The sequence below is a fragment of the Streptomyces argenteolus genome, from assembly GCF_042902585.1.
Classification (GTDB): Bacteria; Actinomycetota; Actinomycetes; order Streptomycetales; family Streptomycetaceae; genus Streptomyces; species Streptomyces argenteolus.
Window position 1 is genome coordinate 1 of record NZ_JBIBEG010000010.1, and the last position, 56,553, is coordinate 56,553.

Here is a 56,553-nt window from a genome sequence, read left to right on the forward strand (position 1 = left end):
GTCGATCCGGTACTGAGGAAACTGGTGGCCCGGTTGGAGGAGGTGGTCAGATCGGCGAATGCCTGGGACGTTCGCGCGGAGGATTCACCACCAAGGTCCACCTGGCCGCCGAGGGACGATGCCGGCCCCTCGCCTTCGTCCTGACACCCGGACACTACGGTGACGGACCCCAGCTCGAGCGGGTCCTGGAGCAGGTATCGGTGCCCCGAACCGGAGTCGGCCGGCCTCGCACCCGGCCCGACCGTGTTCTGGCGGACAAGGCGTACACGTCGCGCAGAAACCGCCGCTACCTGCGGCGACGCGGTATCCCGCACACGATTCCCGAACGTCTCGACCAGCAGAGACACCGCAAGAACCGAGGCTCCAGAGGCGGTCGCCCCACCGGCTTCGACAGCGAGCGCTACAAGAAGCGCAACACCGTGGAACGCACCATCAACCGCCTCAAGGGCTTCCGGTCCGTCGCCACCCGCTACGAGAAACGCGCCTACATCTACCTCGGTACCGTCACGCTCGCAGCACTCGTTATCTGGCTCAGAACATGATCCGAGAAACAGTGCCTAGGGCTCCATCGGCCCCGCGCGTGTCGTTGACGGTCGCGGTCACCCGTTCCCGGTCCATCCAGAGGAAGGACTGTCCGAGGGTCGCCACGGTGAATGTCCCCAGCCCGGCGGCCAGATCCTCGGCCCGGGCGGCACCCACCGGGCCTTTCCTCTCGCTCCACGCCGTGCCGCGTCCTGCCCGGCGACGGTCGGGATCTCCCCGTCCGGGTCCACTCCGACGATCTCACCGACGACGGAGGCACGGCCAGGGCCAGGGCCAGGGCGTTCCCGGCCCGCATCCCACGTCGAGGAGGCGTTCCCGGCCGTCGAGCGCCGGGGCGCCGGTGAGCAGGCCTGCCAGCCCAGGTGCGCAGGGAAGCCTGCCTCGCGGGTAGTCGACGGCCGGGCGGCGATTCAGGACGCGCGATGCCCGAAACACGGGACGGGAATACCCCTGGGGGGTATATTGTTGGCTGAGTACGGAAGAGCTCGTGACGAGCACCACGGACGAGAACGGGGAAGCGGCCATGGACGACAGCACGCACCACACCGGCGACGCGCACGGCCACGCGGGTCACCACGCCGGCCACGACCACGCGGCGCACCAGTCAGGCCACACTGCCGGGGCCACCTGGGCGACCGCGGCGAAGGCCACGCTGCACTGCCTCACCGGCTGTGCGATCGGCGAGATCCTCGGGATGGCCATCGGCACCGCCCTGATGTGGGGCAACGTCCCCACCATGGTCCTGGCGATCTTCCTGGCCTTCGTGTTCGGTTACTCGTTCACGCTCTTCGCGGTCCGCAGGGCCGGTCTGGGCCTCAAGGCCGCCGTCAAGGTCGCGCTCGCCGCGGACACCGTCTCCATCGCCGTGATGGAACTCGTCGACAACGGCATCATCGCCCTCGTCCCCGGCGCCATGGACGCCCAGTTGTCCGAAGGCCTCTTCTGGTCCGCGCTGCTGGGCGGCTTCGCGGTCGCCTTCCTGGTCACCACGCCGGTCAACAAGTGGATGATCGGGCGAGGCAGGGGCCACGCCGTCGTCCACGCCCACCACTGACCACGGCACCGTACGGTCGGCCGACCGGGCAGGGCGCTATGCCGGCGCCTACATGCCCGGTCCGCCGAGGGCAGACGGTCGGTCCTGTCCCGGGCCCCGCGCCCGCGTCCCGTCGTGCTGCTCCGACGGCAGGCCCGGCCGGCCGCCGACGCCCCGGTACCGCCCGGCTCAGGGGCGCGGGAAGCGTGCGCGCATCGCGTCGACGCAGATGTCGCGTGACGTGGGACCGCCGAAGCGCAGACGGTCGTAGCCGGTGAACATAGGTTCCAGGGCGTCGAGTTCGTCGATCAGGAGGTGGAGACGCTCCGACCACGGTGCCGACCCGGCCTCCGGCTCGTCCGGTGCGGCGGTGATCGCGGCCGTCAGACGGTCCTTGCGCCGGATCGTCTCGGGGGTCACCGAATGGAGGCAGACGTACCGCCCGCTGAGGTAGGCCTCCCACTCCTCCTGCCCGGTGGCCCGGTCGCTCCAGTGGGCGGTGAACCACGCGGGCAGCCTCTCCGTGCCGCCCGCTTCGGCGGCGAGCGCGAAGAGATCCGCGGGCACCATCTCGCGGCCGTCGGAGCGCAGGTATCCCGGAAGGGGCAGGCGGCGCTCCAGCATCAGACGACGGACCTCTTCCGGGTCACGGCCCTCGGCCGCGCACAGGTCCTCCAGCGCGACGAACTGCCCGTCGACGTACGCGTCGTCCGCATCGGTCATCGGATGGTCACCGTTGACCGCGCGGAACCTCTCGGCCAACCGCCGCTTCAGGTCTGTCTCCGCCATGCCCCTGCCCTTCGCTCTCTCCCGCGCGGGCGTCTCCCACCCGGTCACCGGCACGCTACGAGCCAGGCGCTTCGGTGCCGGCCGAAGTGTGCGCGTCCCGCACCGGCCGGGACCGCTCGGCGACGGACCGGCCGGGCCGCGTGGTCGGAGCCCTCCCGGGTGCCCCGTGGGCACGCGCCCGTCAGGGACGGAAGCACGACGACGGCGGCCCGCGCGGTTCACGCGCGGGCCGCGGTCGCCCTTCGTCGTACGTCGGCACCGGGCCGCCGTCGCCCTTCGCAGGGCGTCGGCTCGGGCGGGCTGCCGCCCTCGTGGCACGTCGGTGCGCTCTGTCGGCGCACCTCGTCCGTCGGCCGGGGCGGGCTGGCGGCGCCCCTCGTCCAGCGGAGCCCGGACGCGGCGCCTTCGCGTACGTCAGACTCCCGCCAGCAGTGCCTCCAGTGCCCCTGCGGTCTCCGGGTGGCGGGCGGTGAGGACCGCGCCGGTGGTGGGGGTCGCCGCCTGCGTCTCCCAGGTGTCCTCGCAGCCCAGCAGCTTCGCCAGGCTGTCGCACGTCTCCGGGTGGGCGGCGAGCAGCACCGCGCGGCCGGCCGCGCCTCCGGTCGTCGCCGGCGGGAGCGCGGGGGCTTCATGGGCGGCCTGCCACGGCGGCACCCAGGCGTCCAGTGCGGCGAGCCGGCCCGGGAAGACGCGTCCGGCCTCGCGGATCAGCAGCGGGGCCAGGTCCGCCCCCTCGGAACGCAGCGTGGTGATGAGCTTCGGCAGCCACGGCAGCAGCACCGGATCGGGCAGCCGCGCGAAGGCGTTCGACACCGCTTCGACGACGAAGTCGGCCAGCTGCGGCACCGGCTCCAGGGCGTGCAGGAATCCGCTGAGGTAACGCGGATAGGCCGGGACGACCAAGGGGTTGTCCAGCAGCGCGTCACACCGCTCCCGCAGCTCGGCGCGGGAGAGCTGCCCGAGGTGCACCCGCGCCGCCCAGAGGAGCGCCACCCTCGACGGCTCCTGCGGGTGCGACTGCGCGAAGGCCAGATCCAGCTGGGTCCGGTCGCAGCCGAGCGAGAGCGCCAGGCTCTCCATGCTGAAGAGGAAGCCCAGCATCGCGGCGACCTGCCGTACCGTCGCGTCCTCGTCGGTGAACGCCGTCGGCAGGAGCGTGCAGTAGTGCGCGTACCCCGTCTTGGCGAAGGACTCGATCCACGCCGGCAGCTCCGGCCGGCCGATGCGGTAGTACGCGAGGAGCCTGCGCACCCGGCGCAGTACCTCCGGCGCACCGTCCACGCTGCGCTCGGTGGCCAGCACCTCCAGGGCCCGGGTGCCCAGCTCGTCGGCCAGCCGGCCGCCGCGCAGATGGAGCTCGGCGTCCTCGACCGCTGCGAGGACCTGCGCCGTGGTGGCGTTCGGGGCGTACGCCACGCGGCGCAGACGCTGTTCGAGGACCTGCTCGATGCTGACGCCCTCGTAGCCGAGCTCGATGAGCGCCCGCTGGTGGGTGCCCAGCGCGAGGTCCCAGGACTCCTGCACGGACTGCTTGCCGAGCTCCCGCTCCCCCATGATCGGCCGGGCGGCCCCGTGCGGCATCAGGCGGCGCAGCATCCACAGCACGTCGGAGCACCGGCGCAGCTCCTGCTGGGTGGACAGGTCCAGCAACGCCCGCTGCACACCACGCTGCTGGAGTTTGAGGTTCAGCGGAGCGAGCCGGTCGTGCACGTCACGGGCCAGGGGCGGCAGCGCGTCGTAGCCGACCTGGCCGATCCGGTCGCCGCCCATCAGGATCTCGACGAGGCGGCGCACGTCACGCCGGCCCGGCACGGTCTCCTTCTCGATGCAGGTGACCGCGGCGTCCTGGAAGTCGTACGGGGTCGGCCTGGCCCGGTCCCGCATGCCCGCCAGCAGGATCGAGGTCTCGAACACGGCGATCGCGTCGGCGGTCGAGGCGAGGTAGCCGTTGCGGCGGGCCGAACGGACGATCTCCACGGACCAGCCGAGCAGTTCCGCCTCGTCCAGCCGGTCGAGGGCGGGCGGGCTCTGCAGGAATCCGGAGAGCTTGTCGGAGGGCGCCTCCGGGGCCGCGGGGACGGCCGGAGCCGCTGCCTTCCCGGACGTGGCCGTCTTCCTGGCGCCCGCCTGGCCGGCGAGCCGGTACGGCCGCACCCGGGTGCGCTTGAGGTTCTTCGCCCACTGGGTGGCGGCGATCGACACGGACCCCGCGGCGAGACCGAACTGTGCCTCGATCGCGGAGTGGCTGGACGGGATGAGGCCGTGCTGCCAGGTGCTCTCGCTCGGCGGGGAGATCTCGAAGGTGCCGCTGCCGTGGACCCCGAACTCCTCCACGCGGCTGGCGGCGTGGAACGCCCCGCAGACGTAGAGGCAGTCCTGCGGGTCGGTGCCGGTCGCGCCCAGGTGCTCCCGCATGCGGGTCCACATGTAGCGCTCGCGGTCCTCGTCGACGCGGACCCGGTCGGCGTCACCGGGGGCCAGTCGCCGGAACAGGCTGCCGATCAGAAGCATGACCTGGCGGTAGGTGTCGTGGTCGCTGTCGCCGAGGGGCAGTTCGACGTACTGGTGCCACCACTCCGACCAGTGGCGCACGCGGCCGTGGTGCAGGAGGTGCTCCTCCAGCTCGGCGAAGCGGGGCCGCAGGTCACCGATCTCCACGCCGACGGCGTCGCCGTGCAGCGCCGCCTCCTCCTCGGCGGGCGGTGCGTCCTGGTCCGGGGGGTCCACCGTGTCCGCCTGCCACTGGAACACGTGGTCGGAGGAGCGGTCCACCAGGACCAGCTCCACCCCCGGGGTGTCCAGGGCGTAGGCGATGGCCTGGTACTCGGCCGAGGCCTCCGTGATCGGGGCGACGACCGAGAGCGGCGCCCACTCCGCGGGGAAGCCCTTGACCTCGCTCGCGAACGCCTGGACCGCCACCGGGAGCCGGCAGTTCCTCAGTTCCTGAAGGAGCGGTGCCATGTCCTCGCACAGCTCCAGATAGACGACCTTCGGCTGCTTCTCGCGCAGCCGCCGTGCCATGGCGACCGCCGAGGCGGGCGAGTGGTGGCAGACGGGGAAGATCTCCAGCGGTTCGCGTACGGCCCGGTCGACGTCGTCGACGATGCCGAGCAGGATGCCCTCCAGCGCGTCCGGCCCGTCGGCGAACTCCGTCGCCGCGTCCTGCAGTTGCCCGCGCAGCGCCGCGAACGCCGTGCTCTCGTCCACGCCGCTCATGACAGGGTGGCGATCGCGTCACGACCGCCCTCCAGGAACTCCGGCCAGGAGCCACCCTCCTCCTTGCTGCGCGGCTCGACGACGCCGTGCAGGTACTTGTTGAGGATGGCGAGGTCCTCGGGCTCGCGCCGTGCCAGTGAGCCCACGAGGGAGGAGGCCAGGGTGCGGGCGGTCAGCGCGCGCTCTCCGAAGAAGTTGCTGTGCAGGATCGCGTCCTCCAGGACGCCGATCTGCTCGGCGCTGGACAGCGCGGACTCCAGCTTCTCGTCGTCGCTGCCGGCGGCCGCCGCGGAGGCACGGAGGTCGGCGAAGCTCTGCAGCAGGACGTCCAGGAGGGTCGGCGGCACGTCCAGCTCGATCTGGTGGCGGCGCAGCAGTTCCTCGGTGCGGAAGCGGACGATCTCGGCCTCGCTCTTCTTGTTCGTCACCACCGGGATGCGGACGAAGTTGAAGCGTCGCTTGAGCGCGGAGGAGAGGTCGTTGACGCCGCGGTCACGGCTGTTGGCCGTCGCGATGACGGAGAAACCGGGCTTGGCGAACACGATGTTGTCGCTGTCCATCTCCGGGACCGAGATGTACTTCTCGGAGAGGATCGAGATCAGGGCGTCCTGGACGTCGCTCGTGGAGCGCGTGAGTTCCTCGAACCGGCCGATCGCACCGGTCTCCATCGCCGTCATGATCGGCGAGGGGATCATCGACTCCCGCGACTGCCCCTTGGAGATCACCATGGACACGTTCCAGGAGTACTTGATGTGGTCCTCGGTGGTGCCGGCCGTGCCCTGCACCACCAGGGTGCTGTTGCGGGAGATGGCGGCGGAGAGCAGCTCGGCCAGCCAGCTCTTGCCCGTGCCCGGGTCGCCGATGAGGAGCAGGCCGCGGTCCGAGGCGAGGGTGACGATGGAACGCTCGACGAAGCTGCGGTCCCCGTACCACTTCTGGGAGATCTCCCGGTCGAGGCCGTCGGAGCGCTCGGATCCGAGGATGAACAGCCGGACCATCTTGGGCGAAAGCCGCCAGGAGAAGGGCTTGGGGCCGTCGTCGACCGATTCGAGCCAGTCCAGCTCCTCGGCGTACTTGATCTCGGCGGGGGCGCGCAACAGGTCGGACATGTCTGTGAGCCTTTCTGGGAATGCGGGTTGACTGCACCGGGGCCGAGAGGCGTCAGGTGAGGAAGGTCTTGAGCTCGTGGACGAGCTTGCGGATGTGGCCGGAGAGCACCGGCGTCCCCTGGTCCTTGAAGCGCTCCCGGAACCACGGGTTGACGCTGGCGCGGCCGGAGCTGGTCACCGAGCCGACGGGGATGAACTTGGCGCCGGAGCGGTGGATGGCGGCCATGCTCTCGAAGAGCGGCTCGGTCTGCCATTCGTAGAAGTCCGATATCCACACCACGACGGTGTTGCGGGGCTCGGCGATCTTCGGCTGGGCCAGAGCCATGGCGACCGTGCCGTCCGTGCCGCCGCCGAGGTTGGTGCGCAGCAGGGTCTCGAACGGGTCGTGCACCCATGGGGTGAGGTCGAGCGCCTGGGTGTCGTACGCGATGAGGTGGACGTCCACCTTGGGCAGCCCGGCGAAGATGGAGGCCAGGATGGTGCAGTTGACCATCGAGTCCACCATGGAGCCCGACTGGTCGACGACCACGATGAGCCGCTGGGGCGTGGTCTTGCGCGCGGTGTGGCGGTAGAAGAGGCGGTCGACGTAGAGCCGCTCCTCCTCCGGGCTCCAGTTGGTGAGGTTCTTCCAGATCGTGCGGTCGAGGTCCAGGTTGCGGAAGACCCGCTTGGGCGGGACCGAGCGGTCCAGGGCGCCGACGGTCGACTTCTCCACCTGGGTGCGCAGCACCTCGGCGACCTCGTCGACGAAGCGGCGGATCAGCGCCTTGGCGTTGGCCAGGGCCACGCCGGAGAGGTTGTCCTTGTCGCGCAGCAACTGCTCGATCAGCGACATGCTCGGGGTCAGCTGCCCCGCCAGCTGCGGGTCGGCCAGCACCTCGCGCAGTCGCATCCGCCTGACGAGCCCGGCCTCGATGGCGCCGAGCTCCGGGCCGATCTCCGGGATCAGCCGGCCGAGGTCGGGGCTCCGGCCGTCACCGCCGGTGCCGGTAGGACTGACGCCGACGCCGCCGGAGCGCCCGCCGCGCAGTTCGCCGGGCTTGCAGCCGAGCGCACGCTCCAGCCAGGCGGCGTCGGACTGCCACCGGGACAACTGGCCCGCGGTGACGGTGCCGGGCGGGGAGTGGAAGACGTTGAGCAGCACCTTCGACACGAGCGCGGCACGCCGCACCTCGGCTGCCCTGTCGCGGGCGCCGTCATCGCTCTTCTCGTCCGCGTCCGAACCCGTGTCCGTGTCCGTGTCCGCGTCCTTGTCCGCGCCGGAAGTCCCGTCCGCCTCCGGCACCATCAGGCCCTCGAACTCGGCCGCCAGCCCGGGATGGCGCTGCACCACCGAGTCGACGGACGCCTTGGGGTCCAGCAGCGCGGCCGGCAGCCCGATGTCCTTGACGACGGCGAGGCTCGCCGACTCCAGGGCGGCCTGCTCCTCGTGATCGAAGAGCCGGGCCAGGAGGCGCCAGTACATGACCTGACGGCGGTTGTCGTGCGAGGTCTCCCCGCTCGCGCCGTGATTCTGCTGTCCGGTCATTTCCGCAACAGCCTTCCCGCGCGCTCGCTCAGCACCTTCGCGGCGTCGGTGGCGGCCTTCTCGGCCCGGACCCCGGCCTTGTCGGCCGTCCCGCCGGCCCACGCCCCCGCGTGCACCGAGGTCACCTTCTTCCGCACCGTGGTCTCGACGGCGAGCGGCTGCACCCCGAACGTGCCCGCGTCCCAGCGGATCAGCGCGATGCACGCGCTCGACCTGGCGACGGCCTCGGGGGTGAGCGGGCCCGCGGCAGGAATACGGTCGGTGTCGACGGTCAGTTCGACCCCGGCGACCGTGAAGGTGAGGACGCCGTCGTCGTCCGTCCGGGCGGTGTACCCCTCCAGGAAGACGGGTACGGCGATGCGCGCGGGGTGCCGGTCCAGGGGCGCGGTCACGGCGGCGACCGCGGAAGGCAGGGCCACGCGGGCGGTCGCGAAGGCCTCCGCCGGCTCGCCGGGCCGTGCGTGCTCGTCGCTCCAGAGGAGGTCGCCCTCCGCGGTGACCGGCATGGCCGTGAGCTGCATGGAACGGCCTTCACCCACGGCTGCCAGCAGGGACATGTGCGGGCGCATCAGTTGCCAGATCCCGGCTCCGACGACCGTGTCGGGCTTCGGGACCGACACACCGGCCCGCACGAGGCGGGGAGCGGAGCCGTCCGCGGGCTCGAACACCGCGTGCACCTGTGCCTGGGCCGCGGTCGCGTGCTCCTGTACGTCGATCCCGAGGGGCAGCAGCCGCCCGTCGGCGGTGCCGGTGACCGGTGCGACGGCCGCGCCGGGCACCGTCAGCAGCATGCCTCGCGACCAGAGGTCGGCCCAGCGGCGTACCGGGAAGCGCTCGGCCGATGCGCCGGGACAGGAGGCGGCCAGCTCGGCCGCGAAGCCGTCGAGGAGCGTCGCGAGGCGGCGCAGGGACGGGTCCGGAAGCATCGCGGCGACGACCTCCGCCGCGCCGGAGACCACCTCGTGGTCGATGCCCTGCCATCCGCAGCGTGCCAGATCGGACAGCCAGGCCCGGGCCGCCGTCAGCAGATTCGCGGTCGGCTGCCCGCCGGGCGCCGCCGGAGCCGCCGCTTCACCGCGTGCGCGGCCCGCCGCCTCCTCGATCCGGATCAACAGCGCGTCGTGCACGGAGCCGAGCAGCGCGGTGCGCCCGGCGGCCAGGGCCACGAAGTGGTCCTCGCCCGCCGCTCCCGCGGCGGCCTTTCCGGCCGCCTCGGCGACCCGGCCGGCCAGCGGCGTGCCCGCCACGGCCTGGGCCAGGACGGTGGGGCCGGCGGGCTCGGCGGACTGCGGGCGGAGCAGACCGGCGACGAGTGAGCGGTCGAAGGCGTCGACGGCGTCGAGCGCCTCGTCCAGCCCTTCGACGGGCTCGGCGAGCAGGTCGGCGCGCATCACGCCACCGCCCTGGTGGGCGGGAAGAAGTGCATCTCGGGCAACGGCGCGGTGACCGGGCCGTGTTCGAGGTAGGCCAGGTGGCGGAGGAATCTGCTGAAGACGGAGGCCGCGGCCTTGGTCTCGTCCATCTGCGGCCGGGTGCTCCGCATGGCCGACGCCAGCACCGCCCCGTCCACGTCCCCCTCCGGCACCTCGGCCTTCAGATACCGCACGACGCGCTCGGCGCCGTACTGGAGGACCGACTCGTTGATCAGGGCCCCGATGTGGTTGCAGAACGATCCCCGCGCACCGCCGCAGGGACGGTTGTTGTTGGTGCTGCAGGCGAACGCGTAGGTCCCGGCCGCGACCGAGGACACGTAGACCCGCCCGATGTCCGAACCGCTCGACACCACACCCTGCAGACGTCCGTCGGCCAGCTCGACGAACGGCACCTTGGCGAGCTTGCGCGGCCGCGCGGGTGGTATCACCCGGGCCGTGCTCGACCTCTCCCAATCCGACAACGTGCCATCTCCCATGCACAACGAAGGGGTTGTCCCCGCCGGATCGGCGGAACACTGATCAACCTACGTGCGCCCACTGACAACGCCGCCGTCGCAGGGGAGAAGCGTTCCGGCTACGAGAGTCCGGTGACCCGCATGGTGATGTTCAGCCGGCCCGAGGCCAGCCCGGTCGCCGGATCGCCCGTGCCCTCGTGGACCTTGGGCACCGCGTGGTGGACGAAACGCGAGGGGCCGCCGAAGACGAACAGGTCGCCCGATACCAGCTCGACGTCGGTGTACGGCCTGGTGCGGGTCTCGGTGTTGCCGACGCGGAAGACGCAGGTGTCGCCGATGGACAGCGAGACGACCGGGGCGGACGACCGCTCGTCCTTGTCCTGGTGCATGCCGAGCCTGGCCTGGCCGTCGTAGAAGTTGATCAGCGCGGTGTCCGGGGTGTACTCCCGGGCGGCCTGTTCGTCGCCGTACGCCGCCAGGAGGGCGCGGCGGCCCAGCTCGACCATCCAGTCGGGGAACTCGGCCACCCGGCGGCCGTTCACGTCGTCGGCGGTGCGCGTGTACCGGTACGGCTGCCAGTGCCAGCCGATGCAGACCGTGCGTACGGACATGACGCCGCCGCGCGGCAGCCGGGTGTGGCGGATCGGTACGGGGCCGGTCGCCCAGGCCCGGCAGGCCGTCACCAGTTCGCGCTGCTGGTCGAGGGTGAGCCAGTCGGGCACGTGCCAGGCCCCCGGGGCGACTTCCCTGGCTGGGCGGGGAATCAGGGCGTCCATGGGTGCGTCTCCGGGGGCGGGGCCGCGGCCGTCGGCCGTGTGCGGGGGCGCCCGGCCGGCGGCCGGCCGGCCGGGGATCGGCGGCACAGGGCACTCCCCCGGCCGTCCGCGCATTCCGCGAGCACGGTCCTCAGACCGCCTGCCCGCGGTTCTCCAGGTCCAGCAACTGCCGCTTGCGGTCGATGCCGCCGGCGTATCCGCTCAGCGCGCCGCTCGCACCGATCACCCGGTGGCAGGGACGCACGACCAGCAGCGGGTTGGCCCCGATCGCGGTGCCGACCGAACGTACGGCGGCACGTGACGCGCCGATCCTCGCCGCGATCTCGCCGTAGCTGAGCGTCGTGCCGTACGGGATGGCCTCCAGGGCCGCCCACACGCGCCGCTGGAAGTCGGTGCCGCGCCCGCCGGCGTACTCGATGCCGAAGCTCGTCCTGCTGCCGTCGAAGTACGCGCGCAGTTCGGCGGCGATCGTGGTGAAGGCCCCGGCGTTCTCCGTCCAGTCGTCCTGGACCGTGGCGCCGCCCTTCTGACCCGGCACGGAGAGCGAGGCGAGGGCGGTACCGCCCGGAGCGGTGGCCGACTCCTCGCCGACCAGCAGCAGCTCGCCGAGCGGGCTGTCCATCGTGGTGTAGTGCGTCATCTTCCCGTCCTTCATCCTTCAGATCCGTCCCGCAGCGGCGGTGCGGCGCCGGTCCGCCGCCGCGTTCCAGAAGTGGTGTACGGCGTACGTGCGCCAGGGCCGCCAGGCCTCGGCGTCCCCCGCCTCTGCGCCCGCCTGCCGCATCCCGGCGCGGAGCGCCACGTCATCGGCCGGCAGCACGTCCGGATCGCCCAGCGCCCGCATGCGGACGTATCCGGCCGTCCAGGCGCCGACCCCCGGCAGGCGGAGCAGGTCCTTCTCGGCCTGGTGGCGGTCCGCCCCCGGATCGAGGCAGATGCGGCCGTCGGCGAGTGCGGCGGCCACGCCCCGCAGCGCGGACCGCCGTGGGTCCGGCAGTCCGAGCTCCTCCAGGCTCGCCCCGGCCACGGCGCCGGGCTCCGGGAACGTGTGGGTGAGGGTGCCGTCGGGAGTCCGCAGAGGGGTGCCGTAGGCCGTCACCAGCGCGGCTCCCAGGCGGCGTCCGGCCGGGACGGAGACCTGCCGGCCCAGTACCGCCCGGAGGGTCAGTTCGTGGGGGTCGACGGCGCCGGGGGCGCGCAGCCCGGGCCGCAGGGCGACGAGCGGGGCCAGCGCGGGATGCGCGCCGAGGCGCTCGGCGACGGCGTGCGGGTCGGCGTCGAGGTCGAAGAGGCGGCGCACACGCTGGGTGGCGGTCGTCAGGTCCCGCAGATCGTTCAGGTGCAGCCTGCACTCCAGCCAGCCCTCGCCGGTCTTCTCCTCGACCTCCGCGATGCCGGCGCCGTGAGGGAGGCGCAGGGTCCGCCGGTACGTACGCCCGCCGCGGTCGCCTGTCATCTCCTCGACGCCGGCGACGACGTGGGCCTCCAGATGGTCGAAGACCTCGGCCGCGGCGTACGGGCCCCTGTGGGCGAGCCTCAGGGGCACTCCCCCGGCCCGGTCGGCGGCGGGGCGGGAGACGCGGCCGGGGCGGGCGGCACGCAGCTCGCCGGGGGTGAGGGCGTAGATCTCCCGCACGGTGTCGTTGAACTGCCGCACGCTGGCGAAGCCCGCCGCGAAAGCGATCTCGGCCGCCCGCAGCGTGGTGGTCTGCAGCAGGATCCGCGCGGTGTGCGCCCGCTGGGCGCGGGCGAGCGCGATGGGGCCCGCACCCACCTCGGCGTTCAGCTGGCGCTGCACCTGGCGGGCGCTGTAGCCGAGGTGGGCGGCCAGACCGGCCACTCCCTCGCGGTCGACGACACCGTCGCCGATCAGCCGCATGGCCCGGCCCACCAGGTCCGCACGCACGTTCCAGCCGGCCGAGCCGGGGACCGCGTCCGGGCGGCAGCGCCGGCACGCGCGGAATCCCCCGCCCTGCGCGGCGGCGGCGGTGCGGTAGAAGGTCACGTTCTGCCGCTTGGGCGTGGTGGCCGGACAGCTCGGGCGGCAGTAGATGCCGGTCGTCGAGACGGCGAAGAAGAACTCGCCGTCGAACCGGGCGTCACGGCTGCACACCGCCTCGTACCTGCTGTCGTCGTTCGTCACGCTTCCAGGGTGCGGCATGGCGCGGGGGCGCGCTGGCGGGAATCGGACATGGCATCGGGCACGGGCGCACGGGAGCGGAGCGGGCGAGCGGCACGCCTTTACGTGGCGTTGATTGGAATCATTCCAGAAAAGTGCTTCACTGCGCAGGTGATCGAAACCGAGGCCAGGACTCTCCTGCGCGGAGCGTCGTTGCGGGTGACCCGACCCAGGGTCGCCGTGCTCTCGGCGGTCCACGAGGCGCCCCACGCCGACGTCAGTACCCTTCTCACGCTGGTACGGACACGCATCGGCGCGGTCTCGACCCAAGCGGTCTACGACGTGCTCAAGACGCTCGTCGACGCCGGACTGGCACGACGGATCGACCTGCCGAATTCCCCGGCACGGTACGAGGGACAGACCTGGGACGACCATCAGCACGTGGTCTGCCGCTCGTGCGGCACGATCGCCGATGTCGACGCCCCCCAGGCCGCTCCGCGGCTCGACACCCAACGGAACCACGGGTTCACCATCGACCACGTCGAGGTGACGTACTGGGGTCTGTGCCCGGTATGTCGGACCGAGCGTGATCAGCGTGATCCGGAGTCGGTGCACTGAAGTTTTCACACGGAGGAGCAGAAAAATTTCTGACAACCTGAAGCCGCTTACCACTGCCGCCGGCGCACCGGTCGCGAACAACGAGAACGCCGTCACCGCCGGGCCGCGCGGCCCGATGCTCCTCCAGGACGTCTGGTTCCTGGAGAAGCTGGCCCACTTCAGCCGCGAGGTCATCCCCGAGCGCCGTATGCACGCCAAGGGGTCCGGCGCCTTCGGCACCTTCACGGTGACGCAGGACATCACCCGCTACTCCAGGGCCGCGCTCTTCTCCGAGGTCGGCAAGCAGACGGAGATGTTCGCCCGCTTCTCCACCGTGGCCGGCGAGCGCGGAGCGGCGGACGCGGAGCGCGACATCCGTGGATTCGCCCTCCGCTTCTACACGGAGGAGGGGAACTGGGACGTCGTCGGCAACAACACGCCGGTCTTCTTCCACCGCGACCCCCACCACTTCCCCGACCTCAACCGCGCGGTCAAGCGTGACCCGCGCACCAACCTGCGCTCGCCGGAGAACAACTGGGACTTCTGGACCAACCTCCCCGAGGCCCTGCACCAGGTCACCATCGTGATGTCGGACCGCGGCATCCCCGACGGCTACCGCCACATGCACGGCTTCGGCTCGCACACGTACTCGTTCATCAACGAGAGCAACGAGCGCTTCTGGGTGAAGTTCCACTTCCGCACGCAGCAGGGCATCAAGAACCTGACCGACGAGGAGGCCGCCGCGATCGTCGCCGCCGACCGGGAGTCCTCGCAGGCGGACCTGTTCGACGCGATCGAGCGGGGCGACCACCCGAAGTGGACCTTCTACATCCAGGTCATGCCGGAGGCTGAGGCGGCGACGTACCGCTACCACCCCTTCGACCTCACCAAGGTCTGGTCGAAGAAGGACTACCCGCTGATCGAGGTCGGCGAGTTCGAGCTCAACCGCAACCCGGAGAACTACTTCGCGGACGTGGAGCAGGCGGCCTTCACCCCGGCCAACCTGGTCCCCGGCGTGGGCGCCTCGCCCGACCGCATGCTCCAGGGCCGGCTGTTCTCGTACGGTGACGCCGCCCGCTACCGCGTCGGGGTCAACCACCACCAGATTCCGGTCAATCAGCCGCGTGGCGCGAAGAACGTCAACACCTACCACCGCGACGGCCAGTTGCGCGTGGACGGCAACCAGGGCGCCGTGCCGGGCTACACCCCGAACAGCTACGGCCGCTGGGCGGAGCAGCCGCAGTTCGCCGAGCCGGGCCTGGCGCTCGACGGCGCCGCCGACCGGTTCGACTACCGCGAGGACGACGACAACTACTTCGAGCAGCCCGGCAACCTGTTCCGGCAGATGACCCCGGACGAGCAGGACGCCTTGTTCGGCAACACCGCCCGGGCCATCGACGGTGCCTCACAGGCCACGATCGAGCGTCACATCCACCACTGCACGCAGGCCGACCCGGCCTACGGCGAGGGTGTCCGCAAGGCGATCGAGGCCCTCCAGGCGGCCAAGCAGGCCTGACCCGCGGGACGGACGCGAGGGGCCCCGGGTGACGCGCGTCACCCGGGGCCCCTCCTCGTTCCGTGGCTCGGCAGCCGCTGCGGCACCAGGACGTGCGAGCCCGGCATGATCGGGGCGACAGGCCCTACGGCAGCAGCGCCGTCCTCCCGAACATCTGCGCCGTGACCCGTGCACTGGGGGTTCCGGCGTCCAGGTCGGCGCCCGCTGCGACGAGCGCGGCGACGATCTCGTCCTCACCCTTGAACAGGGCGCCCGCCACCGGGGACTGATTCCGGCCGTTCGGCAGATCGACGTCCGCGCCCCGGGCGATGAGCGCGCGTACCGTGTCCGCGTGCCCGTGGTACGCGGCGAGCATCAGCGCCGTGTTGCCCTCGGGGTCCTGGACGTCGACCGGCAGCCCGTGGTCGAAGAACTCCAGGAGCTCCTCCGAGCGGCCCTCCCTGGCCAGATCCATCACGATCGCGACGAGCCTGCCGGTCTGTTCCTCGGAAAGCGGTTCCATGGCTCCACTCTAGGCGGGCCCTCTCCGGGTGGCCGGAGTGGCGCGACGCAGATCACTACGTCCGGGCTGTCTGAACTTCACGGGAACTCCAGCGAAATGGCACGTGTGTGGATATCGTGCACCGAGCGAGGGCGCATCCGTCAGTCCATGGGATCGGCGGATGCGTCCCGTTTGTGGGGATGCAACTGTGGCTGGGGGGTTCATGGGGCATGTCGAAATACCTGAAACGGATATATCCGGGCCTGCGGGGATCGCGGAGGCACCACGTCCGCGTACCGGCGGGTCCCGGAACCGCACGGTGGCTCCGGAGCGTGTGTGGAGAGCACCGACGACCGTGGAGCGCGACCACACGGAGAGACCACGGGCGAGAAAGAGACCCGATCCGCGTGTACCGCTGCTCGTTCTGACCGATCTGCTGGGACTGGGAGTTCCGGCCTGGCTCGCTCTGCGGGCCGGGGACCAGCCGGACCCTCTCCTCACGGCGGCGTCGGCCGCCCTCGTCTGGGCCGGCGTGCGCGCGGCGCGCGGCCGGTACGCCCCCCGGCCGCCGGGGGAAGCGGCCGGGGCGGCCCTCGGTTCGTTCGGTGACTGGCTGGCGCTCGTCGGGGTGCTGGCGGTGCTGGTGGCGCTCACGGGCAGAGGACTCGACCCGGCTGCCGGCGTCACGGCCCTGACACCCGGCCTCGCGGTCGCCGCCTTCGCGGGGGCTGTGGGCCGCCGACGGTCCGCCGCGGGGCGGCGGGTCCTCGTGGTCGGCGGGGCCGCGGGACTGGACCGGGCGGTGAAGCAGCTCAACTCCCGTACGGATCACCCGTTCAGGGCCGTGGCCGTGGTACCGGTGGGACCGGCCGCGCCCGACTGCGGTACGCCCGTGCCGGGGCGGCTCGCGCCCGAACCCGCCGACGACGACGTGTCCACGGTGCTGGGGAGCGCCTTCGCCCACGACGCGGATCTGGTGCTCGTCGCGCCCGGGCCGCAACTCGGTGACGACCGGCTGCGCCGGCTCGCCTGGGGCCTGCACGACAGCGGGCTGGCGCTCTGCGTGCTGTCGGAGCTGACGGGTGTCGCGGCGGCCCGGGTGCGGCCCGTCGCCGCCGCGGGACTGACCCTGCTGCACGTCACTCCGCCGGTGCGGCGGGGACCGCAGGCCGCTCTGAAGACCGTCGTGGACCGGGCCGGCGCGGCGTTCGGGCTGCTCCTGCTCGCCCCGCTGTTCTTCGCCGTGGCACTGGCCGTGCGGCTGTCGTCCCCCGGGCCCGTCTTCCACCGCCAGACCCGGCACGGGCAGCACAACGCGCCCTTCACCATGTGGAAGTTCCGCACCATGGTGGAGGACGCGGAGTCCCGCAGGGAGCACCTCTCGGCAGTGAACGAGAGCGAGGGCCCGATGTTCAAGATGCGCCGGGACCCCCGGGTGACCCGGATCGGCCATGCGCTGCGCAGGACCTCCGTGGACGAGCTGCCGCAGCTCCTCAACGTTCTCAGGGGTGACATGTCCCTGGTAGGCCCCCGTCCTCCGCTGCCGGAGGAGGTGTCACGGTACGACGAGCGCGAGCTGAGGCGACTGGCGGTCCGCCCGGGCCTGACCGGCCTGTGGCAGGTCAGCGGGCGTTCCGACCTCTCCTGGCAGGAGACGGTCTCGCTGGATCTCTGGTACGTCGACAACTGGTCGGTCGGCACGGACATGGGGCTCCTCGCCCGCACGGTCCGTGCCGTCACCGACGGCCGCGGGGCGTACTGAGACGTGCTGGGGGGACACGAGGGGGTTCGCGTGGGGGGTCGTGCACACGCACGCAGGACGTGCCGCGGCCGTGCGGACGGGGGGTCAGCCAACGGTGGCGTGTGCGCCGAGCCACCAGGCGTAGGTGCGGGCGATGCCGTCGCGGAGGGGAATCCGCGGGGTGAAGCCGAGGGAGGAGAGGCGGGAGACGTCGAGGAGCTTGCGCGGGGTGCCGTCGGGCTTCGAGGTGTCCCACACGATGGCTCCTCGGAAGCCGGTCACCTCCTTCACGGTCTCGGCGAGTTCACGGATGGTGAGGTCCTCGCCGCAGCCGACGTTGACGGGCTCGTCCCCGTCGTAGGACTCCAGCAGCCGTACGCACGCGGCGGCGAGGTCGTCGACGTGGAGGAATTCGCGCCGGGGGCTGCCGGATCCCCACAGGGTGACCTCGCCCGCCCCGTCCCGCTTCGCCTCGTGGAAACGGCGGATGAGCGCGGGCAGTACGTGCGAGGTCTCCAGGTCGAAGTTGTCGCCGGGGCCGTAGAGGTTGGTGGGCATGGCGCTGATGTACGAGGCGCCGTGCTGCCGGCGGTAGGACTGGACCTGCACGATTCCGGCGATCTTGGCCAGGGCGTAGGCCTCGTTGGTCGGTTCGAGCGGGCCGGTGAGCAGCGCGCTCTCGGGGATCGGCTGGGGGGCGTGCTTGGGGTAGATGCACGAGGAGCCGAGGAAGAGCAGCCGGCGGATTCCGGCGGCGTGCGCACCGGCGATCACGGCGAGCTGGATGCGGAGGTTGTCCTCGAGGAACTGCACCGGGTGGGTGCTGTTGGCCATGATGCCGCCCACCTTGGCGGCGGCCAGCACGACGGCGTCCGGGCGGGACTCGCGCAGGAAGGCCTCGGTGGGCGCGGCGTCGCGCAGATCGAGTTCGTCCCGGCCGCGGGTGAGCACCTCGTGGCCGTCGGCGGCGAGGCGGCGCACCAGCGCCGAGCCGACGAGTCCGCGGTGGCCCGCGACGAATATGCGGGAGCCCGGGCGCAGCAGAGGGCGGACGGATTCCTGGGAGGGGCCGGGGATGGCAGGCGTCATGGCTCGGATTGTGCCAGCAGCACGGCACCCGGGTGCCTCTTTGCCTCATTTCGCTCAGATCCTGATATGTCGGTGAACGAAAACGCCCGAAGGGCGACCACAGAGGGGGACTCATGGGAAAGACCGCACTCATCACGGGTGTGACCGGGCAGGACGGTTCGTATCTGGCGGAGCTGTTGCTCGACAAGAGCTACACGGTCCATGGGCTGATACGCAGGTCGTCGAGCTTCAACACCGAGCGGATCGATCACATCTACCAGGGCCCCGAGGAAGCGAACCGTTCCTTCGTGCTCCATCACGCCGACCTCTCCGACGGGGTCGCGCTGGTGAACCTGCTGCGCGACATCCAGCCCGACGAGGTCTACAACCTGGGCGCCCAGTCCCATGTCCGGGTCTCCTTCGACGCCCCCCTCTACACCGGTGACGTCACCGGGCTCGGCACCGTACGGCTCCTGGAGGCGGTGCGGGCCAGCGGGATCGACACCCGGATCTACCAGGCCTCCTCCTCCGAGATGTTCGGCGCGAGCCCGCCCCCGCAGAACGAGAAGACCCCGTTCCACCCGCGCAGCCCGTACAGCGTGGCCAAGGTGTACGCGTACTGGGCGACGGTCAACTACCGTGAGGCGTACGGGATGTTCGCCACGAACGGCATCCTCTTCAACCACGAGTCCCCGCGCCGCGGCGAGACCTTCGTGACCCGGAAGATCACCCGGGGGGTCGCCCGGATCAAGGCCGGCCTGCAGGACCGGCTGCACCTGGGCAACCTCGACGCCGTACGGGACTGGGGTTACGCCCCCGAGTACGTGGAGGCGATGTGGCGGATGCTCCAGTGCGACACGCCCGACGACTACGTCGTGGCCACCGGCGAGGGCGTCAGCGTCCGCCAGTTCCTGGAGTACGCCTTCGAGCACGCCGGTCTCGACTGGACGGAGCACGTGCGCTACGACCCGAAGTACGAGCGTCCCAGCGAAGTGGACGCGCTGATCGGTGACGCCTCCAAGGCGGAGGAACTCCTCGGCTGGAAGCCCGAGGTGAAGTCCCGCGAGCTGGCACGGATCATGGTGGACGCGGACATCAGGCTCCTGAGCGACCAGCTCGCGGGGTCCGCGGTCCGGGTGGACCGGTGACAGGGGCCGGACGTCTCGGACGCGTCCGGGGAGGGGCCCTCCTCCCCGCCCTGGCCCTCACGGCGGGCGCGCTCGGCGCCACCCCGGCCACCGCTCCCCCGGCGGCGGCGCCGACCCCTCCGGTCGGCTCCACCGGCCGGCCGGCACCCCGCCGGGGCCGGGCGGCAGCACGGTCAACGTCACCCCGGACGAGGACGCCTACGCCAACAGCGTGGCGGCGAACACGAATCACGACGACAGCCGGCTCGTCTCCCGGGGCGCCACGGCCTGTGTCGGCCATCCGCGCTTCACCCTGCCGTCCGCTCCGGCCGGCCAGGTGCTCAGGAGCGCGGCTCACCTTCCGGACGTCGTCGGACTCGACGGCGGGTTCGGCCGAGAGCCACAGCATCGTGCCGGTCACCGGCGCGTGGACCGAATCGGCGGTCACCCACGACACCCGGCCGTCGCTCTCCACGACCGTGCTGGGGACCATCACCGGCGCTGCTTCCGTCTCCACCGACTGTTCGGCGGAACTGAACGCGTCCGCACTCGGCGGGGCCCTCGGCTCCGCCACCTCACTCGCCCTGACCAGCAGCGGGACGGACAGTCTCCGCATCTGGTCGAGCGAGGCAACCGCGGCCTACCGGCCGCAGCTCGTTCTCACCTTCGGAGATGAATGATGAACGGAAGTACGGGGCGGAGATCTGGGGGGAGCGGCCGTGTGCGGGCCGCGTCCGCCGCACTCTGCCTGTTCGCCGGAGCCCTGACCGCGACAGCGGCCGGGGCCTCCCCGGCGGCGGCGCTGACACCGCCGGTCGCGATCACCGCGGACGACCTCACGACCTGGCAGACCAACGGCATCGTGTGGTCGATGGCCGCGACCGAGGGCACCGTCTACGCCGGCGGCACCTTCTCCACCATCCGCCCTCCGGACGCGGCGGCGGGCACATCGGAGCAGCCGGCGGTGAACTTCGCCGCGTTCGACGCGGCGACGGGCGCGCCGACGGGCTGCAGCCTGTCGTTCACCCTGTCCTCGGGCACGGCGACCGTACGGGCCCTCGCGCTCTCCCCCGACGGGGGGACGCTGTACGCGGGCGGGCAGTTCGGCGCGGTGAACGGGGTGGGCGTCAGCAACATCGCGGCGGTCGACACCGCGACGTGCACCCCGCGCCAGGACTTCAAGATCGCCGTGTCGGCGACGGTGCGGGCGCTGGACGCGACCGCGGACACCGTCTATCTGGGCGGTGACTTCACCAGTGTGGGCGGCCAGACGAGGAACAGCTTCGCCGCCGTCACCACGGGTGCGGACCTCCTGCCGTGGACGGCGAACGCCGACGAGGTGGCGCGGGCGGTCGAGGTGACCCCCGACGGTCAGCACGTGGCGCTCGGCGGTGACTTCTTCACCGTCAACGGCACCATCTCGCACGCCCTCGCGGTGGTGGACGCCACCACGGGCGCGCTCACCACGAGCTACCCGGGCTTCATCCCCAACACCTCGACGGTGCAGGACCTCACGACGGACTCCACCGGGCTCTACACCGCCAACGAGGGGACCGGCGGCGGGGTGTTCGACGGCAGGATCGCGATCGACCTCGACGACTACCAGCAGCGCTGGCGCGACACCTGCCTGGGCGCCACCCAGGCCGTCCTGGCCCATTCGGGCGTGCTGTACAGCGGAAGCCACGCCCACGACTGCGCCAGCATGGGCGGGTTCCCGGACCAGCCGCGCAGGCACCTGCTGGCCCAGTCGGTCGACGATCCGACGCTGCTGCCCTGGTTCCCGGACACCAACGACGGCCTCGGTGAGCCCGTCGGGCCCCGGGTGATGGCCCAGACCGACAAGGGCGGACGCCACTACCTGTGGGTCGGCGGGGAGTTCACCACCGTCAACGGCGCGGGGCAGCAGGGTCTCACCCGGTTCGCCGACGGCCCGGACACCGGGGCGCCCTGGGTGCCCAACGTCAGTCTCTCCACGGTCACCCCGGGGCAGATCGACGTCCAGTGGCAGACCAGCTTCGACACCGACGACGGTGAGCTCACCTACCGGATCTACAAGGACGGGGCGAGCACACCCGTCCACACCACCACCGGGTACTCGCTGTTCTGGGACCGCCCGCAGCTGAAGTGGACGGACACCGATGTGGCGGTGGGCGAGACGCACTCGTACCGCATCACGGCGAGCGACGGCACCAACACCAGTGCCAAGTCCCCCGCCCAGTCCGCGACGGTGGCCTCGTCCACCCAGGCCTATCCGGCGCGGGTGCTGTCCGACGGTGCCTCGCTCTACTGGCGTTACGACGAGGGCGCGTCCACCTTCGCGGCGGACACCACGGGAGCCCTGAACAACGGCTTCCTGCGCAACGCTCCGGCCTACCGGCAGACCCCGGCCGCGATCGCGGGCGACTCGACCGCGATCGGCTTCGACGGGGCGAGCGAGTACGCCTACAGCAACAAGCGTCACCCGCAGCCCACCCGCTTCTCGGTCGAGACCTGGATCAAGACCACGACGACGCGGGGCGGCAAGATCATCGGGTTCGGCAACCTCACCATGCAGAACAGCACCCGCTTCGACAAGCATGTGTACATGACCAACGAAGGGCGGCTGGTCTTCGGTGTCTACAGCGGCGGCCGGCGCACCGTGACCACGAACGGGTCCTACAACGACGGCGCGTGGCACCACGTCGTCGCCACGCAGGGTCCCGCCGGAGTGGCGCTGTACGTGGACGGGCAGCTGCGCGCGTCGAACTTCCTCTACACCTCCAACGAGAACTACCCGGGCTACTGGCGGGTCGGCGGAGACAACCTGGCCAACTGGGCCAACCGTCCCACCAGTAACTTCTTCGCCGGTCAGATCGACGAGACGGCCGTCTACCCGACCGCGCTGAGCGCTTCGACGGTCAGCGCGCACTACGCCCTGAGGACGGGTGGATGAGGTATCCGTTCCTGGCCGGCGCCGCCGTCGCTCTCGCGACGGCGGCGCTGGCCGCCTGCGGTTCGTCCGGCGGGTCCGGTGACGGAGGCGGGAAGGCCGCCGCGGGTGGCACGCCGTCCGCTGCGGCCTCCGCCGCGCCCTCCGTCGCCGGGCCCACGGCCTCCCCGTCCGGCTCGCAGGCCGCGAAGCCCAGCAGTACGCCGAAGGCCCCCGCCGGGGACATCACACCGGCCACCGGGACCTTCACCAAGAAGCAGAAGGAGTATCTGACCGACCGCGTGCCCAAGGGGATGGACCCGGCCGCGGTGCTCCAGACCGGGCAGGAGACCTGCGACCGGCTGCGCTATCTGGTCAAGGCCGACCGGGACATCGCCGTCGCCGCGGTCGTCTCCGGTGAGGTCGCCGACGCGGAGCCCGCCGTGACCCACCTGTGCCCCCAGCACCAGGACCTGGTCGACGAGGCGGCGCTCGGCTACGCCGACGGCACGCACAAGGGCCCCGCCCTGCGACCCGGGCGCTACCGGGCGCCCTCCCCCACCAAGGCCTGCAGCTGGCAGGTGGCCGGAGCCAAGGGCAAGGAGCTGGAGGCGGGCTCCTCCGGCACCGGAAAGCAGGTGGAGATCACCATCGCCGACTCCGCCCGCACCTTCACCTCCACAGGCTGCTACGCCTGGCTGCCGCAAGGAGACAACGGATGACCAAGCTGCCCATCGCCGTGGCGATCCCCACGAAGAACGAGGGCCTGAACATCGCCGAGGCGGTGAAGTCGGTCCTGGGCCACTTCGAGGCGGTCGTCGTGGTGGACTCCCACAGCACCGACGACACGGCGAAGATCGCCGAGGAGTGCGGGGCCGAGGTGGTCACGTACACCTGGGACGGAGGGCACCCGCGCAAGAAGCAGTGGTGCCTGGAGAACGTCCGCACGGACCTGGACTGGATCCTGCTGCTCGACGGGGACGAGCGGCTCAGTCCGGGGCTGCTGGCGGAGTTGCGCCGGATATTCGCCGACCGGGACAGCCCCAAGCCGGCGGCGTACGACATACCGCTCGGCTACTGGTTCTCGGGCAAGCGGCTCCGGCACGGCTACACGATCCGCAAGCGTTCCCTGACCGACCGGACCAAGTGCTACTACCCGGAGGTCGGTGACCTCGCCGCGCCGGGGATCGGAGAGGTCGAGGGCCACTACCAGCCCGTCGCCGCCACCGCGGAAGCGCTGAGCAACCCCATCGAGCACCAGGACCTGGACCCCGTCACCGCCTGGTTCGAGCGGCACAACCGCTACTCGGACTGGGAGGCGTGGCTGGAGCACCACCCCGAGGTCAAGGAGCAGGTGCGCAAGGTGAAGTCCCGCCAGGGGCAGCTCTTCCACAAGGCGCCGTTCAAGCCGCTGGTGTCCTTCGCCTACATGTACGTCTACCGGCGGGGCTTCCTCGACGGCCGGGCCGGCCTGGACTTCGCGCTCGCCATGAGCTTCTACCGCTGGCAGATCGCTCTGAAGTCGCGTGAGGGAAGGACGGGTTGAGTCAGCGCACCCTCCGGCGGACCACGTCCTCGTAGGTCTCCCGGAGGGTGGCGGTGACGGCCTCGATGGTGAACTGGTCGTTGACCAGCTGCCAGGCGGCCTTGCCCGCCTGCTCGGCGGCCTCCGGCTCCAGCAGCTCCAGGATCGCGTCGGCGACCTTGCGGGCGTTGGCCGCGTCCTCGCCGACCCGGCTGTCGATGACCCGGCCCGCACCGGCCCCCGACACATCGGGGCCCTGCCCGCAGGTGCGGGTGATGACGACCGGGGTGCCGACCGACATCGCCTCCAGGACCGAGACCGGGAACGGCTCCTCGATCGCCGGCAGCACGTACACATCGGCCTCGCGCCCGGCGGAGAGGACCGCGTCGTGCTCCAGCGGGCCCACATGGTCGAGGGAGTCCGTGACGCCCAGCTTCCTGGCGAGGGCGAGGGTGCCGGCCAGCGCGCCCGTGTCCGGGCCGGCCAGCACGAAACGGGCGTCCGGGTGGCGGGCGAGGACGTGCGGCATCGCGGCGACGAAGTCCTCGGGCCGCTTGCGCTCCTGGATGCGGGCGAGGTAAAGCACGGTCGGCGGGCGCCCGGGTTCGCGGGCGGGCTTGCGCTCCTGCGGGCGGACACCGTTGACCAGCCGCACGGTACGCGTGAGCGGCACGGGGGCTGCGACGGCGTTCACGTCGACCCGCTCCATCTCGGTGAGGTGCAGGACCGCGTCGGCCTCGCGCAGCACCTTGCGGACCCCGAGAACGTCCGTGAGCTGGGCGACCTTCTTCTCGGTGGGGTCGATCATGCCGTGGGTCTGGACGACCAGGGGGGTGCGGGTCGCGAGCGCGAGGAGCGCCGCCGGCAGGGTCACCAGGTCACGCATCAGATGGACGTGGACCAGGTCGGCGCCCCGCATCATGCGGCGTGCGGTGCGCAGGAGCGCGGCGGAGGTGATGCCACTGACCTCGAACATCGGGAGCAGGTGCCGCGCCTGGAACAGATGGACGGGAACACCCTCCACGTGACTGGGCAGTTCACCGTCGGGGAAGCCGTCGCCGAGGGCCATGACGCGTGCGTCGTCGCCGTTCGCCCGCTGGACCTTGGAGAGGTTGAACGCCACCCGGGTCGGCCCGCCGAAGGCGTGGTCCGGAGTGTGGAGCGTGACAACATGCAGGATTTTCACCAGAGTTCCCCTCAACTGCGGCTAATACTTCACAGACTAGTCATCGCGCCCCCTCACGTGGGGTGATTCGTTAGAGTGTTCAGCGGTTCACTGATCCCGGGGGGGCGCATGACGTCGGTGCACACATCGGCGCAGGAGCAGGCCGCCCGCCCGGTCACGTCTCCGCAGTGGCCACGACGGAGTGGCGCCCCGGAGCCGCCCGAGCATCCGATCGCCTGGTCGATGCTGTCGCGGGCCCTGTCCGTGCCGCTCATCCTCGGCCTGGTGTGCTTCCTGCCCGCGGTGATCGCCGCCCAGCCCGGCAGCGGGGTCCGGGACACCGCGTACTGGCTCCAGCTGGTGCTGACCTGCTATGCGGGGGCCCGGCTGGCGACGATGATCCTCTCCACCCGGCGGCGGCTGCTCCAGGGTGTCTTCTGGATGTTCGTGTACATCGCGATGGGCGTGGCGCCCTTCGCCCAGGTGGTGATCGGGCAGACGCCGACGCCGATGGTGGGGCCGCGCCAGGACCTGGTCACGGCCATCGCGATGGTCCTGGTGGGGTGTGCCGCCTTCGACCTGGGGGCGCTGCTGGCCTCGCGGCGACCGCTGCGGCGCCGTCCGCCCTCCACGCGGGGCCCGGGCGGAGGGCCGGCCGTGGCGCATCCGGTGCGACTGCGGCTGCTGGTGCTGCTGGCCTTCGCGGCGAGCGCGTTCTATGTGATGAAGCTGGGCGGGCCCTCGGTCTTCTTCTCCAGCCGGCAGGAGATCAACGAGACCGTCGCGGCGAGCGGGGTGGCATCGGAAGGGTCCAACGTCGGCTCGGCGTTCGTCAAGGGCTTCGGACAGGTCCCGGCGCTGCTGGCGCTGCTCTTCTACACCCGCCGTCTGGCAACCTCCTACCGGGCTCGGCGCTCCCCGTCGACGGTGCTGGTGTGGGTGGCGTCGGTGGCGCTGAACCTTGTGGTGAACAACCCCGTGTCCAATGCCCGTTACTGGTTCCTGACAGTGCTGCTGGCCTTCGTGTTCACCGCGTTTCCGAGCAGTGCGGCGATCTACCGCATCGTGCTGGCGACGGGGGTGGTGGGGGCCCTGGTGGTGTTCCCGTACGCCGACAAGTTCCGGTACGACGACGCGGGGCAGCGGCCCGCGCAGTCGGCCTCGGTCTTCGAGCCGCTGGTGACCAAGGACTACGACCAGATGGTGATGTTCGCCAACAGCATCTCGTGGGTCGACACCCGGGGCCACACCTACGGCCGCCAGCTGACGGGCTCCGCCCTGTTCTTCGTGCCGCGCGCGGTGTGGAGCGGGAAGCCGGAGGACACCGGGGTCCGGGTCGGGCAGTGGATGGGGCTGCGGATGACGAACCTCTCGGCCCCGCTGTGGACCGAGTTCTGGGTCGACTTCGGAGCGTCCGGGGTGATCGGCGGGCTCGCACTGATCGGATACGCGGTGGCGCGCACCGACCGCCGTTACGCGCTGGCCGTCACCCGGGCGGGGCCCGGCCCCGGGAGTGTGCTGGCCATCGCCGCGCCGCTGATCGCCGGATACACCTTCATCCTGCTGCGCGGCCCGCTCCTGCAGGCAGCGGGGAAGCTGGCCATCGCCGCGCTGTGTCTGCTGCTGATCAGCACGTTCAAGGACCAGAGGGCAGCGCGTCGGCGGTGACGGCCTCGTCGGGCGCCGGTATCCCGCGCCGGATCCGGGCCACCCGGATCCAGGTGGCGACGGCCTTGCAGAGCGAGCCCAGGCACAGGCCCCAGGCGGCACCGGGGACACCGCCGAGGGCGTAGCCCCCGGCCATGAACGCCACGGCGGCGAGGGAGAACACCACCTGGATGCTCAGCGTGGTGCGCGGGTCGAGCATGCGCAGGGCGAGCAGCCCGCAGGTGCCGAGGGCCATCGCCGCGTACTGGCTGCCGGTCGCGGGGAGCAGGGCGGCGGCCGTGGGCCAGGTGTCGCCCAGGAGCTCACGCCCCGCCCGCTCCGGCAGCAGGGCGAGCACGGTGGCCCAGAGGGCCGCGGTGGCCGCGAGCAGGGCGCCGAGGCCCGCGGTCGCCCGCACCCTGCGCCGTTCCCCGGCGATGCGGCCGAGCAGCGGCGGCCCGAAGGAGGTGGCGGAGGTGAACAGCACGTTGAGCGGCCCGAACAGGGTGGTCGCCCCGCGCAGGGCGCCGACCAGGAGCGGATTGCCCACGGCGCCCAGACCGAGCACGGAGAGCTGGCTGGTCGCGTTGCCCACCCCGAACTCGACGACGAAGCGCCGCCCGAGGTGGCCGCGCCGCAGCATCGGGCGCAGCAGCAGGGGCGCCCCGGCGGTCGAGCGGTGCAGCAGAAGGGCGGACAGCCCGAGGGCCGGCAGGGCGGACAGCCCCCAGACCAGGATCAGACGGGCGGGACCGGCACCGTACTGCTGGACGGACAGGGCGCCGAGGACGCAGAGCAGCCGCACCAGGTCGGCCGTCAGCGCCAGATGGGGCAGCTGGAGCGTGGAGAAGGCGTAGCGCAGGACGTCCTGGCCCAGCACCACCGGCAGGACGAGACCGAGCATCGTCAGCGCGCGGGCGGTCTCCCCCGGGACGGCGAGGCACACGGCTGCCAGCGGCGCGCCGAGCGCCGCCGCAGCCGCCACCGTGAGGACGACGGCCGAGCGGCAGGCGCCCTGGGTGGCCTCCCCCGCGCCGCGCCGCAGGACGAGCGGCTGCCCCGTGTAGGCGCCCGAGACGCCCAGCAGCACCGTGAAGACGAGGTAGACGGCGGAGAAGCGGGCGAAGTCGGCCACGGTGGAGAGCCGGGCGGCGGCGACGAGCACCAGGATGTTGGTGAGCGCGGCCACGCCCTGGTCCGCGACCGAGCAGAGGATCGCGGTACGGGCTCTCACCGGCGCGCCCCCGGAAGGGTGAAGGAGCGCAGGCCCATGGTCTCGGCGGGATCCCCCGTGGTCCCCGGCGCGTCCGCCGCGGCGGCCGGGGTCCCTGGCCCGCCACCGGTGCGGCGCCGGGCGGACCGGGGCCGGTGCTCCACGCGGCGCAGGCGGCCCCGGCCGGGATGGAGCAGGGCGCCGAGCACCGAGCCGCCGGAGGCGCTGATGATCTCGCGGATGCGTTCCAGGTCGCTGCGGTGCACCTCACGCGGGTCACAGACGATCATGACGCCCTCGACCCGGTCGACGAGGGCGACCGCGTCGGCGTACGAGAGCACCGGCGGGGCCAGCACGATGACCACCGCTCCGGGGCGGTCGGCCTCGGCGACGATGCGGCCCACCGGGACGGAGGTCAGGGCGCGCGGCACGTTGTCCACGGTGACCCCGGCGATCAGGGCGAATGCGCCGGAGCCGGGCACGTCGACGTTGAAGCGGGCGCCCGTCGGCCAGCTGCCGTCGCCCTCCTCGCCGGCGGCCCAGCGGGGCGGCCGGACCTCGTGGGCGGAGGAACCGAGATCGCGTGCGAGCGAGGGGGTGCGCAGGTCCGCCTCGACGAGCAGCACGTCACGGCCCATCTCGGCGAAGGCTGCCGCCAGGTTGACCGCGGCGGCAGCGGCGGCGGCGTTGTCACCGCGCGGGGCGGTGACCAGGAGGCGGCGGCTCTCCGCGAAGGATGGGTCGTAGGCGAGCCGGAACGCCACGGCCCGGTACTCCTCGGCCAGCCGGGAGCCGCTGCGCCCGATGGCCAGCAGGGTGCCCACGGCCCCGCGCTCCCTGGGCAGGGTGCCGAGCAGCGGGCCCCCGAGCGAGCGGACGAGCTCGCGGGGGGAGCGCACGGCGGGGTCGAAGACGAGGCGGACCCAGGACAGCAGCAGCCCGAGTGCCAGCCCGACGACGGCGCCGAGCCCGAGCAGCAGGGGAAGTCCGGCCCCGGTGGGCTCGGTGGGTGCGACGGGCTTCTTGTTGAGATAGCCGGGGGTGGTGTCCAGCGCCTTGAGCTCGGAGATCTTCCGGCTCAGCTCGGAGATGGAGACGATGATGTTGGCGCGGGCGCTGCTGACGTCGTCCGCCGCGTCGACACCCGTCCGCTCCTCCAGCAGGTCGCGCTTCTCCTCCAGCGGTTCGAGCTGGGCGCGGTAGCCGTTCGCCATGTTGTCGATGCTTTCCTGCGTCCGCGCCTTGCGGTGGGCGAGGTAGGCGTTGGCCAGGGCCTCGGCGCGGGAACGGGCCTGCTCGGGGGCCGCGCCGGTGTAGGAGAAGCGCAGGGTGAGAGTGTTGGGCGGGTTGGTGACCTGGAGCCCGGCCAGCAGCTTCCGGGCGGTGACGTCGTCGCCCTCCTTGAGCAGGGTGGCGGCGGCCAGGTCACCCACGGTGTCGCTGACCGCGGTCTGACGCTCCGAGCCGATGTTGATGCCCTTGTCGGCGGAGGCGCCGGTGGCGAAGGGGTCGGAGGTCGCGGAGCGCACCTGCACCTCGCCGGTCGCGGTGAAGGTGTCGTCGCCGCTCAGGGCGAGGAAGCCGCCGCCGAGCAGGCCGACGACGACTCCCCCGGCCAGGAGGGCCCGGTAGCGCAGGAGCTGGCGGAACTGATCGCGCAACAGCGCCGGTTCGTCCTGGTCGTCCAGGGGACGGATCGGATGGCTCATCGGCGTGCTCTCCCTTGTGCGTCCCCAGGCTCTGCTTCCCCGGCCGGCGCGTCCCCGGCGTCCGCCGCCCCGGCCCGTACGTCGCCCGCGGCATCCCCCGCCCCGGCCCGTACGTCGTCCCCGGCCCCCGCGCCCCCGGTCCGTACACGACCGCCCCGTGCGTCGCCGAGTGCCTCGGTGAGCAGGGCGTCGAAGCGGGCGAGGCCCGCCTCCCTGCTGAGATGCTCCGCCACGTAGCGCGGGCCGTGGGCACCCAGGGCGTCCGCGGCCTCCGGGTCCGCGACCAGTGCGCGTACGGCGGCCAGGAGTGCGGCCGGGTCCTCGGGGGCCACGAGGACGCCTGCTCCCGAGCGGCGCACCTCGTCGGCCGTTCCGCCCTCACCGGCCACGGAGGCGACGACGGGGCGTCCGGAGACGAAGTACGAGGTGAGTTTGGACGGCACACTCATGTCGAGCACGGAGGCCCGCTGCGTCACCGCGAGCACGTCCGCCGCGGCGAGCACATCGGTGAACTCGTCCGCGCCCGCGGGCGGCAGGAAGTCCAGATTGGGCAGCCCCGCTGCGAGCTCGCGCAGTCCGTCGCGCTGGTTGCCGTCGCCCATCAGCACGACCCGGACGTCCGGGGCCAGGCGCGCGAGCCCGACCAGGACGTCGAGGCCCTGCTTGAGGCCCATGTTGCCGGAGTGCAGGAGCACCGGGGTGCCCTGCCGCCAGCCCAGCCGGCTCCGGGTGGCGGCCCGGTCGGCCGAAGGCCTTTCCACGTGTGTCCAGTTGGGGACGACACGGATGCGTCCGGGGTCCACGCCGAGTGCGGTGACGCCCTCCACGAAGCTCTCGTGGATCACCCCCACGAGAGCGGCTCCGCGCAGCGCGTAACGCTCCGCCTTCGCGGCGACGGCGGCGGCCCTGCCCCCGCCCCGTATCCCGCTCTGCGCCGCCGCGGCACCCATCAGGTCCTGGACGACGGGTATGTGGGGAACACGGTGGCGGCGCGCCAGCCGGGCGGCGATGACACCGCCCGCGAGGCTCGGCATCTGGGAGACCACCGCGTCGGGGCGGCCCGGTGGCGGGGCGAGGATGCCGTGGGCGAGGACCGAGGCCTCGAACGCCGCTCTGCGCAGGGCGGTCTGACGGGGCGGCACGTAGTGGCGCCTGCGGTGCACCCGTACGCCCTCGCGGCTCTCCACCCTGCTCCACACCCCCTGGTAGCGCCCGTCCACGCGCCAGGCCGGGTAGTGCGGCATTCCGGTCAGGACCTCGGTCCTGGCCCCCGACGCGGCCCAGTGCTCGGCGAGCTGCGTGGCGTACGGCCCGATGCCCGTCACCTCGGGGGCGTAGTTCGTGGAGACCACAAGGAGTCTGCGGTTCTCGAACGGTCTCTGATGCTCATCAGCGGACAACGGATGATCGCCTTCCCCCCGGAACAGCCTCTTCGCCGAGCTTATCCGTTCACGGGTTGCACAAGTGTTCTTCACAGTAAGGTCGTTGCACCAGTTCCACCGTGGGGGGAGAGAACGGATGGTGCAGCACAGGGTCGGATACGCGCCGGGGGTGTACGACTTGTTCCATGTCGGGCACCTGAACATCCTGCGGCATGCCCGCAGTCAGTGCGACTACCTGGTGGCAGGGGTGGTGTCCGACGAGATGGCCGCGCTGGCCAAGGGCCACAAGCCGGTGATCCCGCTGACCGAGCGGCTGGAGATCGTGCGCAGTGTGCGCCATGTGGACGCCGCTTTCGTCGAGACCGTCCCGGACAAGGTGGAGACCTGGCAGCAGGTCCGCTTCGACGTGATCTTCAAGGGCGACGACTGGCGGGGCACGGAGAAGGGCGAACGCCTGGAGCGGGACTTCGCCGAAGTCGGCGTGGAGGTCGTCTACTTCCCGTACACCGTGCACACGTCCAGCACCCAGCTGCGCCGTGCACTGGACGTCCTCGTCAGCCGGCCCGGAGCGCTTTCAGCTCCCTGAACCACTTGCCCAGGAACGCCACGAGGAAGACGGCGTGTACGACCGCGAGTGCGGCGTACCCGGCGCGGAACGCCCCGGGTGCGCCGAGCAGCAGGAAGACAAGGCAGAACACCCCGTAGTCCGCAGGCAGCAGCGCCACGGCCCGCACCCGGGACACCGGAGCCGCAGGGCCCGCGGGAGCGGGTGCCGCACGGGGCGCCGCCTTGCCGAGCTGCTCCCTCAGCAGTCCCGCGCAGAACGTGAGCACGGCCACGAACAGGAAGCCCAGAGGCAGCAGGAGCCAGCCCTCACCGGGCAGTTCGGCGAAGCGGTGGAACGAGACCAGCACGGCGGCGTGGACGAGGATCATCTTCGCGCAGTCCACGACATGGTCGAGCCACTCGCCGTCCGGCCCTCCCCGCCCGGTCAGCCGGGCGAGCTGCCCGTCGGCCGAGTCGAAGGCGAAGCCGACGGCCAGGCCCGCGTAGACGAGCACGCCGAGCCGCCAGGACGGCTGCACGAGCGCCACGGCGGCGATCGCCGCGAAGGTGAACGCGGCGCTGACCAGCGTGACTTGGTTGGGTGTCAGCCCGGCGCGGTACGCCCCTGCGGCAAGCAGGCGGCCGGCCGGCCGGTTCACGTATCGCGAGTAGAGCGAGACACCCTTGGACGACTTCTGTGCGCCGCGCAGTTCGCGCAGCACCGTACCCGTACCCGACATACGCCCCCCAGCGCCCGGTGGTTTCCCGTCGCATCATGGCAGAAACGATGTGCCGTGCGGGGAGATACGCGGACGCGGGCGGGCGCGACGTCGGCTCCCGGGGGCTCAGCCCCGCCCGTCCGCCGCGCCCGTGTCCTCGTCCGGTTCCGGATCCTGGCGCGTGAGCTGTGCGTCCAGGTCGTCGAAGAGCAGCTCGCCCCGCTCGATCTGGCCGGTCCGGTACGCGGACCGCGCCACCAGATGGGCCGCCACCGGACCCGTCATGAGCTGGAAGAACCCGATGAGGGCGAGCGTCGCCACGTCCATGCCGCCGCGCAGCCGCAGCGCGACACCCGCCAGGACCAGGAGCAGCCCGAGGGTCTGCGGCTTGGTCGCCGCGTGACTGCGCGAGAGGACGTCCGGCAGCTTCAGCATGCCGACCACCCCGAGGAGGCAGATCGCCGCGCCGAAGAACACGAGGGCCGCCCCGGCCGTGTCCATGATCTGCAGCCAGACGCTCACTTCTCCCCCTTCCCGCCCGCGGGCCTGCGGTGCGCCAGCGGTTTGTCCCGTACGGCGATGAAACGGGCGATGCCCACCGACCCGGTGAACCCCAGGAACGCGAGCACCAGCATGATCGGGAAGTAGAACGAGTCCCGGGCGAAGGCGGACTTGGCGCCCAGTCCCGCGATGACCACGGCCGCGAACACGTCGAGGCCGATGGCCCGGTCGAGCATCGAGGGACCGCGGCTGATCCGGACGAACAGGAGCGCGACCGCGACGACGACGAAGACGACGGCGGCGGTCATCAGCACCCGGTCGACGGTCTCGGGGCCGCTCATGCGTCCTCCTCCACGTGGTCGGATCCGGGGACCGGCGGGGGTGGCTCGCCCACCCGCGCGATCTCGTCCGGCGTGCCGAACGCCCGTACCGTCAGCTCCTCCAGCTTCCAGACCGAATTCCGGGCGGCCTCCAGCTGCGCCGGCTCGTCCGCGTCCAGGACGTGCAGGAAGAGGGTGGCCGTGGCTCTGCGCACCTCGACCACGGAGCCTCCGGGCACGTTGGACACGGTGACGGCGGTGGCGGCGAGCATCAGGTCGCTGCGGCAGCGCAGCGGTACGCCGATGACGGCGGGCCGGTGAGGGTGGTCGGAGAAGATCTGCCGGGTGACCCTCACCCCCGAGGTGTACATGTCGTAGAGCAGATAACCGGCGAGCCTGAGGATGCCCCAGAAGTGCAGCCGGAGCCCCAGGTCGACCTGCGGCAGCGGGAAGGCGAGGCAGACCGCGACGGCGACCGCCACCCCGGTGACGACGTTGGCCCAGGTCAGCGTGGACCACAGCAGGACCCAGATGAGAGTGAGCCAGGCGATCAGCGGGAGGTCGAGCACCCGGCGCCGGCGGCCGGCGAACTGAACGCTGTAGGGGGGCAGTTCGGGATTGCGGTACGACAGGGTGATCAGTCGCCTCATGGACCGAGCACCTCCTCCACGTAGGGGCGGCGCGCGATGAGTTCGGCTGCCGAGCGGTCGGTGAAGGCTGTCAGCGGACCGGCCAGCACGGTGAAGGCGAGGCCGAGCACGACGGCGCCCGCGGTGGCGCCGGTCATGGCCTTCGGCGGGTGGATCGTGGTGGTGACGGCCCGGCCCTGGAGGGTGGCCGCCACCGGCTGCCCGGCCGGGGAGGGCCCCACCCCTTCGTCCCCGGTGCCGGGGATGCGGTCGGGCCCGGTGTCGGCATCGTCGTCGTCGGTGTCGTCGGACGTCTCCAGGACGGTGCCGTAGGCGGCCTGGCCCGGCGGCTCGGTGCGCCAGAAGGCCAGGTTCCAGATCTTGGCCATGACGTACAGCGTGAGCAGACTCGTCACCGTCGCTCCCGTGACGAGGATCCAGGCCCAGACACTGCCGTCGGCGACGCCGGCCCGCATGAGCCCGAGCTTCCCGATGAAGCCGGAGAGCGGGGGAATCCCGGCGAAGTTCATCGCGGGGAGGAAGAAGAGGACCGCGAGCAGCGGGGCGGCCCTGGCGAGTCCGCCGAGCCTCGTGAGCTCGTTGGTGCCGCCCCGGCGCTCGATGAGTCCGGCGACCAGGAAGAGGGTGGTCTGGACGGTGATGTGGTGGGCCACGTAGAAGATGGCGCCGCCGTACGCCTCACGGGTGGCGAGGCCGATGCCGAAGACCATGTAACCGATGTGGCTGATCAGCGTGAAGGAGAACAGCCGCTTCAGGTCGGTCTGGGCGACCGCCCCGAGGATGCCCACGATCATCGAGGCGAGGGCGACGGCCATGAGCAGGTCACCGAGCCGGTTGCCGGGGAAGAGCAGGGTCTCGGTGCGCAGCATGCAGTAGATGCCGACCTTCGTCAGCAGGCCCGCGAAGACGGCGGTGACGGGCGCGGGCGCGGTCGGGTAGGAGTCGGGGAGCCAGGCGGCCAGCGGGAACACGGCGGCCTTGACGGCGAACACGGTGAGCAGCATGGCCTGCACCAGGGTCTGCACGCCCAGGGAGAGGTCGGGCAGCCGGACGGCCAGCTGGGCGAAGTTGGCCGTGCCCGTGGCGGCGTACGTCATGGCGATCGCCGTCAGGAAGAGCATCGAGGAGAACAGCGAGATGATCACGTACGTGGAGCCGGCCCGGATGCGGGGCCCGGTCCCGCCGAGCGTGAGCAGGACGAAGCTGGCGACCAGCATGATCTCGAAGCCCACATAGAGGTTGACCAGGTCGCCGGCGATGAAGGTGAGGGAGACCCCGGCGACCAGGATGAGGTAGGCGGGATGGAAGACGGCGACCGGAGTCTCCTTGTCCCGGTCCGCCATGCCCTGGCCGAGCGAGTAGACGAGGACGGACAGGGTGACCGCCGAGGAGACGGTCAGCATCAGTCCGGACAGCCGGTCGGCGACCAGTGTGATGCCGAGCGGCGGGGCGAAGTCACCGAGGTGCACGGAGAGCGGCCCCTGCCGGTCCGCGGCGATCATCAGGGTCACCGAGAGGGCGAGTACGGCGGTGAGGACCGCGACGCTGATGAAGCGCTGGAAACGTGCGAGGCGGGTGCCGAACGTGAGGCTCACCCCGGTCGCGCAGAGCGGCAGCAGCACCGGCAGGGGGACGAGCGCGTTCATCCGGCGGCTCCTCGGTCGTGGTCCTGGTCGTTCACGTAGTCCTCCGGGTCGGCTCCCAGCACGTCGTGCCACAGGTCGCCGCCGGCGTCCCGGCCGCGGGCCTGACGGGCGCGGTCGGCGCGCAGCCGGGCGACCAGCCGGCGGTGCTCCTGGCGGTAGCGTGCGCGCTCCGACCGGGTGCGGCCGGACTCCGCCCGGTACTCCTCCCGGAGCTCGGCCCGCTCCCCGAGCACCTCGGCGCGCAGGTAGATGCGCCGGTCCTCCAGGTCGTCGTGGACCTCGTCGGTGCCGGTCAGCTGGTAGCTGCGGTAGGCCATGGCGAGCAGGAAGGCGGTGGTGGCCAGGGTGATGACGATGGCGGTGAGGGCGATGGCCTGGGGCAGCGGGTCGGTGACGCGGCGCAGCGGCACACCGTAGAGCAGGGGCGCCGCGCCCGCCGAGCCGGTCGCCGAGAGGACCAGCAGGTTGATGCCGTTCCCGGCGATGACCGCGCCGAGCAGGATGCGGGTGAGCGGGCGGGTGAGCATGAGGATGCCGCCGACCGCGCAGAGGACGACGGCCGTGGCGAGGAGCGAGGCGCTCATGGTCATCGGTTCGGCTCCCCCTTCCCGGTGCCGGGCCCCGTGCCGGTGGTGGGGACCAGTGCGCCCGCCGCCCGCTCGATCTGCCGGTCGATCTTGGCGCCCAGCGCCCGCACGATGTCCAGGACCACACCGAGGACCAGCAGGTAGACGCCGAAGTCGAAGAGGACCGAGCTGCTCAGGTGGTAGTCGCCGAAGACGGGAAGATGCCCGTGGTAGGTCCAGGCGTGCAGCACCGTCCCCTCGGCGAGGCCGCCCAGGGCGACACCGGTGGAGACGAAGAGTCCGAGGCCGGTGAAGAGGCCGGGCTGCAACGGCGCGGCCTCGGCGAGCTCGAACCGGCCGCCCGCCAGGTAGCGGGTGATGAGGCCGAGCCCGGCCACGAGCCCGGCGACGAAGCCGCCGCCCGGCATGTTCTCCGCGCAGAACAGCAGGTAGAGGGAGAGCACCAGGATGGGGTGGAAGAGCAGCCGGCCGACCACTTCGAAGACGACGGAGCGGTGTTCGGGCGCGAGGGTGGATCCCGCGGCCAGCCAGTCCCGTTCGGGTGCGGTGTCGTCGCCCTGGGGCAGGCCGGACAGTTTCGAGGCGGACAGCGCCCAGGCGGTCGCCCCGCGCAGTTCCTCCCTGCTGGAGGAGTCCTCGCTGCGGCGGTGCAGGTAGATGAGACTGGTGACCCCGATCGCCGCGGCCGCGAGGACGGCGGACTCCCCCATGGTGTCCCAGGCCCGCAGGTCGACCAGGATGGTGGCCACCACGTCCTTCAGGCCGTGGTGGGCGACCTCCTCGACCATCGCCGCGCCGGCGGGCTCCGCGATGCGCGCGGCTCCGGTCACCCAGACGGCCACGCCGATCGTCGCCGCGGCGCCCAGCGCCACCGGGATGCGCAGGGCCCGCCGCCAGGTGCCGATCGACTCCTCGAAACGGACCGGCATCCGGCGCAGGACCAGGACGAACACGATCATCGACACCGTCTCGACGCAGAACTGGGTGAGTGCCAGGTCGGGGGCGCCCTGCACGACGAAGAGCAGCGCCGCCCCGTATCCCGTGAGTCCGGCCAGGACGACGGCCTTCATGCGGCGGCTGACGGTCAGGCAGGAGAGCGCGGCGGCGCAGGTCAGCACGGCCACCGCACCCTGGAGGGGGACGTCCCACAGCCGGGGGGCGACCGCTCCTTCCCAGGGCCGGTCCGTGACCATGACCGCGAGCTGGCCGGCCAGCATCACGAGCAGGGTGATGGCGAGGTAGCCGGAGAGGGAACCGCGCTGGACGAAGCCGGTGACCTGGAGGGCGAGGCGTTCCAGTCCGAGCAGGAGGTACCCGAAGACGTTGTCCGCGGTCGGCCAGGCGACGCGGCGGGAGACACGGGTGACCCGCGCGCGTGCGGCGAAGAGCACGGCCCCGGCCACCCAGGTCACCGCGGACAGCAGCAGGGCCGTCCCGAGGCCGTGCCAGAGCGCGAGGTGGTAGGGGTGGGCCGGGGCGGTGAAGGCGTCGGCGTACGTGGCGAACAGCGGGTCCGTCCATCCCACGCCGGGGCCCAGCACCAGCCCTGCGACGGAGAGTACGGCGGGCGCCGCCAGGAGGGCGCCGACGCGGTGGGCGGGGGTGTCGGCGAGCCCCGGCTTACGGGCGAAGGCCCCCCACACGAAGCGCAGGGTGTAGGCGACGGTCAGCGCCGAGCCCGCGACGACGACCGCCAGGGTCCAGCGGTCGGCGGTGTCGCCGTGCAGCAGGGCGTCGAGTGCGGCTTCCTTGGCGGCGAATCCCAGGAGCGGCGGCAGCGCGGCCATCGAGGCGGCGGCGAGCACCGCGACCGCGCACGTGGCGGGCATGGCGCGGCCGACGCCGGAGAGCACCCGCAGGTCCCGGGTGCCGGTCGCGTGGTCCACGATGCCGGTGACGAGGAAGAGAGCCGCCTTGAACAGGGCGTGGGCCAGGATCATCGCCTCGGCCGCCAGAGCCGCGTTCCGGTTCCCCGCACCGGCGAGCACCGTGAGGAAACCGAGCTGGCTGACGGTGCCGTAGGCGAGCACGAGCTTCAGGTCGTGCAGCCGCAGCGCCCGCCAGCCTCCCAGGAGCATGGTCGCTCCGCCGAGCACCAGGACCGTGGGCCGCCATACGGGGACGTCGGCGAAGCCGGGCGCGAGGCGCGCGATCAGGTAGACGCCGGCCTTGACCATCGCCGCGGCGTGCAGATAGGCGCTGACGGGGGTGGGCGCCGCCATGGCGTTGGGCAGCCAGAGGCTGAAGGGCCAGATCGCCGACTTGGACAGGGCCCCGCACAGCACGAGGACGACGGCGACGGACACGGCGAGGGTCGGTGCGGGAGGGTCGGCGACGATCGCGGAGATCCGGTAGGTGCCGGCGGCCTCGCCCAGGATCAGGAAGCCGATCAGCATCGCGAGGCCGCCCAGCGTGGTGACGGTGAGCGCCTGGAGGGCGGAGCGCCGGTTCTTCTTGTGTTCGCTGTTGTAGCCGATGAGCAGGTAGGAGAAGACCGTGGTCAGTTCCCAGAACACGTAGAGGGTGATCAGGTCGTCGGCGAGGACGAGCGCGAGCATGGCGCCGGCGAAGGCCAGCAGGTTCCCCGCGAAGGAGGCCAGTTGGGGTGCGTCGTCCCCGAAGTAGGACACGCAGTACAGCAGGACGAGCATGCCCACCCCGGCGGCGAGCAGCACCATCAGCTCGGCGAGGGCGTCCAGACGCAGGGCGACGGACACGTCGTACGTGCCGATCCACTCCCAGGACCAGGTGACGGCGCGTCCGGACTCGGTCCCCGTCCACTCGGTGACCGCCCAGACGGTGGTGGCGGCGGGGGGCAGCGCGAGCACGGCGAAGGCGTATCTGCCGAGGCGCCGGACCAGGGGCGCCGCACACGCCGCAAGGGCGAAGTGGCTGAGGATGAGTACGATCACGACGGGAAATCCGGAACAAAGGGCACCGAATACAGATATATCCCCTGGCGCGGTTCACCCGTCCGGCGCGCCGCGCGGTCCGCGGCCCACTGGTCAGGGTCCGCCTCGGTGGGGGGCCGCTCTCGTCCCGTCGTGGTCACAGAACGGCGTGTGCCCTGTCCGGCGACGGCCACACGGCATGACGTGGGGTTCCTCCGGTACGACGCCCTCCCGCGGGCGGAACACCCGGTCGGCGTCGACGGACAGGTGTGACGGTTCGTCGGGCACCTCGTCCGCCATCCCGCGGCCCCCTTCGGTCACCCTCAGCCGGCAGTGCGCGTCAGCGTTCACGGTGACGCCGCCGCCCTCGCGGGACCTGGTCGCGGCGCCCGGCGGCCCGGTGACGGCGTACGGCCGGTGACCGTCCATCTCCGCCGCCTCCCGTCCTGTCGCCTCCGGAGCCGGGGACCGCGCACGGCGGCCCGGAGCCCCGTACCTCCGCGGCCCCGAAACCCCGCACACGCGCGGCCCGGAAGCCCCGCACCCGCGTCACGCGGCGGGTCCGCGGGCGCGGAAGGTATACCCACACCCTCAGCCTCACTCCGGAGCGTGCACACCGCTACCCGGGCATGACAGGCCTTCCCGACACTTCGGCAGGCATCCGTATGCACCGTGTGTGCGCGCGGTGTTGCACATGTGAGGCCACTTCCTTTTCTTTTTTGCACTGTGACTAATATCAACGCGTCCAAGTTCTTAACGTATTTGACCAGTCACCGACTGGCATCATCGTCAAGGAGCCTCCCCTGCGCACGCGCGCGTCACGGCGGACCGACTCGGCACCCATGTCGTTGCGGACAGCCCTTCTCGTACTGGCCGTCGTCCCCGGAGTCGCACTGGCCGCCCTGTGGGCCGTCACCAGTGGCCAGACACTCCTGGACTTCCAACGCCAGGCAGCCCAGGGACTCTTGGCCGAACAAGCGGGCCAACCGTCCAACATCGTGTACTACAACCTGCAGGAGGAGCGCCGCCTCAGCGCACAGGCGCTGGCCCGGCCCGGTGGGTCCACCACTGCGCTGGAGCAGCAGCGCACGCTCACCGACGAGGCGATCAAGACCTTCCAGTCCCTCTCGGACGTGACCGCGGACGACGCGCCCCGTGAGGTGCGGGACGCCGTCGGCAAGGCGCGGGAGGCCATCAACCAGTTGCCGGCCCAGCGCACCCTGGTCGACGAGGGCGACAAGGACCAGCAGGCCGTGGTCTACGGCTACTACACCGACCTGATCGCGGTGGACCTGACACTGTTCTCGGCGCTCAGCCACGTGGACAACGGCGAGGTGACCACCCTGGGCCAGCCGCTCGTGGACCTCTTCTGGGCCAAGGAGATGATCTCCCGCTCGGACGCGATCCTGGCGCGCGGATGGCCGACGGGCAAGCTGAGCACCGAAGACCTGCGCGAGGTGCGGAACGCGGTCTCCGGCCAGGCCTTCCAGGCCGGGACCAAGGTCGTCCCCTACCTCCCCGAGGAGGAGCGGGCGCAGTGGCAGAAGCTGACCGAGAGCTCCGCCTGGGCCGCCAAGACCGAGGTCGAGGAGCAGGTCCTGCGCCCGGCCGAGGCCGACAGATCCGGCTTCGTCACACTGGAGGCCGACGAGGAGACCTGGCGCAGGGCCATGGACGGTGTCACCCCCCAGCTGGTCGACCTGCTGGAGAAGCGCACCGCCGCGGTCGTGGTCACCGGCAAGGACACCGTCATGTCCCTGCTCGTCAAGATGATCGTCACCTCGGTCATCGGTCTCCTCGCCGTCGTCGCGGTCGTCTGGACCACCTGGCGCCTCACCCGTAACCTGCGCCGGCGGATCTCCGGCCTCCAGGAGCGGGCCGAGGAACTGGAGAGGGCTCTGCCGGACGTCGTCGAGCGGCTGGCCCAGGGCGAGAAGATCGACGTCGAGGCCGAGGCCCGTGCGATCGACACCGCGGGCGAGGGCGGGGACGAACTCACCCGGCTCGGCGGCGCGCTCAACCAGGCCCGCGCCAGCGCCCTCCAGGCCGCCGTCAAGCAGGCCGACCAGCACCGCGGCTTCGAGCGGCTGCTCCAGCGCATCGCGCGCCGTACCCAGCAGCTGATCGGCCAGCAGCTCAAGAAGCTGGACGAGCTGGAGCGCAAGCACGAGGACCCCGAGGTGCTCGACGGGCTCTTCGACCTGGACCACCTGACGGCACGTCTGCGCCGGTACGAGGAGAACCTGGTGATCCTCGCCGGAGGTTCGCCCCACCGGCGCTGGCGCAAGCCCGTGCCGCTGCTGGACGTCATGCGGTCCGCGCAGGGCGAGGTGCAGGACTACCGCCGGGTGGTGCTGGACCTCGACGGCTCCCCGTGGCTGGCCGAGCGGGCCGTCGGCCCGGTCTCCCACGTCCTGGCCGAGCTGATCGAGAACGCGCTGAGCTTCTCCCGCCCGCCGAGCCCGGTCGAGGTCCGGGCGGCGAAGGTGAGCCGGGGCCTGGCCATCGAGGTCGAGGACCGCGGTCTGGGCATGGACGAGGACCAGCTCGCCGACGCCAACGAACTGATGAGCCGTCCGCCCAGGATGGACGTACTGGCCCACTCCGAGGACATCCGGCTCGGTCTGTACGTCATCTCGCGCCTCGCCGACCAGTACGGTCTGCGGGTCGAGTTCCGCCCCTCCGCCTTCGGCGGGACCCGCGTGGTCGTCCTCGTCCCCGACTCGCTGACCGTGCCCGATCCGGGAAGCCGGTCCACAGGCGTACCCTCCGGCGCGCCCGAATCGGCGGAAGAGGCCCCGTCGGCCGCCCTCCCGGCTCCGGGCGCGCTGCCGACCCGGGTGCAGGGCAGGGCGATGGCCGGGGTCACGGCACTGTCCGACCACGCCGCGAGGTCGCGGCCCGCCGAACAGGCGCCACCGGCCGCCGGCCGGCCCTACGACGGCGGGCCCGGGGACGGCTTCCCGGTGCCCGGACAGCCCTTCCCGCAGGAGGAGGCTCCCCCTGTCCCGGTGGAGCCCCCGTACGCGGAACAGCACCGCCCGGCGGAGTCCGGCCCGTCCGCGGTACAGGAACAGCCGTACGCCGGGGCCGGACTGCCCTACCCCCTGGACAGCACCGCCTACCCGGTGCAGGAACAGCCGTACGCCGAGGACCCCTACCCGGGCCCCCGGCAGCCGTACGCGGACGACACGTTCACCGGCCACGAGCAGCCGTACATGACGGCCGCCGGTCAATACCCCGTCCCGGGGCACGCGTACACGGACGTCTCCGAGGAGCCGTATCCGGTGCCCGAGCCGTCCTACCCGCAGCCCTACCCGACCGCGGCCGAACCCACCGCGCGCGCCTACGGCGGGCCGGCTCCGGCCGCGCCGGAGGCCGGTCCCGCGATGCCGGGCCCGTTGCCGGCGGGCGGGGAGCCCCCGCTCCCCCGTCGCGTACGCCAGGCCAGCCTGGTGGACGAACTCCGGGTGGACCCAGCCTCCCGGAACGCACCGCCCAAGCCCCCGAGCTGGGACGAGAATCCGCTGCTGCGCCCCGTCCCCCGGCGGGCCGGTGCGGCGATCGGGGCATTCCAGCGGCGCTCGCGCGCGGCACGTGCGGCACAGGAGCCGCCGGGCCCCGCCGCCGCACCCTCCCCTACGAGAGAAGAACGGTCATGACACGCACAACGGCCACCCTCCAGGATCTGGACTGGCTGCTCGACGGTCTCGTGGACTCGGTCGCCGAGACACTGAACGCCGTGCTCCTGTCCGACGACGGACTGGTGGTGAGTCACTCCCGCACCATCGAACGCGCCGACGCGGAACGGCTCGCCGCGATATGCACCGGCCAGCAGAGCCTCGCGCGGGGGGTCGGCCAGCTGTTCGACGGCGGTTCGGTGCACCAGGTGATCGTCGAGCTGGCCGATCTCTGGCTCTTCATCATCGCGGCGGGCCAGGGCACCCACCTCGCCGTCGTCGCCTCCCAGGAGGTCGACGCGGAGGTGATGTCGCTGGCGATGCACAACCTCGTCCAGCAGGTCGGCCAGAAGCTCACCGCCCCGGCACGTGGCGACTTCGACGCCTTCGGTACGGGGGACGGGCAGCGGGTGTGAGGCCCTACTGGGACGAGGAGGAGGCCGAGGAGGACGGTGCGGGCACGATGGTGCGCCCGTACACGATCACCCGTGGCCGGACCGCTCCCGAACGGGACGACTTCAGTCTCATCACCGTGCTCACCACCGCCGACGGAGCGGTGGACGAGCACGGCACGCCCCTGCGCGTGGGCCGGCTCCAGCCGGAGCACCGCATGATCCTGGACCGGTGCCGCAGGCCGGCCGCGGTCGCCGAGGTCGCCGCCGGCCTCGATCTGCCGGTCTCGGTGACCAAGATCCTGCTGGCCGACCTGGTCGGCCAGGGCCTGCTGCTGGCGCGCGCTCCCCTGACGGTGGCGCGGGCGTCCGGCGGGGCCGACATGGGCCTGCTGGCCGCCGTACGTGACGGACTCCGGAGACTCTGACCCAAGATGACAAGCAGTCAGGCGGCGCCTGCCGCCGTAAAGATCCTCGTCGCCGGTGGCTTCGGTGTCGGGAAGACCACGCTCGTGGGCGCCGTCAGCGAGGTCGCCCCCCTGCGCACCGAGGAATACCTCACCCAGGCGAGCATCGGTGTCGACAGCCTCGCCGGTGTCGGCGAGAAGAACACCACCACCGTGGCACTGGACTTCGGCCGGATCACGGTCAGTCCGGAGCTGGTGGTCTATCTCTTCGGCACGCCGGGCCAGGAACGTTTCTGGTTCATGTGGAACGACCTGGTCAACGGGGCGCTCGGCGGGGTGGTGATCGCCGACACCCGGCGTCTGGAGACGAGTTTCGCCTCCATCGACTTCTTCGAGAGCCGGGACATCCCCTTCGTGGTGGCGATCAACTGCTTCCACGGGCACAACACCCGTACGACGGAGGAGATCCGGACCGCCCTGGACCTGGATCCGCATGTGCCGCTGCTGATCGGTGACGTCCGGCAGCGTCCCTTCGGCCGCGATGTGCTGCTCGCGCTCGTCGACCATCTGATGAGCCTGCCCGCGGCCGTCGGCTGACCGCACCTCACCCTTTCCCTTCCTTCTCGCCTGGAGAGAACTGAGATGGCAACACCCTTGCGTGTACTGGTACACGGCGGCGGCATCGGCGGCCTGACGCTCGCCGTCGCGCTCGCCCGGAGCGGGCACACCGTCGAGGTCGCCGAGCTCCGCGGCGAGCTGGACGCGCTCGGCGTCGGCATCATCCAGCCGTCCAACGCCCTGCACGTCATGGGCGAGCTCGGCGTGCTGGACGCCTGCGTGGCGGCCGGCTTCCCGTGGGAGGTGCTGACCATCTGCGACCAGGCCGGCGCCACGCTCGCCAAGGTCCCGCAGCCCCGCATGGGCGACGCCCCCGCCGGCAACGGCATTCCGCGCCCGGAGCTGGCCAGGGTGCTGGGCGAGGCCACCTCGGCCGCCGGGGTCCCGATCCGTCTCGGGACGACGATCACCGAGCTGACCGATGACGGCGCCGGGGTCGAGGTCACCCTGTCCGACGGCTCCCGTGCCCGCTGGGACCTGGTCGTCGGCTTCGACGGCATCGGCTCGCCGCTGCGGACCCGGCTCTACGGCGACCGCTTCGCCCCGGAGTACACCGGCTTCGCCAACTGGCGGGTCACCGTGCCCCGGCTGCCGGAGGTCCAGGGTGTCGTGGTGAGCACGGGCAGGACGTCCACCAAGGCGCTGCTCACACCGATCACGGACGAGCTGATGTATCTGGCCGCCGTGACCGCCGAGGAGGAGGACTTCCGCCCGGATCCCGCCCGGGCGCACGAGCAGCTCAAGGAGCGGCTCGCCGCGTTCGGCGGGCCCGTCGCCGAGGCCCTGGCAGCGGTCACCTCGCCGGACGGTGTCGTGTACTCGCGCATCTCGCAGGTCACGGTGGAGGAGCCCTGGCACGTGGGCCGGGTCGTCCTCGCCGGTGACGCCGCGCACGCGAGCACCCCGAACCTCGCGCAGGGCGCGGCGATGGCCGTGGAGGACGCCCTGGTCCTGGCCCGCTCGCTCGACGCCGCGGACGACGTGCCCACGGCGCTGGCCGCCTGGGAGGAGCGCCGCCGTGCCCGCGCGATGTTCGTGCAGAACCTGTCGCGGGCCCTCCTCAAGGAGGAGACGGGCAGCCCGACGACGCCCGAGGAGGACGAGCTCCTGAAGGTCGGCATGCCGGGCGCCGCCCACGTGCTGGTCGAGCCGTACTGATCCGGGCGGCGGGCAGGGGCGGGGCGGCCGAGCCGCGCCCGCCCCTGCCCTGTTCCGGCTCAGTCCAGTACGGCGATGCCGTCGATCTCGACCATGGCCTGTTCGTCCCAGAGCCTGGCCGCCCCGATCACGGCCATGGCGGGATACTCACGCCCCGCCAGCCGCCGCCAGATCTCGCCCAGTTCCGTGGTGTGGGCGCGGTAGGCGGCGACATCGGTGGCGTACACGGTGACCCGTGCCAGCGAGGACGGGGCGCCGCCCGCCGCGCGCAGGGCGGTGAACAGGTTGGCCAGGGCCGTCTCGAACTGCTCGGGGAGCGTGGCGCCGACGACCTTGCCGTCGCCGTCCAGCGCGGTCTGTCCCGCCAGGAAGACGAGCCGGCCGCCGGTGGCCGCGACGGCGTGCGAGAAGCCGGTGGGCGGGGCGAGTTCGGCGGGGTTGATCCGGGTGAGGGGATTCATGCGGACGTCTCCTGGGTCGCGTACAGCTCCTTGGCGATGATGGTGCGCTGTACCTCGGTGGCGCCCTCGTAGATGCGGGGCGCGCGGACCTCCCTGTAGAGGTGTTCCAGCAGATGGCCCCGGCGCAGGGCCTGTGCGCCGTGCAGCTGGACGGCGGCGTCGACGACGAACTGCGCGGTCTCGGTGGCGTACAGCTTGGCCATCGCGGCGCACCGGGGCACCCCGGGCTCACCCGCGTCGTGGGCCGCGGCGGCGGCGTACACCAGCAGCCTTGCCGCCTCGGTGCGGGTGGCCATCTCGGCGACCTGGTGGGAGACGGCCTGGAGCTCGCGCAGGGGGGCGCCGAAGGCGGTGCGGCGCGCCGTGTGCTCCAGGGTGGCGTCGAGCGCGGCGCGCGCCATCCCGACGGCGAAGGCTCCGACGCTCGGCCGGAAGAGGTTCAGGGTGTCCATGGCGACCCGGAAGCCCCGGCCGGGCTCCCCGAGTACGTCGCCGGCGGTCACGGGCACGCCGTCGAAGTGCAGCGCGCCGATGGGGTGCGGGGACAGCATCTCCAGGGCCGTGCCGGTGAGTCCGGGCCGGTCGGCGGGGACGAGGAAGGCGGTGACGCCCCGGGCCCCGGGGCCCTCGCCGGTCCGGGCGAAGACGGTGTAGAAGTCGGCCTCGGGGGCGTTGGAGATCCAGCACTTCTCGCCGGTGAGCCGCCAGCCGCCGGTCCCGGGGTCGCGGCGGGCGGCCAGGGAGAGCGCCGCCGCGTCCGATCCCGCTCCGGGCTCGCTGAGCGCGAAGGCGGCGACGGCGCGGCCGGCCCGGACCTCGGGGAGCCAGCGGGCGCGCTGGGCCTGCGTGCCCGCGAGGCGGACCGGGCCGGATCCGAGGCCCTGGAGGGCGAGCGCGGTCTCCGCCTCGGTGCAGCCGCGGGCCAGTGACTCGCGCAGCAGGCAGAGGTCGAGGGCCCCGGAGCCGAGGAGCCGGTCCAGCAGGCCCAGGCCGCCGAGCGCGGCGACCAGCGGGCGGTTGACGCGGCCGGGTTCGCCCTTCTCGGCGAGGGGCCGCAGTTCGTCACGGGCGAGGGTGCGGAGCTCCTCGCACCAGGCGGTTCGACCGGGATCGAGGGAGAATGCCGTCATACCGGCGCCTCTCTTGTCACGACTTATCGCGGACCGTTGACTACCGTCACTCAAACGATACGCTCCAAGGGCGACAAGGGGGCGATGCTTCTTGAAGCCGTCAGGTACCGCGAGCGCGCACACCGACACCTTCGCGCGCGATCATCTTCCACCCGCCCAGGACTGGCCCGAGCTGGTCTTCGACCTCCCCGAACTGGCCTATCCGGACCGGCTGAACTGCGGGTACGAACTGCTCGACCGCACCCTGGAGCGCTTCGGCCCGGACCGGCCCGCCTTCCGCACCCCGGACGGCGGCAGCTGGAGCTACGGGGAGTTGCTGGACCGGGTGGACCGGATCGCCCAGGTGCTGCGGCACGACCTCGGGGTCGTCCCGGGCAACCGTGTACTGCTGCGTGGCCCCACCACGCCCTGGCTCGCCGCCTGCTGGCTCGCCGTGATGAAGGCGGGGGCGGTGGCCGTGACCGTGCTGGCGCAGCAGCGGGCCTCGGAGCTCGCCACGATCTGCTCCATCGCCCGGGTGGGCCACGCCCTCTGCGACATCCGGTCCGTCGGGGACCTGACCGCCGCCGAAGTGCCCGGACTGCGCGTCACGACCTACGGCGGCGGCTCGGACGGCGATCTGACGCGGCTCGCGGCGGCCAGGCCCGGGCCCTGCCCCGCGGTCGCCACCGCCGCCGAGGACGTCGCCCTGATCGCGTTCACCTCGGGCACCACCGGAAGGCCCAAAGGGTGCATGCACACCCACCGCGACGTGCTGGCGGTGGCCGACACCTTCGCCCGCCACGTCCTGCGGCCGGTCGCCGAGGACGTGTTCGCGGGCAGCCCGCCGCTCGGTTTCACCTTCGGGCTCGGCGGGCTCGTGATCTTCCCGCTGCGCGCCGGGGCGTCGGCCCTCCTGCTGGAGCGGGCGGGACCGGAGCAGCTGCTGCCCGCGCTCGCCGCCCACCGGGTCTCGGTCCTGTTCACCGCGCCGACCGCGTACCGCGTGATGCTCGACGGGCTCGACGGCCATGACCTGTCCGCGCTGCGCCGCTGCGTCTCGGCCGGCGAGAACCTTCCGGCCGCCACCTGGAGGTCCTGGTACGAGCGGACGGGACTGCGCATCATCAACGGGATCGGCGCGACCGAGCTGCTGCACATCTTCATCTCCGCCGCCGACGAGGCCGTCCGGCCCGGCACCACCGGCGTACCCGTGCCCGGCTGGCAGGCACGTGTGGTGGACGAGGACGGCACGCAGCTGCCGGACGGCGAACCCGGCCTGCTGGCGGTGCGCGGCCCGGTCGGCTGCCGGTATCTGGCCGACGAGCGCCAGCGGACCTACGTACGCCACGGCTGGAACATCACCGGCGACACCTACGTCCGCGAGCCGGACGGCTACTTCCGCTACGTCGCCCGCGCCGACGACATGATCATCTCCGCCGGCCACAACATCGCGGGCCCCGAGGTCGAGGAGGCGCTCCTGCGCCACCCCGACGTGGTCGAGGCCGCGGTGGTGGGCCGGCCGGACGAGCTGCGCGGCCAGATCGTCGCCGCGTACGTCGTGGCGCGTGAGGGCGCGGTGCTGTCGGCCGACGACCTGCGGACGCACATGAAGGCCGAGCTGGCGCCCTACAAGTGCCCGCGCGCCGTGGAGTTCGTGCCCGCGCTCCCCCGCACCGCGACGGGAAAGCTCCAGCGCTTCCTGCTGCGCGGCACGGCGCCTCTAGAGTGATCACGTGGCCGAGCACACTCCCCGTTCCCTGATCGTCACCCTCTACGGCGCGTACGGCCGTCGCCCCGGCGACGCGCCGCTCGCGGTGTCCGAGCTGATCCGGCTGCTGCACGCGGTCGGCGTGGACGCCCCGTCGGTGCGCTCGTCCGTGTCCCGGCTCAAACGCCGCGGGCTGCTCGTCCCGGCCCGCACGGCGGACGGCGCGGCAGGCTACGCGCTCTCGCCGGACGCCCGCCAGCTGCTGGACGACGGTGACCGGCGCATCTACCGGCGCCCGCCGCCCCGGCCCGGTGACGGCTGGGTGCTCGCCGTCTTCTCCGTGCCGGAGGCGGAACGCAACAAGCGGCACCTGCTGCGTTCCCGGCTCGGCAGACTGGGCTTCGGCACGGCGGCGCCCGGGGTGTGGATCGCGCCCGCCGGACTGTACGAGGAGACGCGGCACACCCTGGAGCGGCTCGAACTCGCCCCGTACGTGGACCTGTTCCGCGGGGATCACCTCGGCTTCGCCGCGACGGGCGAGGCGGTGGCGCGCTGGTGGGACCTGGAGGCCATCGCCCGGCTCCACCTCGACTTCCTGGCCCAGCAGGAGCCCGTGCTGCGCTCCTGGGAGGCGCGGCGCGACGCGGTCCCGGATCCGGAGGAGGCCTACCGGGACTACCTCCGCGCGCTGGACTCCTGGCGGCAGTTGCCGTACGCGGACCCCGGCCTGCCCGAGGAGCTGCTGCCGAAGGACTGGCCCGGTGGCCGGTCGGCCGAGGTGTTCGGTCTGCTGCACGCCCGGCTGCGGGACGCGGGGGCCCTGTTCGCGGCGGGGAGCGGCTGACGCGGCCGGGAAATCGGGATGCCCGGGGCCGGGGTGAGCGGACAGGATGAGCCATGACCTGGACCTTCACGGACGACGTGGCCGTCTTCCTGGACGCCGCCGGAGCCTCGCTGGCCGCCCGGCCCGCCGAGAACACGCTGGTGCTGACCGTCACCGCCACCCTGCGGGACAGCGGCCCCCACGCCTACGGGGAGCAGCCGCCGGTGCTCGGCTGGTGGCGCGGGGCGGACGGGGATGTGGCCGGGACGCTGGTGCGCACGCCGCCCTTCGTGCCGATCCTGGGGACGGCCGCCCCGGAGGCCGTCGACGCGCTGCCCGGCGCGCTCCCGCTTACCGGCATCAACGCGGAGCGGGCCGCCGCGCAGTCGCTGGCCTCCCGCTGGCCCCGCCACCGCGTCGACGAGGAGCACCGGCTGTACCGGCTGGGCACGCTCGTGCCGCCCTCCCCGGCGCCCGCGGGGGCGCCCCGGACCGCCACCGCCGCCGACCGGGCACTGCTGGTGGACTGGGTCCGCGCCTTCGGTGCGGAGACCGGCCAGCCGGGCGGCCGCGCGGAACGGATCGTGGACGACCGCACGGCACACGGCGGACTGACCCTCTGGGAGGCGGGCGGGGTGCCGGTCTCGCTGGCGGGCGTCTCGCGGAGGTCCGCGGGGACGGTGCGGGTGACGACCGTCTACACCCCGCCGGAGCACCGGGGCCACGGCTACGCGGCGGCGGTGACGGCCCGGGTCAGCCGGGTGGCGCGGGAGGAGGGCGCACGCGAGGTGCTGCTCTTCACTGATCTGGCGAACCCGGTGAGCAACGGCGTGTACCGGCGCATCGGCTACGAGCCGCTGGGCGACCGGGTCCTGATCACGGCCGAGCCTCGGTGAGCGCCGGGGACGGGGAGACACCGGCGGAGCAGAGCCGGCTGATCGCCGCGAACGTCGTACGGTGGCGGCGCTACGGCGAGGGGGGCCAGGAGCTCAGGCCCGGGACCACGTCGTACCGGGGTGGGTCGACGGCGTACGTGATCGAGACCTGTGCCGGTACCGGCCACGAGCAGCTGACCACGATCGGGCGGGGCGGCACACCGGCTCGTACACCAGGATCGACATGGCGACGCGCAATCTGCCCACCTTCAGGGCCGTGCCGGTGTACGGCCCCACCGTGCTGCGGCTGTGCGCGGAGGCGGGCGTGGGCGGCTCCTGGCAGCAGCGCGGTGCCGCGGAGGAGCTCGCCGCCCGGCTCGGGGTGCCGGCCGCCGGATACCGCACCGGTCACTGGGACGCGCCCCATCCCACGCCGTGCCGCTGCCACGAGTGCCTGTGACGGTCAGCCGAGCGTGAGCCGGGGCCTGGGGCCGTCGGTGCGGCCGGCCGGCGGGGTGCGGCTGCCCGCGCGGTACGGCAGGGGCCAGGAGACGCCGGGTCCCGTGTATCCCTGCTCGGCCGCCGCGTGCAGGGTCCAGTGCGGGTCGTAGAGGTGGGGGCGGGCGAGGGCGCAGAGGTCGGCGCGGCCGGCCAGAAGCAGCGAGTTGACGTCGTCCCAGGAGGAGATGGCGCCGACGGCGATGACGGGCACGTCCAGGGCGTTGCGGATGCGGTCGGCGTACGGGGTCTGGTAGGAGCGCCCGTACGCGGGGCGTTCGCCGGGGACGACCTGTCCGGTGGAGACGTCGATGGCGTCCGCGCCGTGGGCGGCGAAGGCGCGGGCGATCACGAGGGCGTCCTCGTCGCTCGTACCGCCCGGTGCCCAGTCGGTGGCGGAGATCCGTACGGTCATGGGGCGTTCGGCGGGCCATACGGCGCGGACCGCGTCGAAGACCTCGAGCGGGAAGCGCAACCGGTGCTCCACGGAACCGCCGTAGGCGTCGGTGCGCAGGTTGGTCAGCGGGGAGAGGAAGCCGGAGAGCAGGTAGCCGTGGGCGCAGTGCAGTTCGAGCAGGTCGAATCCGCAGCGGCCGGCCCGCCGGGCGGCCTCGGCGAAGCCGTCGCGGACGGCGTCCATGCCGGCCCGGTCCAGGGCCTGCGGGACCTGGTTGACGCCCGGGGCGTACGGGACCGGCGAGGCGGCGCTGACCTGCCAGTTCCCCTCGTCCAGTGGCTGGTCGATGCCCTCCCACATCAGCCGGGTGGAGCCCTTGCGGCCGGAGTGGCCCAGTTGCACACCGATCGCCGCGCCGGGGGCGTTCTCGTGCACGAATCGGGTGATCCTGGCCCAGGCCGCGGCCTGGTCGTCGGTCCACAGTCCGGTGCAGCCGGGGGTGATGCGGGCCTCGGGGCTCACGCAGACCATCTCGGTCATGACGAGCCCGGCGCCGCCGAGCGCGCGGGCGCCGAGGTGGACGAGGTGGAAGTCGCCGGGCATCCCCTCGACGGCGGAGTACATGTCCATAGGTGAGACGACGACGCGGTTACGCAGCACGAGACCGCGCAGCCGCAGCGGGGTGAACATCGGCGGGGTGCCGGGCGGGCACCCGAACTCCTCCTCGACCGCCCCGGTGAAGCCGGGGTCGCGCAGCCTGAGGTTGTCGTGGGTGACGCGCCGGCTGCGGGTGAGGAGGTTGAAGGCGAACCGCCGGGGCGGCTGGTCGACGTACCCGGGGAGTTCCTCGAACCAGCGCAGGCTGGCCGCCGCGGCGCGCTGGGTGGACAGGACGACGGGGCGGCGTTCGGCCTCGTAGGCGGCGAGGGCGGTGGGCAGGTCGGGCTGCTCCTCGACGCAGGCGGCGAGGGCGAGGGCGTCCTCGAGGGCGAGCTTGGTGCCCGAGCCGATGGAGAAGTGGGCGGTGTGGGCGGCGTCGCCGATCAGGACCGTGGCGCCGTGCGACCAGTGGGCGTTGGTGACGGTGGCGAAGGTGAGCCAGGCGGATCTGTTGGAGCGCAGCGGCCTGCCGCCCAGGGCGTCCGAGAAGACCTCGGCGCAGCGGCCGGCCGACTCGGCGGTGTCCCGGACGTCGAGCCCGGCGGCCCGCCAGACCTCTTCGCGCATCTCGACGATCACGGTGGAGGCGTCGGCGGCGAAGGGGTAGGCGTGCAGTTGCATCACGCCGTGGGGGGTCTCGGCGATCTCGAAGCGGAAGGCGTCCAGGGCGAAGTCGGCGGCGAGCCAGATGTAGCGGTTGCGGTGGTGGGTGACCGTGGGCCGGAAGTGCGCGGCGTGGGCCTCCCGGGTGGCGCTGCGCACCCCGTCGGCGGCGATGACGAGGTCGTGACGGGCGGCGAGCTCGGCTGCCGGGGGTGCCTCGGTGCCGAAGCGAAGCCGTACGCCGAGGGAGGCGCAGCGCTCCTGGAGGATCCGCAGCAGGGTGCGCCGGCCGAGCGCGGCGAACCCGTGACCGCCGGAGGTCTGGGTGACGCCGCGGTGCACCACGTCGATGGTGTCCCAGCGAACGAACGCGGCGCCGAGCGCCCGGTGCACGACGGGGTCTGCGTGCTCGATGCCGCCGAGCGTCTCGTCCGAGAGGACCACGCCGAAGCCGAAGGTGTCGTCGGGGGCGTTGCGCTCCCAGACGGTGATCTCGCGGTCCGGTCCCAGCCGCTTGAGGAGGGCTGCGGCGTAGAGCCCGCCGGGTCCGCCGCCGATGACCGCGATGCGCCGTGTGGCCGGGGAGCGCATCGCGCTACCTGCCCCGCCACTTCGGTGGGCGCTTCTCGGTGAAGGCCGCGTGGAACTCGGCGTAGTCCTCGCCGTTCATCAGGAGCGCCTGGGTGGCGGCGTCCATCTCCACGGACGCCGCGAGCGGCATGTCCAGCTCGGCGGTGAGCAGTGCCTTCGTCTGGGCCAGGGCGAGCGCGGGCCCGTCCGCGAGTCTCCGGGCCAGGGCTGCGGCGCGGGTGTCGGCCTCACCCTCGCCGGTCAGCTCGCTGATCAGCCCGATCCGCTCGGCCTCGGGGGCACGGACCGGCTCGCCGAGCATGAGGATCCTGGTGGCGTGCCCGAGGCCCACCACGCGTGGCAGGAGGTAGGCGGCGCCCATGTCACCGCCGGAGAGACCGACGGCGGTGAAGAGGAAGGCGAAGCGCGCGGAGGGGGCCGCGATGCGGAAGTCGGCGGCCAGGGCGAGGACGGCCCCGGCCCCGGCGGCCACTCCGTGGACGGCGGCGACGACGGGGAAGGGACACTCGCGAAGGGCCCGTACGACCTGGCCGGTCATCCGGTTGAAGTCCAGGAGCTGGGCGGTGTCCATGGCGAGCGTGGCACCGATGATCTCGTCGACGTCCCCGCCGGAGCAGAACCCCCGGCCCTCTCCGGCGAGCACCAGGGCACGCACGGAACGTTCCCGGGAGAGCTCGGCGAGGAGGTCGCGCAGGTCCGCGTAGGCGCCGAAGGTGAGCGCGTTGAGCTTCTCGGGGCGGGCGAGCGTGACGGTCGCCACGCCGTCGTGCGTCGTCAGGCGCAGATGCCGCCAGCGCTCCGTACGTGGGGCGGAGCCGGTGAACGGGCTCATGGAAGGGTCCCCTCCAGCCGTCGGGCTGCTGCTGATCCACCTCGAAGCTATCACTCGTACGTGACTTCCGTCACGAGTACGCGACATCGCTGGGAGGGCGATGTGGCGAAGGTCCCTTTTGTGGCGGTCGGCAGCCCCTATGTCTACGCCGGGGCACTTCGTATGGTTGGGGGCAGGAAATCCCGGTACAGCACGCCGTACCCTCCGGTAGCGGAAACGCCGTCCGGACCCCGCCCCCGGAACGCGATCCCCCCACCGGCCGCTCGCCCCCCGAACGGACACTCCCGCCTTGCCGTCAGACGTCCCCGCGCCCCCGCCCGCCTCCTGGCGTATCGCCCTGCCGCACACCACGGCCGCGGTGCCCATCGCCCGCGCCCTGGTGCGCACGGCGCTGGCGGAGCTCGACGCGCCCGCGGACAGCGACACCGCCGAATTGCTGACGGCGGAGCTCGTCGCCAACGCGGTGGAGCACACCGACGGCTCGGGCCCCATCGAGCTGGTGGTCGAGCTGATGGCGTCCGGGTGCCAGGTGGAGGTCCACGACCACGACCCCGGTCCCCCCGGGGACCTGTCCCGCCTGCTGCCCGGCAGCACGCCGGACCCGTGGCAGGAGCACGGCCGCGGACTGCTCCTGATCCGCGCCCTCAGCTCGGCCTGCGGTCACCGCCCCACGGAACACGGCAAGGCGGTCTGGTTCACCCTGCCGTCGGGCCCTGCGTCACCGGGTCGCGGGGCTCCGCGGGACTGACCAGCCGGGAGCGGCTGCGGCCGTATCCCGCGTAGACGAGGGCGCCCACCGCCAGGAAGACCACGAACTGCACCCAGGTCGTCCAGCCCGTCCCGTACATCAGGTACAGACAGAAGCCGACGCCCAGAATCGGGCTGAGCGGATAGAGCGGCACCCGGAAGGAGCGCTTCAGCTCCGGGTTGCGGCGGCGCAGCGCGATCACCGCGATGTTGACGACGGCCATGATGGCGAGCGTGCCGATGGTCGTCAGGTTCACCACCGCGTCGAGGGACGAGAACGCGGCCGGGACCGCGAAGACGACGGCCACGATCCAGGTGTTGGCGACCGGGGTGCGGGTCTTCGGCGACACGCGCTCGAAGACCCGGGGGATCAGTCCGTCGCGGGACATGGACATCAGGATCCGGGTCTGCCCGTACATCACCGCGAGCACGACGGACGCGATGGCGACGACCGCGCCGAAGGCGATGATCCCCCCGCCGACGTCCGAACCGGTGACCTGGTCGACGACCAGGGAGAGCGCCGCCGGCTTGTCGGACACGGCGTCCGCTCCCAGCGCGCCGATGGCGCCGAGGGCGACCGCGCAGTAGAGCAGGGTGACCAGGCCGATGCAGATCATGATCGCGATCGGGATGTTCCGGCGCGGGTTCTTGACCTCCTCACCCGCGGTGGTGATGGCGTCGAAGCCGATGTACGAGAAGAAGGCCACCGACGCGCCCGCGGTCACCCCGGCCATGCCGTGCGAGGCGAAGGGCGAGAGGTTGCCGTCCTGGAACGCGCTGAAGGCGATCGCGCAGAACGCGACGAGGATGCCGATCTTCAGCACCGCCATCGCCGCCGTGGCGGTGGCGCTCTCCCTCACGCCCCTCACCAGCAGGGCGGCGGCCATCATGACCACGACGATCGCCGGCAGGTTGACCACGCCGCCGTCGCCCGGCCCCGAGGAGAGCGCGGCGGGGAGCGTCCAGCCGGTGAGGCTGCCGAGCAGCTCGTTGACGTACTGGCTCCAGCCGACCGCGACCGCCGAGACCGAGACGCCGTACTCCAGCAGCAGGCACCAGCCCACGAGGAACGCGACGCGCTCGCCGAGCGTGGCGTAGGCGAAGGAGTAGGAACTGCCGGACACCGGGATGGCGCCGCCGAGCTCGGCGAACGAGAAGGCGGTGAAGATGCAGGTGATCGCCGCGAGGACGAAGGAGATCACCACGGCGGGGCCGGCCTCGGCGACGCTGTCGGAGAGGCCGACGAAGATGCCGGTGCCGACGATCGCGCCGACGCCGAAGCACACGAGCTGGAACAGGCCCATGCTGCGCCGCAGGCCGTGCCCTTCGAGGTCGGCGCCGGACTCGGCGAGCAGCAGTTCGGGGCTCTTGATGCGTGCCCCGGGACCGCAGGACGGGATCACCGGGCGCCGCGGGGCGGGGGGTGTGGAACTCATGGGGGGACGGTCTCTTCTCCGGTGGTGCGGGAATGAGCCTGTGGGGGGCCCGGACATGCGCGCGAGCTCGTGACCCGGCACATGAAAAGGGGTCCGGACGTGCGAGCCCGAACCCCACCAAGTGGCACCATGCTAACCACTTGCACGCATGTTCACCCAATCAGGTGCATGTTCATACGGTTGTCGTGCCACCCGAGAGGGTCGCGACGAGGACGGCCTTGATCGTGTGCATCCGGTTCTCGGCCTCGTCGAAGACGACCGAGTGCCCGGACTCGAAGACCTCGTCGGTGACCTCGAGCTCCGACAGCCCGTGCCGCTCGTGGATCTCCCGCGCCACCTTCGTACCGAGGTCGTGGTAGGCCGGGAGGCAGTGCATGAACTTCACGCCCTCGTTGCCCGTGGCGCGCAGGACGTCCATGGTCACGGCATAGGGAGCGAGGGCGGTGATGCGCTCGTCCCAGACCTCCTTGGGCTCACCCATCGAGACCCAGACGTCGGTGAGGACGAAATCGGCGCCCAGGACACCCTCGGTGATGTCCTCGGTGAGGGTGATGCGCGCACCGCTGGACTCCGCGAGCGAGCGGGCGCGGTCGACGATCTCCTGTCCCGGCCAGT

49 protein-coding genes and 1 pseudogene (1 of these 50 only partly in view) are annotated in these 56,553 nt (G+C 72.2%); 22 read left to right on the forward strand and 28 right to left on the reverse strand.

The genetic code is table 11. The annotated features are described in order from the left end of the window. Positions 1–542, forward strand: a 542-nt coding sequence (locus ACFY8O_RS28630) for an IS5 family transposase (protein ID WP_387907357.1), incomplete at its 5' end; no start/stop codon positions are given. A 524-nt stretch (positions 543–1,066) separates the two neighbouring features. After that, a complete protein-coding gene (locus ACFY8O_RS28635; RefSeq protein ID WP_387907798.1) occupies positions 1,067–1,597 on the forward strand; it encodes a DUF4396 domain-containing protein in 531 nt (176 codons plus the stop codon). Positions 1,598–1,765: 168 nt separating this feature from the next. On the opposite strand, the gene ACFY8O_RS28640 is transcribed toward ACFY8O_RS28635, so the two are convergent. From ACFY8O_RS28640 to ACFY8O_RS28680, 9 genes are all read right to left on the reverse strand, one after another. Further along, positions 1,766–2,365 carry a DUF6058 family natural product biosynthesis protein gene (locus ACFY8O_RS28640; protein WP_387907359.1) on the reverse strand — a complete coding sequence of 200 codons (600 nt, stop codon included), beginning with the start codon at positions 2,363–2,365 and terminating at the stop codon, positions 1,766–1,768. Positions 2,366–2,779: 414 nt separating this feature from the next. After that, a complete protein-coding gene (locus tag ACFY8O_RS28645) occupies positions 2,780–5,581 on the reverse strand; it encodes a hypothetical protein (protein ID WP_387907361.1) in 2,802 nt (933 codons plus the stop codon). Continuing rightward, positions 5,578–6,690 carry an ATP-binding protein gene (locus tag ACFY8O_RS28650; protein ID WP_033302095.1) on the reverse strand — a complete coding sequence of 371 codons (1,113 nt, stop codon included), beginning with the start codon at positions 6,688–6,690 and terminating at the stop codon, positions 5,578–5,580. The genes ACFY8O_RS28645 and ACFY8O_RS28650 overlap by 4 nt, the downstream gene beginning before the upstream one ends. Positions 6,691–6,742: 52 nt before the next feature. Beyond that, a complete protein-coding gene (locus tag ACFY8O_RS28655) occupies positions 6,743–8,218 on the reverse strand; it encodes a vWA domain-containing protein (protein ID WP_387907366.1) in 1,476 nt (491 codons plus the stop codon). Further along, positions 8,215–9,609, reverse strand: a complete 1,395-nt coding sequence (locus ACFY8O_RS28660) for a hypothetical protein (RefSeq protein ID WP_387907368.1) — start codon at positions 9,607–9,609, stop codon at positions 8,215–8,217. The genes ACFY8O_RS28655 and ACFY8O_RS28660 overlap by 4 nt, the downstream gene beginning before the upstream one ends. Next, the gene (locus tag ACFY8O_RS28665; protein WP_145808389.1) at positions 9,609–10,127 is read right to left on the reverse strand and encodes a hypothetical protein; all 519 of its coding nucleotides are present in this window, start codon (positions 10,125–10,127) and stop codon (positions 9,609–9,611) included. The genes ACFY8O_RS28660 and ACFY8O_RS28665 overlap by 1 nt, the downstream gene beginning before the upstream one ends. A gap of 98 nt (positions 10,128–10,225) precedes the next feature. After that, on the reverse strand, positions 10,226–10,882 hold the full coding sequence (locus ACFY8O_RS28670) for an alpha-ketoglutarate-dependent dioxygenase AlkB family protein (protein WP_145808391.1): 657 nt from the start codon (positions 10,880–10,882) through the stop codon (positions 10,226–10,228). Positions 10,883–11,012: 130 nt separating this feature from the next. Next, positions 11,013–11,522 carry a methylated-DNA--[protein]-cysteine S-methyltransferase gene (locus tag ACFY8O_RS28675; protein ID WP_387907371.1) on the reverse strand — a complete coding sequence of 170 codons (510 nt, stop codon included), beginning with the start codon at positions 11,520–11,522 and terminating at the stop codon, positions 11,013–11,015. Positions 11,523–11,540: 18 nt separating this feature from the next. Continuing rightward, positions 11,541–13,043 (reverse strand): AlkA N-terminal domain-containing protein, encoded by a 1,503-nt coding sequence (locus ACFY8O_RS28680; protein ID WP_387907374.1) that lies wholly within the window; start codon positions 13,041–13,043, stop codon positions 11,541–11,543. Between the two features lie 129 nt (positions 13,044–13,172). Here ACFY8O_RS28680 and ACFY8O_RS28685 point away from each other — a divergent pair, with 129 nt between their 5' ends. Further along, positions 13,173–13,619 (forward strand): Fur family transcriptional regulator, encoded by a 447-nt coding sequence (locus ACFY8O_RS28685; RefSeq protein WP_145808395.1) that lies wholly within the window; start codon positions 13,173–13,175, stop codon positions 13,617–13,619. Between the two features lie 25 nt (positions 13,620–13,644). Continuing rightward, the gene (locus ACFY8O_RS28690) at positions 13,645–15,114 is read left to right on the forward strand and encodes a catalase (protein WP_145808844.1); all 1,470 of its coding nucleotides are present in this window, start codon (positions 13,645–13,647) and stop codon (positions 15,112–15,114) included. A gap of 124 nt (positions 15,115–15,238) precedes the next feature. On the opposite strand, the gene ACFY8O_RS28695 is transcribed toward ACFY8O_RS28690, so the two are convergent. After that, positions 15,239–15,616 (reverse strand): ankyrin repeat domain-containing protein, encoded by a 378-nt coding sequence (locus ACFY8O_RS28695; protein ID WP_145808397.1) that lies wholly within the window; start codon positions 15,614–15,616, stop codon positions 15,239–15,241. 202 nt (positions 15,617–15,818) lie between these two features. On the opposite strand from ACFY8O_RS28695, the gene ACFY8O_RS28700 reads away from it, so the two are divergent. Further along, positions 15,819–17,357, forward strand: a complete 1,539-nt coding sequence (locus tag ACFY8O_RS28700; protein ID WP_387907378.1) for an exopolysaccharide biosynthesis polyprenyl glycosylphosphotransferase — start codon at positions 15,819–15,821, stop codon at positions 17,355–17,357. A gap of 84 nt (positions 17,358–17,441) precedes the next feature. On the opposite strand, the gene ACFY8O_RS28705 is transcribed toward ACFY8O_RS28700, so the two are convergent. Further along, on the reverse strand, positions 17,442–18,425 hold the full coding sequence (locus ACFY8O_RS28705; RefSeq protein ID WP_387907381.1) for a GDP-L-fucose synthase family protein: 984 nt from the start codon (positions 18,423–18,425) through the stop codon (positions 17,442–17,444). A 113-nt stretch (positions 18,426–18,538) separates the two neighbouring features. Here ACFY8O_RS28705 and gmd point away from each other — a divergent pair, with 113 nt between their 5' ends. From gmd to ACFY8O_RS28730, 5 genes are all read left to right on the forward strand, one after another. Then, positions 18,539–19,552, forward strand: coding sequence for a GDP-mannose 4,6-dehydratase (gmd, locus tag ACFY8O_RS28710; RefSeq protein WP_387907384.1), 1,014 nt, complete (start codon positions 18,539–18,541; stop codon positions 19,550–19,552). Between the two features lie 269 nt (positions 19,553–19,821). Beyond that, on the forward strand, positions 19,822–20,211 hold the full coding sequence (locus ACFY8O_RS28715) for a DNRLRE domain-containing protein (protein WP_387907386.1): 390 nt from the start codon (positions 19,822–19,824) through the stop codon (positions 20,209–20,211). Next, the gene (locus tag ACFY8O_RS28720; protein ID WP_387907388.1) at positions 20,208–22,463 is read left to right on the forward strand and encodes a LamG-like jellyroll fold domain-containing protein; all 2,256 of its coding nucleotides are present in this window, start codon (positions 20,208–20,210) and stop codon (positions 22,461–22,463) included. Before ACFY8O_RS28715 ends, ACFY8O_RS28720 begins: the two co-directional genes overlap by 4 nt. Beyond that, positions 22,460–23,161, forward strand: a complete 702-nt coding sequence (locus ACFY8O_RS28725; RefSeq protein ID WP_387907390.1) for a hypothetical protein — start codon at positions 22,460–22,462, stop codon at positions 23,159–23,161. Before ACFY8O_RS28720 ends, ACFY8O_RS28725 begins: the two co-directional genes overlap by 4 nt. Continuing rightward, complete coding sequence (locus ACFY8O_RS28730) at positions 23,158–23,985, forward strand: glycosyltransferase family 2 protein (protein WP_387907392.1); 828 nt, start codon at positions 23,158–23,160, stop codon at positions 23,983–23,985. Before ACFY8O_RS28725 ends, ACFY8O_RS28730 begins: the two co-directional genes overlap by 4 nt. A 1-nt stretch (position 23,986) precedes the next feature. Here the strand turns inward: ACFY8O_RS28730 and ACFY8O_RS28735 are convergent, their stop codons facing one another. Next, positions 23,987–25,150, reverse strand: a complete 1,164-nt coding sequence (locus ACFY8O_RS28735) for a glycosyltransferase (protein WP_387907395.1) — start codon at positions 25,148–25,150, stop codon at positions 23,987–23,989. Positions 25,151–25,258: 108 nt separating this feature from the next. Between ACFY8O_RS28735 and ACFY8O_RS28740 the strand changes: the two genes are divergently transcribed. After that, on the forward strand, positions 25,259–26,797 hold the full coding sequence (locus ACFY8O_RS28740; RefSeq protein ID WP_387907396.1) for a hypothetical protein: 1,539 nt from the start codon (positions 25,259–25,261) through the stop codon (positions 26,795–26,797). On the opposite strand, the gene ACFY8O_RS28745 is transcribed toward ACFY8O_RS28740, so the two are convergent. The 3 genes and pseudogenes from ACFY8O_RS28745 to ACFY8O_RS28755 form a co-directional block, all read right to left on the reverse strand. After that, positions 26,766–28,010, reverse strand: coding sequence for a hypothetical protein (locus ACFY8O_RS28745; RefSeq protein WP_387907399.1), 1,245 nt, complete (start codon positions 28,008–28,010; stop codon positions 26,766–26,768). The genes ACFY8O_RS28740 and ACFY8O_RS28745 overlap by 32 nt on opposite strands. After that, positions 28,007–29,698: a lipopolysaccharide biosynthesis protein gene (locus ACFY8O_RS28750; protein ID WP_387907402.1), complete on the reverse strand. Its 1,692-nt coding sequence runs from the start codon at positions 29,696–29,698 to the stop codon at positions 28,007–28,009. The genes ACFY8O_RS28745 and ACFY8O_RS28750 overlap by 4 nt, the downstream gene beginning before the upstream one ends. 152 nt (positions 29,699–29,850) lie before the next feature. Beyond that, positions 29,851–31,050: pseudogene (locus ACFY8O_RS28755) on the reverse strand (glycosyltransferase); the annotation flags it as partial. 166 nt (positions 31,051–31,216) lie between these two features. Here ACFY8O_RS28755 and ACFY8O_RS28760 point away from each other — a divergent pair. Beyond that, complete coding sequence (locus ACFY8O_RS28760; protein ID WP_145808419.1) at positions 31,217–31,666, forward strand: adenylyltransferase/cytidyltransferase family protein; 450 nt, start codon at positions 31,217–31,219, stop codon at positions 31,664–31,666. Here ACFY8O_RS28760 and ACFY8O_RS28765 read toward each other — a convergent pair. The 7 genes from ACFY8O_RS28765 to ACFY8O_RS28795 all read right to left on the reverse strand — a co-directional run bounded on the left by ACFY8O_RS28765 (position 31,635) and on the right by ACFY8O_RS28795 (position 38,961). Next, positions 31,635–32,366: a CDP-alcohol phosphatidyltransferase family protein gene (locus ACFY8O_RS28765; RefSeq protein ID WP_145808421.1), complete on the reverse strand. Its 732-nt coding sequence runs from the start codon at positions 32,364–32,366 to the stop codon at positions 31,635–31,637. The genes ACFY8O_RS28760 and ACFY8O_RS28765 overlap by 32 nt on opposite strands. A 105-nt stretch (positions 32,367–32,471) precedes the next feature. Beyond that, complete coding sequence (mnhG, locus tag ACFY8O_RS28770; RefSeq protein WP_145808423.1) at positions 32,472–32,867, reverse strand: monovalent cation/H(+) antiporter subunit G; 396 nt, start codon at positions 32,865–32,867, stop codon at positions 32,472–32,474. After that, positions 32,864–33,187 (reverse strand): monovalent cation/H+ antiporter complex subunit F, encoded by a 324-nt coding sequence (locus ACFY8O_RS28775; RefSeq protein WP_145808425.1) that lies wholly within the window; start codon positions 33,185–33,187, stop codon positions 32,864–32,866. Before ACFY8O_RS28775 ends, mnhG begins: the two co-directional genes overlap by 4 nt. Beyond that, entirely contained in the window at positions 33,184–33,816 is a 633-nt protein-coding gene (locus ACFY8O_RS28780) for a Na+/H+ antiporter subunit E (protein WP_145808427.1), read from the reverse strand. The genes ACFY8O_RS28775 and ACFY8O_RS28780 overlap by 4 nt, the downstream gene beginning before the upstream one ends. Then, positions 33,813–35,462, reverse strand: a complete 1,650-nt coding sequence (locus ACFY8O_RS28785; RefSeq protein ID WP_145808429.1) for a Na+/H+ antiporter subunit D — start codon at positions 35,460–35,462, stop codon at positions 33,813–33,815. The genes ACFY8O_RS28780 and ACFY8O_RS28785 overlap by 4 nt, the downstream gene beginning before the upstream one ends. Next, on the reverse strand, positions 35,459–36,052 hold the full coding sequence (locus ACFY8O_RS28790) for a Na(+)/H(+) antiporter subunit C (RefSeq protein WP_145808431.1): 594 nt from the start codon (positions 36,050–36,052) through the stop codon (positions 35,459–35,461). The genes ACFY8O_RS28785 and ACFY8O_RS28790 overlap by 4 nt, the downstream gene beginning before the upstream one ends. Then, complete coding sequence (locus tag ACFY8O_RS28795; protein ID WP_387907409.1) at positions 36,049–38,961, reverse strand: Na+/H+ antiporter subunit A; 2,913 nt, start codon at positions 38,959–38,961, stop codon at positions 36,049–36,051. The genes ACFY8O_RS28790 and ACFY8O_RS28795 overlap by 4 nt, the downstream gene beginning before the upstream one ends. Positions 38,962–39,782: 821 nt before the next feature. On the opposite strand from ACFY8O_RS28795, the gene ACFY8O_RS28800 reads away from it, so the two are divergent. Genes ACFY8O_RS28800 through ACFY8O_RS28820 form a run of 5 tightly spaced genes read left to right on the forward strand, consistent with a single transcriptional unit; the run spans position 39,783 to position 45,195 of the window. Beyond that, positions 39,783–42,602, forward strand: coding sequence for a nitrate- and nitrite sensing domain-containing protein (locus ACFY8O_RS28800; RefSeq protein ID WP_387907412.1), 2,820 nt, complete (start codon positions 39,783–39,785; stop codon positions 42,600–42,602). Further along, on the forward strand, positions 42,599–43,036 hold the full coding sequence (locus ACFY8O_RS28805; protein ID WP_145808438.1) for a roadblock/LC7 domain-containing protein: 438 nt from the start codon (positions 42,599–42,601) through the stop codon (positions 43,034–43,036). The genes ACFY8O_RS28800 and ACFY8O_RS28805 overlap by 4 nt, the downstream gene beginning before the upstream one ends. Positions 43,037–43,083: 47 nt before the next feature. Then, positions 43,084–43,440, forward strand: a complete 357-nt coding sequence (locus ACFY8O_RS28810; RefSeq protein WP_145808846.1) for a DUF742 domain-containing protein — start codon at positions 43,084–43,086, stop codon at positions 43,438–43,440. A gap of 6 nt (positions 43,441–43,446) precedes the next feature. Continuing rightward, positions 43,447–44,016 carry a GTP-binding protein gene (locus tag ACFY8O_RS28815; RefSeq protein ID WP_145808441.1) on the forward strand — a complete coding sequence of 190 codons (570 nt, stop codon included), beginning with the start codon at positions 43,447–43,449 and terminating at the stop codon, positions 44,014–44,016. A 45-nt stretch (positions 44,017–44,061) separates the two neighbouring features. Next, complete coding sequence (locus ACFY8O_RS28820; RefSeq protein ID WP_387907417.1) at positions 44,062–45,195, forward strand: FAD-dependent monooxygenase; 1,134 nt, start codon at positions 44,062–44,064, stop codon at positions 45,193–45,195. Positions 45,196–45,254: 59 nt separating this feature from the next. On the opposite strand, the gene ACFY8O_RS28825 is transcribed toward ACFY8O_RS28820, so the two are convergent. Beyond that, positions 45,255–45,656, reverse strand: coding sequence for a RidA family protein (locus ACFY8O_RS28825; RefSeq protein ID WP_145808445.1), 402 nt, complete (start codon positions 45,654–45,656; stop codon positions 45,255–45,257). Then, on the reverse strand, positions 45,653–46,786 hold the full coding sequence (locus tag ACFY8O_RS28830) for an acyl-CoA dehydrogenase family protein (protein ID WP_387907419.1): 1,134 nt from the start codon (positions 46,784–46,786) through the stop codon (positions 45,653–45,655). The genes ACFY8O_RS28825 and ACFY8O_RS28830 overlap by 4 nt, the downstream gene beginning before the upstream one ends. A 91-nt stretch (positions 46,787–46,877) precedes the next feature. Between ACFY8O_RS28830 and ACFY8O_RS28835 the strand changes: the two genes are divergently transcribed. The 4 genes from ACFY8O_RS28835 to ACFY8O_RS28850 all read left to right on the forward strand — a co-directional run bounded on the left by ACFY8O_RS28835 (position 46,878) and on the right by ACFY8O_RS28850 (position 50,634). Beyond that, positions 46,878–48,497, forward strand: a complete 1,620-nt coding sequence (locus tag ACFY8O_RS28835; protein WP_387907422.1) for an AMP-binding protein — start codon at positions 46,878–46,880, stop codon at positions 48,495–48,497. A 4-nt stretch (positions 48,498–48,501) separates the two neighbouring features. Next, entirely contained in the window at positions 48,502–49,320 is an 819-nt protein-coding gene (locus tag ACFY8O_RS28840) for a PaaX family transcriptional regulator (RefSeq protein ID WP_387907424.1), read from the forward strand. A 53-nt stretch (positions 49,321–49,373) separates the two neighbouring features. Beyond that, positions 49,374–50,195, forward strand: coding sequence for a GNAT family N-acetyltransferase (locus ACFY8O_RS28845; RefSeq protein WP_387907427.1), 822 nt, complete (start codon positions 49,374–49,376; stop codon positions 50,193–50,195). Between the two features lie 223 nt (positions 50,196–50,418). Continuing rightward, positions 50,419–50,634 (forward strand): hypothetical protein, encoded by a 216-nt coding sequence (locus ACFY8O_RS28850; RefSeq protein WP_387907429.1) that lies wholly within the window; start codon positions 50,419–50,421, stop codon positions 50,632–50,634. Positions 50,635–50,637: 3 nt separating this feature from the next. Here the strand turns inward: ACFY8O_RS28850 and ACFY8O_RS28855 are convergent, their stop codons facing one another. Continuing rightward, positions 50,638–52,923 (reverse strand): bifunctional salicylyl-CoA 5-hydroxylase/oxidoreductase, encoded by a 2,286-nt coding sequence (locus ACFY8O_RS28855; protein WP_387907431.1) that lies wholly within the window; start codon positions 52,921–52,923, stop codon positions 50,638–50,640. Between the two features lie 4 nt (positions 52,924–52,927). Beyond that, positions 52,928–53,755 carry an enoyl-CoA hydratase family protein gene (locus ACFY8O_RS28860; RefSeq protein WP_387907434.1) on the reverse strand — a complete coding sequence of 276 codons (828 nt, stop codon included), beginning with the start codon at positions 53,753–53,755 and terminating at the stop codon, positions 52,928–52,930. 289 nt (positions 53,756–54,044) lie between these two features. On the opposite strand from ACFY8O_RS28860, the gene ACFY8O_RS28865 reads away from it, so the two are divergent. Next, complete coding sequence (locus ACFY8O_RS28865; protein ID WP_387907435.1) at positions 54,045–54,503, forward strand: ATP-binding protein; 459 nt, start codon at positions 54,045–54,047, stop codon at positions 54,501–54,503. Here the strand turns inward: ACFY8O_RS28865 and ACFY8O_RS28870 are convergent. After that, positions 54,451–55,938: an amino acid permease gene (locus ACFY8O_RS28870; protein ID WP_387907438.1), complete on the reverse strand. Its 1,488-nt coding sequence runs from the start codon at positions 55,936–55,938 to the stop codon at positions 54,451–54,453. The genes ACFY8O_RS28865 and ACFY8O_RS28870 overlap by 53 nt on opposite strands. A 172-nt stretch (positions 55,939–56,110) precedes the next feature. After that, positions 56,111–56,553, reverse strand: partial view of an ornithine carbamoyltransferase gene (gene argF, locus ACFY8O_RS28875; RefSeq protein WP_145808464.1) — the final stretch only. 574 nt of this gene lie beyond the right edge of the window; only the last 443 of its 1,017 coding nucleotides appear in the window; the start codon falls outside the window, past its right edge; its stop codon occupies positions 56,111–56,113.

Bases quoted from the DNA above. Each gene is read 5' to 3' on its own strand.
- ACFY8O_RS28635 (WP_387907798.1), top strand. From the start codon at position 1,067: ATGGACGACAGCACGCACCACACCGGCGACGCGCACGGCCACGCGGGT.
- ACFY8O_RS28640 (WP_387907359.1), bottom strand. From the start codon at position 2,365: ATGGCGGAGACAGACCTGAAGCGGCGGTTGGCCGAGAGGTTCCGCGCG.
- ACFY8O_RS28645 (WP_387907361.1), bottom strand. From the start codon at position 5,581: ATGAGCGGCGTGGACGAGAGCACGGCGTTCGCGGCGCTGCGCGGGCAA.
- ACFY8O_RS28650 (WP_033302095.1), bottom strand. From the start codon at position 6,690: ATGTCCGACCTGTTGCGCGCCCCCGCCGAGATCAAGTACGCCGAGGAG.
- ACFY8O_RS28655 (WP_387907366.1), bottom strand. From the start codon at position 8,218: ATGACCGGACAGCAGAATCACGGCGCGAGCGGGGAGACCTCGCACGAC.
- ACFY8O_RS28660 (WP_387907368.1), bottom strand. From the start codon at position 9,609: ATGCGCGCCGACCTGCTCGCCGAGCCCGTCGAAGGGCTGGACGAGGCG.
- ACFY8O_RS28665 (WP_145808389.1), bottom strand. From the start codon at position 10,127: ATGGGAGATGGCACGTTGTCGGATTGGGAGAGGTCGAGCACGGCCCGG.
- ACFY8O_RS28670 (WP_145808391.1), bottom strand. From the start codon at position 10,882: ATGGACGCCCTGATTCCCCGCCCAGCCAGGGAAGTCGCCCCGGGGGCC.
- ACFY8O_RS28675 (WP_387907371.1), bottom strand. From the start codon at position 11,522: ATGACGCACTACACCACGATGGACAGCCCGCTCGGCGAGCTGCTGCTG.
- ACFY8O_RS28680 (WP_387907374.1), bottom strand. From the start codon at position 13,043: ATGCCGCACCCTGGAAGCGTGACGAACGACGACAGCAGGTACGAGGCG.
- ACFY8O_RS28695 (WP_145808397.1), bottom strand. From the start codon at position 15,616: ATGGAACCGCTTTCCGAGGAACAGACCGGCAGGCTCGTCGCGATCGTG.
- ACFY8O_RS28700 (WP_387907378.1), top strand. From the start codon at position 15,819: ATGGGGCATGTCGAAATACCTGAAACGGATATATCCGGGCCTGCGGGG.
- ACFY8O_RS28705 (WP_387907381.1), bottom strand. From the start codon at position 18,425: ATGACGCCTGCCATCCCCGGCCCCTCCCAGGAATCCGTCCGCCCTCTG.
- gmd (WP_387907384.1), top strand. From the start codon at position 18,539: ATGGGAAAGACCGCACTCATCACGGGTGTGACCGGGCAGGACGGTTCG.
- ACFY8O_RS28720 (WP_387907388.1), top strand. From the start codon at position 20,208: ATGATGAACGGAAGTACGGGGCGGAGATCTGGGGGGAGCGGCCGTGTG.
- ACFY8O_RS28725 (WP_387907390.1), top strand. From the start codon at position 22,460: ATGAGGTATCCGTTCCTGGCCGGCGCCGCCGTCGCTCTCGCGACGGCG.
- ACFY8O_RS28730 (WP_387907392.1), top strand. From the start codon at position 23,158: ATGACCAAGCTGCCCATCGCCGTGGCGATCCCCACGAAGAACGAGGGC.
- ACFY8O_RS28740 (WP_387907396.1), top strand. From the start codon at position 25,259: ATGACGTCGGTGCACACATCGGCGCAGGAGCAGGCCGCCCGCCCGGTC.
- ACFY8O_RS28750 (WP_387907402.1), bottom strand. From the start codon at position 29,698: ATGAGCCATCCGATCCGTCCCCTGGACGACCAGGACGAACCGGCGCTG.
- ACFY8O_RS28760 (WP_145808419.1), top strand. From the start codon at position 31,217: ATGGTGCAGCACAGGGTCGGATACGCGCCGGGGGTGTACGACTTGTTC.
- ACFY8O_RS28765 (WP_145808421.1), bottom strand. From the start codon at position 32,366: ATGTCGGGTACGGGTACGGTGCTGCGCGAACTGCGCGGCGCACAGAAG.
- ACFY8O_RS28775 (WP_145808425.1), bottom strand. From the start codon at position 33,187: ATGAGCGGCCCCGAGACCGTCGACCGGGTGCTGATGACCGCCGCCGTC.
- ACFY8O_RS28780 (WP_145808427.1), bottom strand. From the start codon at position 33,816: ATGAGGCGACTGATCACCCTGTCGTACCGCAATCCCGAACTGCCCCCC.
- ACFY8O_RS28785 (WP_145808429.1), bottom strand. From the start codon at position 35,462: ATGAACGCGCTCGTCCCCCTGCCGGTGCTGCTGCCGCTCTGCGCGACC.
- ACFY8O_RS28790 (WP_145808431.1), bottom strand. From the start codon at position 36,052: ATGACCATGAGCGCCTCGCTCCTCGCCACGGCCGTCGTCCTCTGCGCG.
- ACFY8O_RS28800 (WP_387907412.1), top strand. From the start codon at position 39,783: ATGTCGTTGCGGACAGCCCTTCTCGTACTGGCCGTCGTCCCCGGAGTC.
- ACFY8O_RS28805 (WP_145808438.1), top strand. From the start codon at position 42,599: ATGACACGCACAACGGCCACCCTCCAGGATCTGGACTGGCTGCTCGAC.
- ACFY8O_RS28810 (WP_145808846.1), top strand. From the start codon at position 43,084: ATGGTGCGCCCGTACACGATCACCCGTGGCCGGACCGCTCCCGAACGG.
- ACFY8O_RS28815 (WP_145808441.1), top strand. From the start codon at position 43,447: ATGACAAGCAGTCAGGCGGCGCCTGCCGCCGTAAAGATCCTCGTCGCC.
- ACFY8O_RS28820 (WP_387907417.1), top strand. From the start codon at position 44,062: ATGGCAACACCCTTGCGTGTACTGGTACACGGCGGCGGCATCGGCGGC.
- ACFY8O_RS28825 (WP_145808445.1), bottom strand. From the start codon at position 45,656: ATGAATCCCCTCACCCGGATCAACCCCGCCGAACTCGCCCCGCCCACC.
- ACFY8O_RS28830 (WP_387907419.1), bottom strand. From the start codon at position 46,786: ATGACGGCATTCTCCCTCGATCCCGGTCGAACCGCCTGGTGCGAGGAG.
- ACFY8O_RS28845 (WP_387907427.1), top strand. From the start codon at position 49,374: ATGACCTGGACCTTCACGGACGACGTGGCCGTCTTCCTGGACGCCGCC.
- ACFY8O_RS28850 (WP_387907429.1), top strand. From the start codon at position 50,419: ATGGCGACGCGCAATCTGCCCACCTTCAGGGCCGTGCCGGTGTACGGC.
- ACFY8O_RS28855 (WP_387907431.1), bottom strand. From the start codon at position 52,923: ATGCGCTCCCCGGCCACACGGCGCATCGCGGTCATCGGCGGCGGACCC.
- ACFY8O_RS28860 (WP_387907434.1), bottom strand. From the start codon at position 53,755: ATGAGCCCGTTCACCGGCTCCGCCCCACGTACGGAGCGCTGGCGGCAT.
- ACFY8O_RS28870 (WP_387907438.1), bottom strand. From the start codon at position 55,938: ATGAGTTCCACACCCCCCGCCCCGCGGCGCCCGGTGATCCCGTCCTGC.